The organism is Mammaliicoccus lentus, from assembly GCF_002902755.1.
Lineage (GTDB): Bacteria > Bacillota > Bacilli > Staphylococcales > Staphylococcaceae > Mammaliicoccus > Mammaliicoccus lentus.
The window spans coordinates 1-50707 of record NZ_PPRS01000032.1 but is presented as its reverse complement, the minus strand read 5'-3'; the positions used below and the strand labels follow the sequence as shown (position 1 = coordinate 50707).

Below are 50707 nucleotides of genomic sequence, written 5' to 3'. Positions count from 1 at the left end.
AGGTCACCTCTACAATATTTTCTTAGTCGATTACATTGTACTAAAGTGAGCTATATTTGGCTCTTTTTTTATTACACAATTATATGGACATATTCATAAAAAGTGGTCTACTTGGATTATTGAAGGAGTTAATCCAATAAAAGGTGCTCTACGGAGTTAATCCAACAAAGGGGTGTCTACTTGGATTATTGTCGGAGTAAATCCAACAACAATATCATCAACTCTTGTTTTTGACCAATCTCATCCAAAAAAGAGCTAAGGATTTGTATCCCTAGCTCTTTTATATTATTAGGACTTTAAGCCCTTCAAATTAAAATGATTTTTTCAAATGAATGATAAATGCTGGTGTAACAAACAGCATTAATAAAAATGATATCGGTGTAATAAATACGGAAAATTGTGATGTTTGAAGTGCCGATACAAAGAATGTAGTTGCAATTTCAAAGAACAATGCTGATATCACAAATAATTTTCCGAAATTATGTGTATTTTTAACATTAGTTGTATAGTTAAAGTATGCATATAGTATAATTAATAACATCATTATAAATAATGTTACCCATTCAAATACATATTGAATTTGAGATAGACTCCATTCACCTGATAAGAATAAGCCATTTCTATTGTTAAATTCTATAATCGTAAATAAGAAAAGTACGAATGTACAAATCCATTCTATATAACTTTTTTTCAACCATTTTGGTCTTCTCATCCATTTAGGTATATCTTCATCTTCAATTTTTATGATTTCTTTCCATTTTTCATTTCGTTTTCTTCTTTTTTCTTTTACCTCTTCAGAATTAAACTTATCCAAAGTAACTTGCTTCATATCTTCTAATTTGCTGTATAAAGCTTGTGACATAGTAAATATTTTTCTAGTTAATCGATTATTTTTAACTCTTGAATAACGTTCTTCATTTACAGTTTCAATGTCTTCTTCACTAATTGGTAATGATCGTCTCAAATAAAGACTCGTCCATACAGACATCTGACTAAAACACCATAATAAAATAAAGAACAAATTCACACTCATTACATCGAGCGGTTTAACGCTTTTTGTATCAATATTATGATTCATAGCGAATTGTGAAATAAAGTAGCACATTCCGTATGAAATGATAATCCATAAGTAATGTTTTTTTCGATGTAATGGATTAAGTTCACTTTTATATACAACATAGCCTACATGTATGGCAAATGGGATAATAAATAAAAATGAAGCATAGCTATAAACTTGGAACATTGTCATTAAAATAATAATCATGAATATAATTGTTAAAACTATATAAAATATAGATATATCATAATCATAATTTGTTGTTCTTCTTAATGTACGTGCTATTAACAATACAAAGATGCCGAACAACAAGATAATTATTGCCGAAATGACTGGAAAACCACCTATATAGTGATTTAAAATTCTTACTAACTCATCAAAAAAAGCTACAAAAAAGTCCCAAATATTACGAATATGGATATTAGCAGAGTCTTTAATATTATAATCTTTAATACGTGGTGCATTAAATAATATCAGTAGGCCCGTTATGATAATGAATATACCTATAATCCGACTAAAATGAACTTCCCAGCTTTTTTTCTTAATAGACATGTTCTTCACCTCATTGAACATTATAATTGTTTCATTTTCAAATGTCTTTAAATAAATCGAAAATCAGCCCCAAGAAGTATAAATAAGTTTAAAAGTCAGTACTACCTGGGTATATAATAATATCATACATTTTAAGGGAGTGTTATTATGAGTAATAACGATAAACATAAAGAAGAAGCAGAAAAAGCTAAGAAAAAAGAACAAGAAAACAAAAAAGATAACGATAAAGGACAAGAAAACAAAAAAGATAACGATAAAGGACAAGATGAAACAAAAGACAACATTCAAGACACTTTTGAATAAATATATCTTATCTTAAATTTCAACGCTTGAGAGGCTGGGACATAAATACATGTCTCTGCCTCTTTCAATTATAATGGTAGTAGCTGAAATGCACTTATATCAAGCTTTTTTAACCCTAGTAATCTTTGCCGGGGTGGGACTACGAAATCTTTTTAATAAAATGAGATTTCTGTCCTACTCCCTCATTCTTATTATATTTTTGAATAATATGGTGTTACAAAATGTTCTTATTGACAAAAGATTTAATAAGACTTATCGTAGTGTTAACAAATCAATAAATGCACTAGGGGCGTTTTAAACTGAGACAGACCTGAAAAAGTCTGAACCCTTTGTACCTGATCTAGATTATACTAGCGTAGGAAAGTGTTCGTGAATCTTATAATATTCATTTTTATAATGATAACAATATTTTTATGCGCTTCTATCTAGATATAGAAGTGCATTTTTTTATATAAAAAAGGAGAATTAGTTATGGCAAAAAGATTAACTTTATCTGATATTTTAGTAACTGTATTAATAGGTGCTGTATTTGCGATTATTTATAAATTTTTATGGTTACCGTATGAAGTTTTAAAACCACTTGGTCTCCATTTAGAGCAATCTATTTATGGTTTTTGGTTTATTGCAGCTATTATCACTTATTTGATTATTCAAAAACCTGGTGTAGCATTATTAGCAGAATTTGCAGCGGGTGCTGGCGAAACAATAGTTATGGGACAATTTGATATTCCTACTTTTGTATATGCCTTACTTCAAGGCTTAGCTTGTGAAATTGTATTTTTAGCTGTTCGATATAAATCGAGAAAGTTATCTGTCGCTATTATAGCTGGAGCTTTGGCTGGTATCATTACTTTACCCGTTGATTGGTTTTATAATTATTTAGGCGACGTTGCAACTTGGAATATTATATTAATGTTCAGCATAAGAATACTGAGCGGAGCTATATTAGGTGGCGCGCTTGGATACTCTATTGTACGAGCACTTGATCGAACTGGTGTTACTAAATTATTCAGACCTTCTTCTAAAAAAGATTACGACTTATTATAGGAGCTATAAAATTGTTATCACTTAAAAATCTTAGACTTAAATATCCAGATGATGAACGTATCATTTTTAAAAATTTAAATATTACTATAAATGATAGAGAGAAAGTTTTATTACTTGGTCCGAGTGGTTCAGGTAAAAGTACCCTATTAAATGTATTAAGTGGCATCATTCCTAGGTCTGTAGATATACCTATGAAAGTTGATGAAAAGCATATTGACCCTTTCCCAGGTGTTATATTTCAAGATCCTGACACACAATTTTGTATGCCTAAAATTAAAGAAGAGTTGGCTTTTGTATTAGAAAATATGAAAGTTGAGCCTAACCGAATGGATTCACTTATATCAAAAGCTATGCAAGAAGTTAACTTAGAGGCAGATCCATCTAAAAAACTTAGCCAACTTAGCGGTGGAATGAAACAGAAATTAGCTATTGCTTCTATTTTATTGCAAAAAACTGATACTTTATTTTTAGATGAACCAACTGCAATGTTAGATACATCTTCTACTTATCAACTTTGGGATTTACTCATGCAACATTGGGAAAATCAAACAGTTGTAATTGTTGAGCATAAAGTTGATTATATATGGAATTATGTAGACAGAGTCATTGTCATGAATGATAAAGGGCAAATTACGCATGATAGTACACCTGACGACATATTAAATAACCATACTGACGTATTAAATGAATATGGTGTTTGGCATCCTAATTCATGGGATTATGCACCTAAATCACTTTCTATTAACCATAAATACGAACCTTTATTAAATATAAGCAATCTAGAAATATTACGTCATCGTAAAAAGTTATTTAAAATAAACGATTTATCTATAAACAAAGGTGAATTAATAGTGTTAACAGGGGCTAATGGAACTGGAAAGACTACTTTTTTAGAAACCTTAATGCAACTTATTAAATATGAAGGAAATATTTATTACAAAGATAAACGTCTAAAAAAAATAAAAGATGCATCTAAACACATGTATTTTGTATATCAAAATCCAGAATTACAATTTATTGAAATGTCTGTTTATGATGAAATTTCGATTAATTTTTCACACCAAAATAAAGAAACAGCACAAGCAAAAACTGAAGAAATGTTAAAACTTTTGAGATTAGAACATGTAAAAGTACAACATCCATTCGAACTTTCAATTGGACAGAAAAAAAGATTAAGCGTGGCTACAGCATTAAGCACGCAATCTGAAATCATATTACTAGATGAACCGACATTTGGTTTAGACAGCCATAACACTTTTGAACTGATTAAGTTATTTAAACAGAGAGTTGCAGATGGGCAAACAATTATCATGATTACACATGAAAATGAAATCATAAATCGTTACGCGACCAGAATATTGAACATTCAAAACCGTGAATTAGCCATAAGTGATGGTGACGTTTATGCTGAATAATTGGAAAAGATATTACACTTTCATCGATAACGTTAATATTTTAACTAAACTATTATTAGGTATTTCACTATTTTTCTTTGCCATTTTCATACATGATTTTGATTTCATGCTTTATTTAACAATTGTGATGTTTATATATTTAATATTTATGAGCGGTGTAAAATGGGCGCCGTTGTTAATTGTTATTGCTATTACTTTATTCTTTGGCTTTACTTCCTCGCTATTTATGATTTTTTACGGTGAAGGAAGTCATACGTTGTTTAAATTTGGTATTATCAATATTACGAGTGAAAGCTTAATGAGAGGCTTACACGTTACAATGCGTACACTGGTTATTTCCTTTTATGGAATGGTTATACCTTTCACATCACAAATTATTTATGTGTTCTATAGCTTCATGCAACATTTAAAATTAAAACCTAAAATAGCTTATGCTTTTATGGCATCTATCAGAATGATTCCTATCATGTTTACATCATTCATCCAATTAAGACAAGCATTAAAAATGCGTTATCAAGTCATTGATAAAAGTCAGCGTAAAGGACTTAAATGGATAAATCATTTACTTATACCGACATTAAGTCAAAGTATAAGAAAATCTCATAGATTAGCAGTAGCTATGGAAGCTAAAGGATTTACGAATGGTAAACGAAATTATTATTATAAAGTGCCTTTTACAATAAATGATGTGTATTTTATTATAATGTCAATTTTATTAGTTGTTTTGGCGTTTTGTTTAGGGAGTTTCTTCCCTATTACAAACATTACTGATATTAGGTAACATTGCGTTATGTTTGACCATATCTTTCCCTAAAAGAACGAAATGTAGCGCAATGAAAAAGACCGATAAAATTTATGCAATCAAATAAATTTTATCGGTCTTTCATTTTATTATATTTGAGCTTTCAATGCTTTATGTCCTATATCTTTTCTATAGAATAAATTGTCGCATTTTATTTTTTCCACTTGAACATAAGCATTTTTTTGTGCTTCTCTTATATCTTTGCCTGTTCCAATAGAAATCATAACTCTTCCACCGTTATTTTCATATTGTCCTTTTTCGTTCTTTTTCAAGGCGCTAACATAATACTGTTCTATTTGGTCTAAGCCTTCAACTATATGACCTTTTTCGTAATTAGCAGGATACCCTTTTGATGCTAATACAACACCTACTACACTTTCATCTTTCCATTCAAGCTTGATAGGTTCTTTTTTATATGTTTTTTCTAGGAGTTCAATAAAATCTGAATCTAATTTTGTTAATAATACTTGTGCTTCAGGATCTCCAAATCTCGCATTAAATTCAATAACTTTTGGACCATCTTCTGTTAAAATTGCACCGATATATATTAACCCGAAGTATTGTATACCCTCACTTACAAGTGCTTGAGCTATAGGTTGCGCTACTTTTTGATTTGTTTCTTCGATGATTTCTTTTGAAATATGTGGAACCGGGCAGTAAGCACCCATACCTCCAGTATTAGGACCTTTATCAGCATCAAATGCACGTTTATGATCTTGAGCTATACAATCAAAAGGTACCGCAAATTCTTCATTTACAAATGTCATAACTGAAAATTCTTCGCCTTCAAGAAACTCTTCAAATACAACTTTTTCATCATCTGTTGTATATAAAGTTTCTACAGCTTGTCGAGCTTCTTCTCTAGTCAAAGCTACGATAACACCTTTACCAGCAGCCAGCCCATCCTTTTTCAATACAATTGGTATAGGACATGCTTCAACATATGTTAATGCTTTTTCTTTAGAACAAATTGTTTCATATTCAGCTGTTGGAATATTATATTTGTCCATTATTTTTTTAGCAAATTCTTTTGACCCTTCTAATTGTGCAGCTTCTTTATTAGGTCCAAATACTTTAGCATTTGTTTCACTTAAAACATCAGTTAATCCATCAATCAAAGGTTGTTCTGGGCCGATAATAACCCATTCAATATCATTATTTACCACGAACTCTTTTATCTTTTCATGATTATCTTCTTTAATATTTGAAATGACAGTTGCTACACCACTCATCGCATCATTTCCTGGAATAACAAATACCTCTTCGACTGTATTTGAAAGTTTACATTTTTGAGCTAAAACATGTTCACGACCACCTGAGCCGATTATCAGTACTTTCATTTATGAACCTCCTAATGTTTAAAGTGTCTCACGCCAGTAAATACCATACTTATGCCATATTTATTTGCCATATCAATAGATTCTTGATCTTTTATTGAACCGCCTGGTTGAATAATTGTCTTAATGCCAGCTTTTGCAGCAGTTTCAACTGAATCTCCCATTGGGAAAAAGCCATCCGAAGCTAAAGCTACATTATCATTCATTTCAATTGCTCTATCTATCGCAATTTTAGCTGATCCTACTCTATTCATCTGTCCAGCGCCGACACCGACAGTTTGATGATCATTTGCTAGAACAATCGCATTACTTTTAACTGAACGTACTACTTTCCAAGCAAGTTCTAATGCTTTCCATTGCTCTTCACTTGGTTCAACATCTGTTACTACTTTCATATCTTCTCTTTTAATAATTGCATTATCTTTATCTTGAACTAAGTATCCACCTGAAACAGAAACAAATTCTTGTTCATCTTTTGTTTCAGCCATATCGATTTCTAACAATCTAATATTTTTCTTACCTTTAAGAACTTCCAATGCTTCCTCTTCAAAATGAGGAGCGATAACCACTTCTAAGAAAATAGAATGTAGATTTTCTGCTAAAGCTTTTGTAACAGGTCTATTAAGTGCAACTATTCCACCAAATATTGATTGTGAATCCGCTTCATAAGCATATTCATATGCTTGTTCTATTGTTTCACCTACACCTACCCCACAAGGGTTCATGTGTTTAACAGCTACTGCTGCAGGTTGTTCAAACTTCTTAATCAATGATAATGTTGCGTCTGCATCTTTTATATTATTAAAACTTAATGCTTTTCCATGTAACTGTTTAGCTCCAGCTAAAGTATTAGGCTCTTGAGAAGTCTTAACAAACGTAGCATTTTGTTGTGGATTTTCTCCATATCTTAATTCTTCAGAAGCATCATTAAAGAATTCTACAATCGTATTATCATAATCATTAGTATGTTTGAAAACTTTTATCATTAATGATTTTCTGTAATTCTCATCTAATTCATTGTTCTCTATACGTCGAATCACTTCTTCATAATCATCAGGATTAACAACTGTCGTTACAAATTTGAAGTTTTTAGCAGCAGCTCTCAACATAGTTGGTCCACCAATGTCTATATTCTCAATTGCTTCTTCTTCAGTAACATTTTCTTTTTTAATTGTTTCTTTAAACGGATATAGATTAACAACGACTAAATCGATTAAGTCGATACCTTGTTCCTCTAATGCTGATAAATGTTCAGGAATAGAACGATTTGCAAGTATACCACCATGTACACCAGGGTGAAGTGTTTTAACACGACCATCCATTATTTCAGGAAAGTCTGTTAGTTCTGATACTGAGTACACTTCAACATTCGCTTCTTCTAAAGCTTTTTTAGTGCCACCAGTAGAATAGACTTTGTAGTCATTTTTAATTAAATTACGTGTAAATTCGACAATGTTCGTTTTATCTGAAACACTTAATATTGCATTTTTCATTTTGTAAAGACTCCTTTATTTTATGATTTCTTTAATGACGCGCGGATATAGTTCATATTCTAAGTTCTGTATTCTCAGCTGTAGTGTGTCTCTTGTATCGTCTGGATAAACTGGGCAACTTAGTTGGTCTATAATTTCTCCTGTATCCATACCACTGTCTACGTAATGTACAGTTGCTCCTGTAACTCTTACACCATAATCTAGTGCTTGACCAACTGCATCTTTACCAGGAAAGCTTGGTAATATTGAAGGATGTATATTTAAAATTTTTCCTTCATATTGACTAAGTAAAGTTGGACCTACAAGTCTCATATAACCAGCTAAAATAATCCAACTCACTCTTTCTTGAGATAATCTTGTAATTAGAGCTTCCTCATATTCCTTTTTATTATCATATGTTCTAGGATCAATGATATATACAGGTAGATTAAACCTTCTTGCTCTTTCAACACAAAATGCATTCGGGTTATCTGTAAATAAAGCAGTAACTTCGATATGACTTAAATGACCATATTCAATATTTTCCATAATTTTTTCGAAATTAGAACCGTTACCTGAAGCAAAAATAGCAGTTTTTATCATAATTGAACCCCCGATAAATTCACGTTACCAGAACCTTTTGTAATTTCCCCAATAACGTAAGCTTCTTCGTTCTGTTCTTTTAATGTATTCAATACTTCATCTTTATCATTTTGATCAACTATTAATACGAAACCAATACCCATATTGAACACGTTATACATTTCAGTTGCATCAATCTCGCCTTGTTCTTGCAACCATTTAAATATTTTAGGAATTTTATAAGTATTCACATCAATATTTGCATCCATATTATCTGGAATAGCTCTTGGTATATTTTCTATAAAACCGCCGCCAGTAATGTGCGACATAGCTTTTACTTTCACTTTATTCAATACAGAAAGTACAGGTTTTACATATAATTTAGTAGGTTCTAAAAACACATCTAAATAACTATGTTGATCATCAAATTGGTCCTCTAGATTAATACCACTTGTTTTGATTAAGTTTCTTACCAAGCTATATCCGTTCGAATGAATACCACTTGAAGTTATACCAATAATGACATCATTTTCAGACACATTACTGCCATCGATATATTCATCTTTTTCAACTGCGCCTACACAGAAACCAGCTATATCATACTCACCTTCATGATACATTTCGCCCATTTCTGCAGTTTCTCCACCGATTAAAGCACAGTTTGTTTCTTTACAAGCAACAGATACACCAGAAACGATATTCTCAATCGTTTCCGGATTTACTTTGTTTGTTGCAATATAGTCAAGGAAATATAATGGCTCTGCTCCAGTTGTTAAAATATCATTTACGCACATAGCGACTGCATCTATACCTATTGTGTCATGTTTATCATTATCGATAGCTAATTTTAATTTTGTTCCTACACCATCAGTACCCGAAACTAAAACTGGTTTTTTCATGTTTAATTGGGATAAATCAAACGCTGCTCCGAAACCACCTAGACCACCAAGTACCTCTTTTCTCATCGTACTTTGTACGTGAGATTTCATTCTATTAACTGCTTCATAACCTGCTTCAATATCAACACCGGATGCTTTATATGCTTTCGACATTAAGATTACCCTCTCTATCAAAGTATTGTTTGTGTTCACTTAAATATTCTTTTTGTCGTTTACTTAAGTTTTCGAAATAACGTGTTTCATAGTCATACAAGCCTGCTGGATAATCACCAGTGAAACTTTCAACACATAATCCGTTGTAAGGTACGTCTAAATCTAAACCGATTGAGTCAATCAAACCATCTACGCTTAAATATGCTAAAGAATCTGCTCCTATATAGTCTCGTATTTCTTCTGGTGATTTGTGAGCAGAAATTAATTCTGATGATGTTGAAACATCGATACCGTAGAAACTTGGGAACATAAACTCAGGAGATGCTATGCGTACATGTATTTCATTTGCACCAGCATCTTTTAACATTCTTACGATTCTTTTACTTGTAGTTCCTCTCACAATTGAATCATCTACGAGCACTATATTTTTACCGTAAACAATATCTTTTACAGCTGATAATTTCACACGCACACCCTGTTCACGAAGTTCCTGTGTTGGCTGAATGAATGTTCTTGCGACATATTGATTTTTAACTAGACCCATTTCATAAGGTAAGTGGCTTTCTTCAGCAAATCCAGTTGCTGCAGATAGAGATGAATTTGGCACCCCTATTACCATGTCTGCACCTTTTACTGGGCTTTCGTCAGCTAAACGTTTTCCTGATTCTTTACGGACTGCATGAACATTTTTACCTGCAATTGTTGAATCTGGTCTTGCAAAATAAATATATTCCATAGCTGAAATCGCTGTTGAGGTTTGTTTAGTGTAAGATTCTACTCTTATTCCGTCGTCATTAATCACAACATATTCTCCTGCATGTATATCCCTTACAAATTCAGCGCCTAATACATCGATTGCACATGTTTCACTAGCTATAATATAAGCTCCAGTTTTCATTCGACCTACCGCTAAAGGTCTAATGGCATTTGGATCAACTGCTCCATATAATGCATCTTTAGTTAGTAATGCAAACGTAAATCCGCCTTTAATTATGTTTAAACTTTCTTTTAAACTTCCTTCGAAATCAGTTGCTTTGCTTCGTCTGATTAGGTGCATAATCACTTCTGTATCTGATGAAGAGTGAAAAATCGCGCCATCTTTTTCTAGTTTTTTTCTCAAACTTTGTGCATTTACTAAGTTACCGTTATGGCAAACGCCAACACTCATATCGTAAAAATGGTATAAAAATGGCTGAATGTTTTCTATTCCTTTATTGCCAGATGTCGCATATCTCACGTGTCCTATTGCATGGTTATAATCTTTGAAAGATTCTAATTGCGCATCAGAAATCGCTTCTGATAATAAGCCTAAACCACGTTCACCCTTTAATTCATTGCCATTTGACCCAACAATTCCTGCTCCTTCTTGACCTCTATGTTGTAAACTGTGTAAGCCCATATATGTTAATTGTGCTGACTCTGGATGATTCCATATACCAAACACGCCACATTCCTCATTTAGACTTTTGATTTCATGCATTGGCCAATTGCCCCTTTCAATTGTTCCCTTATATTCTTCACGTCGACAGTTAATTGTGTAGTTTGGTTCGATAGTTTAAATTGCGTATCGTCAGTTAATTTACCAATTTCAATTGCACCATCGATATCTATTGTTTCGCCTTCTTTTGCTACGACAATATATCGACCTTGTGTTTCACTAAACAATTGTGCGTTTGTAAGTTCTAAATTAACTTCAACTCCTAAATTAAAGTGTGCGCTAAGTTTAGCTAAGCCTATTGCGATTCCGCCTTTACCTAATGCTTGTACATGTGACGCTTTCCCATCTACAATTGCTTTTTTAATTGTTTCTCCTCTTTGTACTTCTGTATTTAAATCTATTTCACAATGTTCATGGTTAACATCTCTATATAGAAGTTTTTCGATTTGACTTCCACCAAAGTTATTTTCAGTGTCGCCTACTAGATAAATACGTTCTGAAGCTTGAGGTTTATAATCATTTAAATATTCTACATCTTCAATTAAACCAACCATACCAATAACTGGTGTTGGGAATATTGAAGTACCTTTTGTTTCGTTATACAAGGAAACGTTACCTGAAACTACTGGTGTTTTGAGTATTTCACAAGCTTCTGCCATCCCTTTTGTTGAATCAGCTAATTGTTGATATATTTCTGGTTTTTCTGGTGAACCATAATTTAAACAATCAGTCATTGCTAAAGGCGTTGCACCGACTGAAATCAGGTTACGATACGCTTCTGCAACAACCATTTTTCCACCTTCATAAGGATTATTGAAAACATATCTAGCTTCGCCATCAATAGTTGAAGCAATTGCTTTTTTAGTACCTTCTACTCTAACGACACCAGCGTGAATACCTGGTTTGCGTATAGTATTTGCCCCAACTTGTTGATCGTATTGTTCATAAGCAAATTCTTTTGAAGCTATAGTTGGATGACTAATTAATTGATTAAATACATCTTTTACATCAATATCTTCATATTTATTAGCTTTTGTTTCATACTTAGGTGTTTTACCTTCTAAAATATACACAGGTGCTTCGTCTGCTAAAGGTTCTACAGGTATATCTGCATAAACTTCATCTTCATAAGATAAAACGAAGCGGTTTGTATCAGTTACTTCTCCAATTACTGCAGAATCTAATTCATGATGTTCAAATAAATCTAAGAATTTTTGTTCTGTTCCTTTTTCAACTACAAGTAACATACGTTCTTGAGTTTCAGACAACATCATTTCATATGGTGAAATACCCTCTTCTCTTGTTGGAACTTTTTCTAAATGTAGATGAATACCACTACCACCTTTTGCTGCCATTTCAGAAGATGAAGAAGTTAAACCTGCTGCACCCATATCTTGAATACCTACAAGCTCAGGATATGTAATTGCTTCTAGTGTTGCTTCCATTAATTTTTTACCAACGAATGGGTCGCCTATTTGTACTGAAGGTCTTTTACTTTCAGATGCTTCACTCAATTCCTCAGAAGCAAAAGTTGCACCATGAATGCCATCTCTACCAGTTTTTAAACCTACATATATTACTGGATTGCCTTTACCTTTTGCAGTGCCCTTTTGAATTTTATCGTGATCAATAATACCTACACACATTGCGTTAACAAGAGGATTACCATCATATCTTTCATCAAATTCAATTTCACCAGCTACAGTTGGGATTCCTATACAGTTTCCGTAACCACCTATCCCTTTTACAACTCCACTAAATAATCTACGGTTTGTTTTATTTGATAATTCACCAAATCTTAAACTATTTAATAATGAAATTGGTCTAGCACCGATAGATACGATGTCACGGATAATACCGCCTACACCAGTAGCTGCACCTTGATAAGGTTCAATTGCTGAAGGGTGGTTATGAGATTCAACTTTAAATACTACTGCTTGATTATCACCAATATCTACAACACCTGCACCTTCACCAGGTCCCATTAATACGCGTTCTCCAGTTGTAGGAAACTGTTTAAGAAATGGTTTAGAATGTTTATAAGAACAATGTTCACTCCACATAACTGAGAAAATACCAATTTCAGTGAAATTAGGTTTTCTTCCTAATATGCTTATAACTTTTTGATACTCTTCATCCGTTAATCCCATATCTCTATATAAATGTTCAGTTTCGATTTCTTTAATACTCGGTTCTAAAAACTTAGACATGTTGTTCCCTCCAACTTTCGATCATAGATTGAAATAACTTAACACCGCTATCTGAGCCAAGTAATGTTTCCATAGCTCTCTCAGGATGTGGCATCATACCACAAACGTTACCTTCTATATTTGTAATCCCTGCTATATCTTTGTATGAACCATTTGGATTATCTTGGTACGTTAAAATAATTTGATTATGTTTTTTCAATTCTTCATACATTTCATCCGTACAATAGTAGTGGCCTTCGCCATGCGCAACTGGATATACAACTGTTTCATTTTCATCATATTGATGCGTAAATTTTGTTTGATTATTAACAATCGTTAATTCTTCATTTCTGCTAACGAATAAATGATCATCATTATGCAAAAGCGCACCTGGCAATAATCCGATTTCAGTTAAAATTTGGAAGCCATTACAAACACCTAATACTGGTTTCCCTTCTTCTGCTAGTCTTTTAACTTCTTTTATAATTGGAGCAACTCTAGCCATAGCTCCTGATCTTAAGTAGTCACCAAATGAAAAACCGCCTGGTATCAGAACACCATCAAAACCTTTTAAAGATGTTTCTCTATAATCAACATACTCCGCTTCAACTCCAGAACGTGTAGCAGCATTGTACATGTCGCGGTCACAATTTGAACCTGGGAAGACTAATACAGCTAATTTCATTATGCGTTCTCCTTATCTTCTAAAATTTTAAAACTATATTCTTCAATTACAGTATTCGCAAATAATTTTTCACTAAGTGTATTAACGATATTATGGATTGTTGCTTCATCTGTTTCTTCAACTGTCATGTATATTACTTTACCTACTCTAATATTATTGACTTGCTCATAACCTAAATCGTGTACAGCTCTATTCAATGCTTGTCCTTGTGTATCTAAAACTTGTCCTTGTAATGTAATGTGCAATTCAATATTTTTCATTTTATAGTTCCTCCAATTTATTATAAAAAGTTTCATACGTATCAATTAATGATCCAGTGTCTTCTCTATATACATCTTTATCAAAGTTTTCATGAGTATCTTTATCCCATATACGGCATGTATCTGGAGATATCTCATCTGCTAACAAGATTTCGCCGTCAGCTGTATACCCAAACTCTATTTTGAAATCCACTAATAAAAGATTCATTTCTTCCATGATTTCACTTAAAACTGTGTTAACTTGTAATGCCTTATTTTTAATAACTTCTAATTGTTCTGTTGTAGCAATATTTAATAGTTCTACATGGTCATCTGTAATAAGTGGGTCATTTAATTCGTCTTTCTTATAAAACAATTCTAGTAATGGCTTTTCAAATTGATGTCCTTTTTCAAAACCAAGTCTTTTGCAAATGGAACCAGCTGCTACATTACGTACAACTACTTCTAATGGAAATATTTCTACTGCTTTTACTAATTGTTCCGTATCTGATAGTTTTTCAACAAAATGACTTTCGATGTCTCTTGTTTGCAAAATTCCAAAAATTTTAGATGTAATAAGATTATTTAAACGACCTTTACCAGTCATTTCATCTTTTTTTGCACCGTTGCCAGCTGTGACTTCATCTTTATATTCAATTCTTAAAATATTTGATTTCTCGGTGTTAAAAACTCTTTTTGCTTTTCCTTCATATAATAGAGTCATTTAATTGTTCCGCCCTTCAAACAAATTGTTAAACATCGCTTCATCTTTATTTAAGTCTTCTGTTAATTTTGTGATATGACCCATCTTACGATTTGTTTTATTTACTTTTTTACCGTACAAATGAACGTGCCATTCCGGATGTTTGTAAAAAGTTTCATATAATAAGTTCACATCTTGACCTAATAAATTCATCATAATCGCTGGTTTCAATAATGAGATTTGCTTAGGTAAGTGCCATCCAGCCACAGCAAGAATATGTGTATCGAATTGAGAATAATCACAAGCTTCTATTGAATAATGACCTGAATTATGTGGTCTCGGTGCAATCTCATTAACAAATAAATCTTGATCGTTTGTTACAAAAAATTCGACTGTAAAAGTTCCTACAAAATGGAGCTTAGTCATAATTTTTTTAACTTCTTCTATTGCTTTGTTTTCTAAATCTACTCGTGCTGGAACAACCGTTTTGTATAATATTTGATTTCTATGTTCATTCTCTTGTAGTGGAAAATAAACTGTTTGATTGTATATATCACGTGTTGCCGTAATAGATACTTCTTTATTAAGGGAAATAAACTTTTCTACAACGCATGGTGTATCAGTGACTAATTTGCGTGCTTCTTCTAGTTCGCTCTTTTCACGTATAATTAACTGACCTTTACCGTCATATCCACCAAAACGCGTTTTGATTATAAATGGAAGTCCAATTTCATCAATAGCTTCCTTAAGATCAGATATTTCTTTAACTTCTATAAAAGGAACAATATTTACGTTTGCTTCTTGTAATGTTTGTTTTTCAGTTAATCTGTCTTGTAATAAAGCTACTGTTTCACTTCCTTGAGGAATATTAAATTGGTTAGAGAGTGTTTCTAATTGATGTGCATCAATATTTTCAAATTCGTAAGTAATTACTTTTGAAATTTCACCTAAACGTTTAAGAGCTAAATCGTCTGAATATGCCGCATTGATAAATTCATGTGCTACATATTGAGCTGGACAATTCTCGTCAGGATCTAGTATTGCAACTTTAAACCCCATTTTTTGTGCCGATTGTGCCATCATCTTTCCTAGTTGGCCGCCACCTACAATACCTATCATGTCACCTGCTTCAAGGTTATAATAAGTCATTTTGCATTTCCTCCACTTTATCAACTAAACTTTCTTCATATTTAACTAATTGATGTCTAACTTTATTATCGTGCATACCTATCATTCTAGCTGCAAGAATGCCAGCATTTTTACTACCTGCTTTACCTATAGCTGTTGTAGCAACAGGAATACCTCCTGGCATTTGAACTATAGATAATAAAGAATCTAGACCTTTTAAACTTTTAGATTCTATTGGCACGCCTATAACAGGAGCAGTCGTTAATGACGCTACCATTCCTGGTAAATGAGCTGCACCACCGGCACCAGCAATAATAATATCTATGTTATTTTTTGTTGCACTCTTAGCATAATCGACCATTTTTAATGGTGTTCTATGAGCAGACACGACTTCTTTTTCATATTCAATACCAAAATAATCAAGCATGTCACATGCTTCTTTCATGATTGCCCAGTCGGAAGAACTACCCATTATTACTGCCACTTTCATCTTTGTCACCCTTTCAATTAGTTGAAATGTTAAAGTTTCATTGTGTATATTACAGATATAGCATAACAATTGATTTTGCTATTTTCAATGGAAAAACGAACATTTTTATATTTTTATACAAAAATATTTGATTTATGTTCGTATTAACGACATAATTTACTATGTAAACAATGTTAAAGTTCGATTTATAATTTAGGAGGATTTATATGTCAGCAAAAATATTAGATGGTAAAGAGATTGCAAAAGCATACAGAAGTGGTCTACAAAGTGAAGTGGAAAAATTAAAAGAACAAAATATCGTACCTAAACTATCTGTTATTCTTGTTGGAAATGACGGTGCGAGCCAGAGTTATGTTAATTCTAAAAAGAAAGCAGCTGAAAAAATTGGCATGATTTCTGAAATAGTACATATGGATGAATCATCTTCGGAAGAAGAAGTGTTAAATGAGTTAGAACGCTTAAACAATGATGATTCAGTGAGTGGTATATTAGTTCAAGTACCTTTACCAAAGCAAGTATCAGAAGCAAAAGTACTAGAAGCCATTAACCCAGATAAAGATGTAGATGGTTTTAATCCTATCAACATAGGAAGATTATATACTGGTGAGCGTACATTTATTCCATGTACTCCATTAGGTATAATGGAAATATTAAAACATGCTGATATAGACTTAAAAGGTAAGAATGTTGCTGTTATAGGCAGAAGTCATATAGTTGGGCAACCAGTAAGTAAATTATTAACAGATCAAGATGCTACCGTTACTTTATTACATTCCAAATCAACAAATACAGAAGAAGTTCTAAAGCAAGCTGATGTTATCGTTAGTGCTGTTGGCCGTGTACATCTTGTTACAAAAGATTTAGTAAAATCAGGAGCAGTCATTGTAGATGTTGGTAACACACCAGATGAAAATGGAAAACTGAAAGGTGACGTAGACTTTGAAGCAGTAAAAGAAGTTGCGAGTGCTATTACGCCAGTACCAGGTGGTGTTGGTCCATTAACGATTACAATGGTATTAAACAACACACTGTTAGCTGAAAAATGGAAAAATAATATAGAATAAGAAAAAGCCTTAACGCTTTGTTGTACAGAATGATTACAACTGGGTTAAGGCTTTTTTAATTAATTCACTTTTGTTCGTATTATACGTTTGTAATACTCATTTTTGGACCGAATGGTTCGAAGTTAACATCTGATTGACTAATATTTAATTTAGCAAATTCATCGAATATTGTATCCATAAATAATATACCACCACATAAATAAATGTCAGTATTTTCATTAATCCAATGTTGTAAAGAATCGCTTGTTAAATATCCGTCTCTTAATTTCAAATGATAAGTTACATCGACGTTATCATATTTTTCGTTAATTTCTGTAAGCTCAGTTTTAAACGGAACATCTGCTTCACTTTCATTAACATGTACAAAATGTACTTGTCTTCCTTTTTTAGCTTCATCTTCTAACATAGCAAGCATTGGTGTAACACCTGCACCAGAAGATAATAATAACAATTCTTTACCAGCTTCTGAATTCACTTTAAAGTCCCCTGCTGGTGCTGAAATTTCAATACTATCACCTATAGAAGTATTATCGTGTAATTCATGTGACACGATACCTTTTTTCTCTCCTGTACCTTCTTTTTTAACAGCGAATTTTAATGTTCCATCATTTTCAACAGAATAAAGAGAATAGTGTCTTAATGCTAGATTTTCATCATTTTCAGGTTTCACACGCACTGTTATATATTGTCCAGCTACTAATTCTGGTATTTCTAATGCAACTTCTGGTTCTACTTCAAATGATTTCATTGTCGTACCTTGATTTAAGATATTCGTAATTTTAAACGGTTGGAAACCATCCCAAGCTGCTTTTTCATACATTTCTTTTTCCATTGAAATAAATACACTTGCTATTTCACCGTATGCTTCTTCCCACGCATTCATAATTTCATCTGTAGCTGCATCTCCAAGTACTTCTTTAATAGCTTTTAATAAGTATTCCCCCACTATTGGATAATGCTCTTCTTTAACTTGTAAAGCACGGTGTTTATGTGCAATTTGATTAACATTAGGAACGATAGCACCTAAATTATCAATATGTTTTGCAGCCGCTAAAACTGTTTGTGCTAAAGCTGTTTGTTGTTTACCTTGTTTTTGGTTAGATTTGTTGAAAATGTTCAATAATTCAGGATGTGCTTCAAACATTCTTGTGTAAAATACTTTTGTAATTTCAGTTCCGTGCTGTTCCAATACAGGCACTGTTTGTTTTACTATTTCTCTAGTTTGTTCTGATAACATCAGAAGGCCCCCTCTTAAAGATATATTTTAAATACATCTTTAATTGTAAATAGTTTCACAATGTAATTCAATAAATTATCAGTTTGTTTACAAAATTGTCATTTTTATATTTCAATCTGAATTGTTGGTAAAGTTATAAATAATAAGTATAATAAGTATATTATAAGGAGGTCTGACCTATGAAACTCACCCAATATACGGATTATTCATTACGAGTTCTCATGTACCTTGCTCAACAAAAGAAACAATCTCAAATAGAAGAAATAGCAAACTTTTATGGTATATCTAAGAACCATCTAACAAAAATTGTTCATCAACTTGTTAAATTAGGTTATTTAAAATCAGTCAGAGGTAGAAATGGCGGAATTACGCTTAATCTATCACCTGAAGACATAAATATCGGTACACTTGTTCGACAAACAGAAGAACATTTCGAACTAGTCGAATGCTTCAATATGGAAACGAACACTTGCCCTATCGCTCTAAATTGTGGCCTCAAAGGTGCACTCCACCACGCATTAAATGAATACCTCAAAACGCTAGATCAATATACTTTAAGTGATATCGTACCCAAAAATAATCTAAAAGATACACTCTACACTCCTTAATAGTAGATATCGGTCTTAAGGTCGATGTAAATGTTACAAGTTTGCGATAATCTTGTAACTATAAGGAAATCAACTTAAAAAAATGTTATCCTTTCCTTATAACCTTACAACAAAGGAGTACATAATATTATGATGAATAAATTAATACAATCATTAACTGTCTTAGGTGTTTCTGCAACACTTGTTACACCTTCACTAACTGCAAACACAACTGGAAACAGCTTACCTGAAATTAAAGGTGTTGAAGGCGACGTAGTTGAAAAAGGCTCTGACTATGATTTATTAAAAGGAATTAAAGCATTTGATAAAGAAGATGGAGATTTAACTAAAAAAATAAAAGTAACTGGCGATGTTGATACTTCAAAATTAGGAAAATACAAAGTTCAATATAAAGTTACTGATTCTGACGGTGCTTATAGAACGAAATGGCACTATGTTTATGTAGTAGAAGAAGGTTCATTAAATGGGTCAAAAGATAAAGCTTCTAAAGATAAAAATAAAGAAAAAGCAGAAGTAGCATCTAATAAAGAAACTTCTAAAAAAGACTTAGATGAAAATATGCCACTAATTACTGTCCCAACTAAAGACTTAGTGTATCAAGGTGATAACTTTGATCCTATGAAAGGCGTTAAAGCTTTAGATAAAAAAGATGGAGATATAACGGATAAAGTAACTGTTAAAGGTGATATCGACACTTCAAAAACTGGTTTACAATACATTACTTATCACGTAAAAGATTCAGATGGTTACTATTACACGTATAAACGAGGCGTGTATGTTAACGACGGTGACTTAGCACCTAAACCTGAATTAACAGGTGTTAAAGATATTACAGTAAATAAAGGTGAAGACTTCGATTTACTTAAAGATGTTAAAGCAAAATCTAATTCTGGCGATGATTTAACTTCAGACATCGTTACAAGCGGTGAAGTTAACACAAATAAACCAGGTAAATATAAAGTTGGTTACGCTGTATCAGATAAAGACGGACATATTACAGCACAAGGTAGAACAATTACAGTAAAATAATATTCTAAAAAGAAAGACTTCTAAAAATTAGAAGTCTTTCTTTTTTATCTCTTTTATTTATGTTTTTTATAATATAAAATTGTATATACAAACTTCACTAAATTTAAAGAAAAATCATTGAAATTATTAATAAAAAGGGGAAATTTATTATTTCCTTATTCAATTCAAAAAGTACACAAAAATTTAACAATTAGGTTTAATAGCGTCATATCAAAGCTAGAGCAATGCATTTATTGGAAACAATGCTTACAAGGCTTTAAATAGCCTTGTAAATATGGATAAATCCTTTAAAATTAAGGTCTAGCCATATATATAGGTATATAGAAAATGGGAGGTAAAAAACGTGGCAAAGTTAAAGTCAATACTTCTCATGTCAACCCTAGGTATTTTACTTAGTGGTTGTTCAAACTTAGAAGTATTAAACCCTAAAGGACCCATGGCGGAAGATTCACATTTCTTAATTATTTTCTCAATTATTATGATGGTCTTCATTGTCGTAGTGGTCTTAATTTTGTTTTTAATATTTATCATTAAATATAGAAAAACAAAAAATGTAACATCAGGTACAATGCATCACAATCTCATTTTAGAAGCAGTATGGTTTATTATTCCTGTTATCATATTAGTGATATTGGCTGTACCTACAGTTAAATCTCTATATAACTATGAAGAAGCACCAAAATCAGAAGACGAGCCCGTCGTTATTTATGCAACGAGCGCTGGTTTCAAATGGTTCTTCAGTTATCCAGAGGAAAAAGTAGAAACAGTAAATCACGTAACGATACCAGAAAACCGTCCTGTATTATTCAAGCTACAGTCAATGGATACAATGACTAGTTTTTGGGTACCTCAACTAGGTGGTCAAAAATATGCCATGACAAGTATGACTATGGATTGGACTTTAGAAGCAAATGAGACAGGTACTTTCAAAGGTAGAAACTCAAACTTTAATGGTGAAGGTTTCTCAAGACAAACATTTAACGTAAATTCAGTAAGTAACGAAGATTACGATAAATGGGTATCTAAATCGCAAAAACGTAAAACAATAGATCAAGATACATTTGATCATCAAATTCTTCCGACAACAAAGAATCAGGAACTTACTTATAGCGGAACACACTTAGCATATGTAGATCCAGCAGCAGACCCAGAATACATCTTCCATGCTTATAAACGTTACCGTTATGAACCAAAAGATCCAAACTTCTATGATGAAAGTGAAGGTGTAACTGAAAAACCAGTTCTCCCTCCACGTAAAGTTACGGTTACTAACCCTAACTACGAACGTCATGGAATGAAACCTATGATTCTTAAAAATAACGAGAAATATGATAGTGAATTCAAGAAAGAAGAAGAACATCATATGGATGAAATGGAAAAAATATCAGAAGATGCAAAAAATGAAGATGAAAAAGGTAACAAACAATCTTCTAATAAAAACCATGGAGGTGACAAGTAATGAATTTTCCATGGCATGAACTCATCATCCAAAGTGACTGGATGATCACAATGGCACAAGTTCTACTTGTATTAACAGGTATATGCGTTGTTGGTGGTTTAACTTACTATAAAAAATGGAATTGGTTATATTCAGAATGGCTAACATCTGTCGACCATAAGAAAATTGGGATTATGTATATTATTTCTGCTATCCTAATGTTCTTCCGTGGTGGTGTAGATGCTTTACTTATTCGTCTACAATTAATGACACCAGACAATACATTACTAGAGTCACAGCACTATAACGAAATCTTTACAACTCACGGTGTAATCATGATTATCTTTATGGCTATGCCATTCTTAATCGGTTTAATGAACGTGGTTGTTCCATTACAAATTGGTGCTCGTGACGTTGCATTCCCTATGTTAAATAACTTGAGTTTCTGGTTATTTGCTGCAGGAATGGGATTATTCAATATTTCATTCGTACTTGGCGGTGCGCCAGCTGCTGGTTGGACAAACTATGCACCATTAGCAACTGACTTCAGTCCAGGTACTGGGATTAACTATTATTTAATTGCAATACAAATTGCAGGTATTGGTACATTAATGACAGGTATTAACTTCTTTGTTACTATCCTTAAATTACGTACTAAATCAATGAAATTTATGGAAATCCCTATGTTTACAATAACGACTTTAATTACGTCATTAATAATTATTCTAGCTTTCCCTATTTTAACTGTCGCACTTGCTTTAATGACATTTGACCGTTTAATGGGAACGAGCTTCTTTGAAATAGCAAATGGTGGTATGCCTATGTTATGGGCAAACTTCTTCTGGGTTTGGGGTCATCCTGAAGTATATATACTTGTATTACCTGCATTTGGTATGTTCTCAGAGATTATTCCAACATTTGCTCGTAAACGTTTGTTTGGACATCAAAGCATGGTTTGGGCAACAGGCGGTATTGCATTCTTAAGTTTCTTAGTTTGGGTTCACCATTTCTTCACTATGGGTAATGGCGCATTAGTTAACTCATTCTTCTCAATTTCAACTATGTTAATCGCAATACCAACGGGTGTTAAAATATTCAACTGGCTATTCACCCTATTTAAAGGTCGAATCACCTTTGAATCACCAATGTTATTCGCTTTAGCGTTTATCCCTAACTTTACTTTAGGTGGAGTAACAGGTGTTATGCTAGCAATGGCAGCAGCTGACTATCAGTATCATAATACGTATTTCTTAGTCGCACACTTCCACTACGTAATTATTGCAGCTGTAGTATTCGCTTGTTTCGCTGGTTTAATATTCTGGTATCCAAAAATGTTTGGTTACAAATTAAATGAAAAGATCAACCAATGGTTATTCTGGACATTTACATTAGGCTTTAACCTATGTTTCTTACCACAATTCCTATTAGGTTTAGATGGTATGCCTCGTCGACTATATCAATATGTACCTGAAGATGGATGGTTCACATTAAACTTCATCTCAACAATCGGTGCATTCTTGATGGGTATTGGATTCTTAGCATTAATTTGGAACGTAGTATACAGCTTCGGTAGAGCAAAACGTGAAGCTACAGGCGATAACTGGGATGGCTTAGGTAGAACATTAGAATGGTCTACTGCATCAGCAATTCCACCACACTATAACTTTGCTATCACACCTGAGTGGTATGACACTGAAACATTTGTAGAAATGAAACAAAATGGCAAACATTATCTTGATAATAGAAATTATGAAGATATTCATATGCCTAACAATACACACGTTGGATTCTGGATGGCAGTTAGTTTCTTATTCGGAGGTTTCTTCTTAGTATTTGAAACTTATATACCTGCAATTATATTCTTAATTGGAGTTATAGCATGTATGTTTTGGAGAAGTTTCCAAGAAGACTATGGCTACCACATTCATGCTGAAGAGCTAGAAGAAAATGAAGCAAAATTACGCGAATTACGCGAACAAGAACTTAAGGAAAAGGAGGACAATAAAGATGAGTAATGAGCAACATAATACAATTGATACTGTTAATGAAACAGGCCAATTAAATAAACTCGGATTTTGGGTCTTTCTTACTGCTGAAATTGCGTTATTCGGTACATTATTTGCAACATTCCTAGTCTTACAAAAAAGTGGTTCTTATGGTGGCGCTTCAACGCCTGAACTATTTGAATTACCTTTAGTCATGATAATGACATTCTTACTATTAGTAAGTAGTTACACATGTGGTATAGCTGTTTACTTTATGCGTAAAGAAAATGTTAAAATGATGATGATTTGGATGATTATTACCGTTTTACTTGGTGCAGGATTCGTTGGATTTGAATTATATGAATTTACCCATTATGTAGGTGAAGGTGTTACAGCTCAATTAGGTTCATTCTGGTCTGCGTTCTTTATTTTACTAGGAACACACGGACTTCACGTAACTGTAGGTATATTCTGGATTTCAGGAGTTTTAATCCAAATTGCTAGACGTGGTTTAAATGAACATAACGCACCTAAAATTTTCATAGGTAGTTTATATTGGCACTTCCTAGATGTTGTATGGATCTTTATCTTTACACTAGTTTATCTTGTAGGGATGGTGAGTGGATCATGAATAAAACAGTCGTAAATCATACAGTCGGTTTAATATTCTCAATTGTACTTACATTGTTAGCTGTTTACGTTATGTTATACACTGGCATGTCTCTACAAGTAAGAACTTCAATTATTGTTGGATTTGCTTTTATTCAGGCACTTGTACAATTGTTAATGTTTATGCACTTAACAGAAGGACGAGACGGTCGAGCAACTGCATTCAAAGTACTCTTCGCAGTAATCATTACTTTAATTATTGTAATCGGTACTTATTGGGTTATGGTTGGTGGACACAGCTCTCACCTATAATAAAAATCTAAGTTTAAATAAATAAAACAGTCGCAGTTCTTACTAATAAGAACTGCGACTGTTTCTTTATGTAAATCAATTACATTATAAGATTTTCAAAGTCTTTACTTATTTCAGCTATTTTATCGGTATTATTTGTTTCTCTGAAATAAATAATAGCTTTCTGATACATTTCAATTGCCTTTCTCCTATTTTTCTTTGTTTTATATAATTCTGCAAATTGTAAAAATCCATTACCCATAATTTCAAAATCATATCTAACGAGATTTGCTTCAATATCTCTTAATAATATCATTGCTTCCTTATTGTTATCTGACTTAATATAATTACAAACATTTTCTATACTTTTTTTAATATACATAACCTTTACTTTTGCCCCCACTTATAATTCATTAATGCTATTATTGTAATCCCTCTATTTATAAAACTCAAGGTAATAAAACACGCCATTAGCTTTACATGCAACTAATGGCGTAATTATCTCTATTAAATAATATTTATATTAAACTTGTTTCATAATCTTCACGAGTTAATGGAGCAAATTCGTTGTAAATATCTAATAATTTAACTTTCTCATTTTCCCAATTATATATTTCTTTAGCTACTTTAGTATTTTCACTCATTTCACTTCTTAATTGAGGGTTTTTAACAAGTTTATTAACTGCTTTTGCTATTTCATTTACATTATGTGAATCTATTACAATTCCTGTATTTGTTTCTTCTACAACTTTCTGAATTTCAGGAAAGTCACAACTCACAACTGGTACATGTGCCATCATATATTCAAATAATTTATTTGAACTAGCTGAATAGTGATTAAAACATATATTTTGTAATACTTGAAAACCTAAATAAGCTTCTCTCGTATAAGAAGGTAATTGTTGAAATGGAACTTTATCAAGAAAATGTATTCTAGAGGACTGAGCCGATTGTTTACTTTGATCTTTTAACGATTGTGTTAGCTTACCTCCGCCTATAAATAGCAAATGCCCTTCTTCTATTTGATCCATAGCTTCTATTAATAGTTCAAGCCCTCTACCTTGTTGTAATCCACCTTGATATAGTAATATTTTTTCATTTTTCGAAATACCTATTAATTCGTGTAAATTTATTTTAGGTTTATCTTGAATATCATATTTTTCAGAGTAATTATATAAAGTCTTCGGATAAAAATGATATATTTTTTCGTTATATGCTGCTCTTGTATGATTCTCTACAATCATTTGATCAACAAATTTAAGCATATATGATTCAATCTTTTTAATTTTTTCTTTATTATAGCCTGTTCTATCTGATTGTACTTCGTGACTATCATAAATGAGTGGTTTCGGTTTAAACCTCAATTTAGAGCAGACAATTGCTTGTGGTAATGTATTTAAATCATTAGCATGATAAATATCGGCATTTTGTATATAGCCTTTTACAATCATTCTTATGATAATCGCACTGTTTATAAACCACTTTCTCACTTTTTTAAATTTAATCATTCCAGCCGCTAATAATAAAGACATTAAATATGCAGACATTAATGTGAAGCTGACATAAAATAAACTTGGTATTATAGCAATTTGCACACCTGCAACTACAAGTAAAAATTTCTTTCCATAATCTTGATAAGCTTGTAGTATCCAAGGATAACGTTTTACTCTATGTACTCTGAACCTTTCAGATATTTCTTCATAAGCTGTAATCATTGGGTTTTTCGGGTCATTTATTGCGATTAGATCAACATTATATCCTGTTTCAGCTAAAGTAGTACACTCTCTATTGACCCTTGCATCATTCGTAAAATGATTCCACACAAACATTGTTACTTTCTTCATTCTATTACCCCATTTAAAATTGAAATAATTAAATTATAAAATGCCTACTTGAAATAGCATAACGTATATCCAAGCGATGCTGAGCATGCCTATCATTGCTAATAAACTTATAGGTCTTTTCTCTTTATGAACATCTTTTTCATTTACTTCTTTTTCTCTTTGTTGCTGGATTTTTATACGTTTATATTCTAACTGCTCTTTTTTAGATTTCTTTTTAACTTTTTGTATGAGATTAACATATCTTTTAACTACTTCTTGTACTTCTCCATATGCAACCATTTCACCGTAATGAATCCATATTGCTTTTTTACACATTTTCTTAATTTGACCTGCAGAATGTGATACAAAAAAGATTGTTTTACCTTGTTCTTGTAATTCATGCATTTTTTCAATACACTTATTAGAAAATGTTTCATCACCTACTGATAATGCTTCATCGACAATCAAAATATCAGGATCAGTATGAATCGCTATTGCAAAGCCAAGTCTTGATTTCATACCGCTAGAATATGACTTTAAAGGTTGATAAATAAAATCATCTAATTCACTAAACTGAACGATATCATCAAATTTTTCATTGATTTCTTTTTGAGACATACCATGCATCAAACATTTATAATGTATATTCTCTTCACCTGTGAAATCGGGATTCAAACCTGCACCTATAGCAATTAAAGATGGCTTACCATTTGTATAAACTGAGCCTGATGAAGGTTCGATAACCCCACCTAATATATTTGATAAAGTTGATTTTCCTGAACCATTTAACCCTATTATTCCAACTGATGTGCCTTCTTCAACTTCAAACGAAATATCATGAAGAGCATAATATGGTTTTGATTTATAACTTAATCCAAACGTAAATAATGATAATAATTTATCTTTTCTACTAACATTTAAATCATATACTTTAGATACATTTTCACATTTGATTTTATATGTTTGTGTCATGCGTCTCACCTTTTCTTAAAAAAGCAATTAATTTTTCAATATTGTCTTCCCATATTAAGTGTTCATCCCTATATTTTTTCGCATTTTCGGATTTTTGAATTAATGATTTTTCATTACGCTTTAATGATTCTATTTCATTAACAATTGTATTAACGGAACATTGTTTTCTCGCAAATCCTAAATTATATTTTTGAATAATCGCTTCTGTAGGACCGCTAATATTAGATATAGGCGGTGTCCCCACACCGATTGAATCTATAATTTTACCTGGCATAACGTTCATAAAAACTTCAGATGATTCTAATATAGAAAGTGAAACATGATGTTTTGCTATTTCTTTTAAACACTCACTTCTACCTAAAGGTTTCTGTAATTGAATGTATGGTAATTCACGGACTGCATCTCTAAATTTAGCAGCTTGTACACCATACACGATTGCTGTTAAACTAATTTTCTTTTCATTTAACTTTTTGCAAATCTCTATTAACTGGTTTACATCTTGAGCATATCCAATATTTCCAGTATATATAACACTGAAATCACGATACTTTTCTTCTGTTTTCAATTCAGTTTTCGATAAACCATTAGGTAAATAAAATATAGGTATTTTTGTTTTTAATTTTGACTGAATATGAGATCTAAATGCTTCATTATTTATAACAATTTTGTCTGCTTCATTATACATTTTTCTTTCTAGATACTTAAGTAATGGCATAAATAGACTAATATTAACGTGTTTTAATCCATTTACACTATCTGGCCATAAGTCACGAATTTCCAGAACATAAGTTGGATGTTTACTTTTTTTAAAAAATAAAGTAGCCCAAGCTAAAAATATATTAGGACTTGATACATAGACATAGTCATAATCTTTATCATGCATTTTCAAGTAAATTCGAAGACGCATATATTGTTCAATATAATAAACCAATCTCATAATAAAGTTGCTATTTTGTTTATTACCGTGCATTTTCATTCTTATAATTTTACTATGTTCTAGTTCATTTAAATCTTCATCTGTAAAATATGAACTATCTTGAAACAAATCTCTATTTGGATATGTTGGTTCAGTTGTTAACATCGTCGGATCTGTGCCTTTAGTCTTAAAAGCTTTAAACATCATTCTCATTCTATTTGCAGCAGAGCCAAGTTCAGGATAAAAATTTTGTGAAATCATAAGTAATTTCTTTGTCATTTCAAAAACACCCTATAAGTAGTCTAGTAATCTTCGTTTAAATCTTGAGTGAACAAGTGAACCAATTAATATTAATAATATTGTAATTAACCAGAAATAAATATGGTCATGCCATTGACCATATATTGAAACATTACCATGTACAAAGGATGTTCTGTACACACCTACTAAATATGCGAAAGGATTTAAGCTCGCAATTCTTTGTAAAATACCATGTGCTTCTTCCATAGCCCAAAATATTGGTGTCATAAAGAATAGCATTCTTATAATATTTTGTAATAAGTTTTTAGTATCTCGTATAATAATAACTAAAGTACTCATTATTAATGAAATACCAAAAATAATCGCAAATGATGCAACGATAAAATATATAAACCAGAAATAATGCCACCATGGTACATAACCATTTATAACAGAAATAACAAATAATATAGACGAAGTAATCATCAGATTAATCATATTATTTGTTAAAGCTATAGAGATAAATATTGAAGATGGGAACTTCATTTTGGATAATAGACCAACATTACCTTGTATGGCAGCTGCTCCAGTATTAATTCCTTGGGATATAAACAGCCATGGGAACAAACCTGAAATTAAATGCACTAAAAAGGGAACACCTACAACTTGAGCACTTGCATCCCCTCTTAAACCTAACCCAAATACAAGATAATATACAGCTACTTGAAGCATAGGCTGTAATATATTCCAAAATACACCAAGATAATGATTAGCGTATTGACTCTTCATATTATATATCGCTAGTTTAAATATCTTGGGTAAATTATAGATTTGTTCTTTAAATATCTCTGCAACAATTTTCATGCTTAACGACCTACTTGATTGTTATATTTTTAATAGTTCTATCAATCATTTATTAAAAATGTAAAAACTATTGTATTTCTTTTTTTAAATTTTCTACATAATTGATTAAATCATTATCTTCTGGTCTCTTATATTGATCGTATAAAGCATAAATATCTAAAAATCGCTTTATAGCTTCTGTTCTTTCTTCAGGTTTTACTTTTTCTAATCGTGGTAAATACCACCCTTTAACGTAAAAATTAAATCTATTTTCTAAATAAGAATTCATTAAATCATGTTTTTCATAAAATGGTATTCTTTCAATTTCTAACGCATAATATTTTTCGAATAATTTTTTTGATACTGAATTTGTAACGGACCCTGTTACAGCAGCATAATACATATGAATAACATCTTTAACTGCTTTTACTTTGTTTGAATGTATCATCAATTCTTGGAAGAATAATGTATCCTGACCTGCAGCGCCTTCAATCATTTTAATATTATTATCTTTAATGATATCAGCTTTTATAATAAGAGCCTGTATACTTTGTGCTCTTAAACCACATTTTTTCATATATTTTTTAGGATCGTTAATTAATAATTTACCATCATTATATTTTGTTACAGTACCAGCATAGTTAAAAATAGCTCGACGTTTATTGTCTTCTTTTATAATATTTCCTATTACCATATCAACGTCTTTATTATTTTCGATTTCTTCTAATAATTTAGCATATCCATCGCCCGTCGCTTCATTATCTGGGTCAAGATAAGTAATGTATTTTGTAGAAGCTAATTCTGCACCTTTATTTCGTGGTCTAGAAGCACTTCCAGAACCATCCTCGTATGCATGATAAACAATCTCTGGAAATCGACGTCTTAATCTATCAATTATCGCAATTGTTTCTTTATCAGTACTTCCATCATTTACAAAAATAATCTCCATATTATTAAATATAGAAGAACGTCTTAAACTTCTCATACATTTATCTTCTAAATATGTACCATTATTATGAATTGGTACAATCACGCTTAATTTTTTCTGTTGATTATTTTGACCGTATAAAGAAGGCTTATAAATTTCTGACTGATCAAGGTTGTATCCATTATTTGTTTCTTTTACTTCTAAATTTGAATCGATAACATCTTTATGATACATTGTTAAATATTTATTTTGTACTTTTTCTATATATTGGTGTGGTTCAGATTGTTCATCTTTAGTAACAAAATCTACATCAACATATTTAAAAGCTGAAATTAAATCTTCTAAATAATACTCTTCATATTGTATTGAATCATTCATAAAGGTTATAAAGTCATACTTTTCTTGTTCAGCTATAGATTCATTTTGCTCAATTACATCAAAATTAACATTGAGTTGTCTTCTCAAAATTTCTTCCATCTCTGGTGTTTTTTTATCAACAACTACTAAGATTAACATTTCTTTTTGAGATGGTTTCTTATCGATATAGCTAAAGATTTCATCTAACCGGTGATAAGTTGTATGATTACGCATCACACTTCTAATACTTTTAGCTTGCATATCATTTAATTCATAATTTTTATAGCCATTCATAATAGTAGCAACGTCTGATTCATGATTTACCATGAATATATTCGGAAATTGGTTATTCACACCTACTGAGTAATTAGATAATATTAAATTACCAAATGCTTGCAATTCAAAAATTCGATTAGCAAACATTGTTTCTGAATATTTAACTGAGTTTACGTTTATAGCCCACCTATATATTTTATGTATCTTCATCAATTCTTCATGATCAATGGGCATTGTTAAAAATGGTATATACTTCGATGGGAACTGATAACGTTCTCTTCTTAAAGGTAAATTACGATCTATAATTGTTAAGTCATTATCATTTTTAATCAATTCATCAAACATTCTAGCTGATTCTTGATTTCTAACTGGATACTTTTTAGTCCAGCTACCGGCAAATATAACATCATTATTATACTTTTGATTATCCTCTTTTCGAGTATCAATAGGGTTATGATAATGAGGATTAACACCAAATTGTAAGACATGGACATTTTCATTGTTACAATAAGCTTTATAATCCTCTACGACTTCAGCTGCTGATGTTAAAATGACATCACATTCTGTTGCGATATCTTTATACAGATGGAAGTTAACAGGGTCTTCTTTAGAATAAAATACTACAGGAATATCCATGCTTTTAGCTTTGCGTATACCTTCCATTAACAGTTGTCTTTTCTCACCATTAACAGAAGCTAAACCCGTCCAGCTATCGTCTATTCCTTTCCAAGTAGTTGCTACAATTAAGACATCCATATCTTGATTTAAACCTTTAAATTCACTATTTATATAGACGATATTGCCAATATCTTTAAATGAATTATATAAAAATTCATCTGCTACTAAACCTACGTTATACTCAGACTTTTTAAATATTCTAGATTTATTAGAAGAGATAGATTGAGATAAATATTGTTTATGTTTTTCAAGAAAATCTAATTTTGATTCCACTGCTACTCTTTTATAATAATTTTGATGATTTGTATTATCTTTTACTTTCTTTAGTTTATATATTGCATGCATATAATCATTTTCAACAATTTCTAAAACTTCTTTTAATTGTTGTGTTTTGCTTTTATCATCAAAGTTTGTAAGTTCGTTTTTAGTGGTTTGAATTGGAAGGTTTTCTTTTTTTGTCGATTTATTTATGTTCATCTCGATCTCCTCCTATTTCTCCAAGTCCAGTATTTCGTTTGGATTTTACCTAATTTTGAATTTCTTAAGTTATGGTATAACTGCTCATATCTACCCATATCTCCAGAGTTATTTGTATGTTTATATTTTTGTAAAGCAATATTTTCTTTTATAAGTTTAGTTATAGCAACCTTTGATTCATTACGCTCATCTTCGATTCTAGTAATAATATCAAGATTTTCTAATTCTTTTTCTGTATATGATTCATATGAGTAATTTTCCAAATGGTTAAATAACGTTATATCCTCAAAATCTGATATGCTAATCCAATATTTCTTTTTTTTAATTATGATTCGTGCTGACTGGGCTCTTGTAAAAACTAGATCAACTTTTACATTTTCACAATTAATACTTTCGGAGAGTAAATCTAACGTTATAGACTTGTTCAACGAACTATCTTGATAAAATGTTGTTGATTGTTTAATTGCTGTATTAGTATTGCATACAATTGATCGATCAATATCTTTTGCATAAACAAAACCTGCAAACAATCCTTTATTAAACACCGCTTCTACTACTTCTCCTTCATATATATATAGTGCCCTAGATGAAAAGTTTTTCTCATTAAACAATAAATTATAATCGACTTTAAACCCTAATTCTCTATTTATTTGTGGTGCGTTAAAGTTAGATAAATCTACTCTAACTGTATCGAACGGTTTAGAAATCAATTTGATAGAATCTTTTAACTTAGTCCAACCTATCAAATTTGTACCTTGAGCTATTAAACCATATAAGTCGTCACCAATATGTTTTATTGAAATGACTTTCAATACTTTGTGTAAATATTGAGTTACTAAACCTACTGATATTTCTATATTATCAGCATCATAAACTTCTTGATTCTCTTTCTCTTTTAAAATTATTTGAAAACTTAATCCAGCATTAATATATGGATTATTTTTATCAATCATAATAGACCCCTCATTTTTTACTTATTGAATGAATATATATTTTCTTTACCAAAAGTATATAAATTACCGTAATTATAATATTGAGTATTATTAAAATCATTTTTAACGATATTTTTAGTATCAAATATAATTTTATCTCTCATACCTTCGAATTCATTATCTGTTAATGTTTTAAATTCAGAGTGATCGCTTAATATTAATACTAATGAAGCATCTTTCACTGCTTTTTGTACATCTTTTTCAACAAATGCCAACTCAACGTGAGGGTCATATGCTTCTATTTCTAAATCTGTTTCTTTTCTTAATTCATTGTATATATCAAACGCCGGAGATTCTCGTACATCATCTACATCTCCTTTATAAGTTAAACCAAATACAACAATTTTATTTCCATTTACTTCGTTCAATATTTTTTTAGATTCTTCTATAACGTATTGAGGCATTGAGCGATTAATCTTTCTACCTTCTTGAATTAAAGTAGTAGTTTCTGGGTCTTTCGCAATAATAAAGTAAGGATCCACCGCTAAACAATGACCGCCCACGCCTGGCCCTGGTAAATGAATATTTACTCTTGGATGTTTGTTAGCCATTTTGATAACTTCTAGTACGTTAATATCTAAGTTGTTACATACCATAGCGAGTTCATTTGCTAAAGCTATATTTAAGTCACGGTACGTATTTTCCATCAATTTACTCATTTCAGCAGTTTTAGCATTCGTTTCAATCATTTCTCCTTGAACAAATGTTCCATAAACTTTTTTACCTGCTTCAACACACTCAGGTGTCATACCACCTATAATTCTATTATTATGTACTAGTTCATGTAGTATTTTTCCAGGCAATACACGTTCTGGACAGTGTACTAAATATATATCTTCACCTATTGTAAAACCTTGACTTTCAAGGTACGGTTTCACATGATCGTCAGTTGTTCTAGGTGCTATTGTTGACTCGACTATTAAAGTATTACCTTTTTCTAAATAAGGTACGATTGATTTAACAGCGCTCATGACAAGCGTAATATCACAAGATTCATATTCGTCATTATTATTAGGTGTCGGTACTGCGATGATGAATGTATCTGCTCTTTCTGGTTCTAAACTTGCTTTAAATTTATCTTTTGCAAGAACTTCTTCATATACTTCTTGTAAACCTGGTTCTTCAATATGAATTTGTCCGTTATTTAATTTATCTACTGCTTCTTTATTGATATCTACACCAACTACATCTACACCATGCTTTGCAAACATAATTGAAGTTGGTAAACCAATATATCCAAGACCTATAGTTGTTAATTTCATATTATAACCATCCTTTAATAATAAATTGTTAAGCTATTACTTTTGTAATGTTAAATACATTGTAACGATTATAAAAGCAATAAACAGTCGATTAACAGATACTTAAGGAAGGGTTTACAGTCTTTTATCAAACTTTACAATTGCTAAACAATATAAAGTAAATAAATCACGAATATAAATAAAAAAGACTAGGAAAGTTAAGTCCCAGTCTTTTTTAAATATTTTTCTATATCTTCTTGAATTATCGGACCAAATGTTTTTGAATAAGTATTCGTCATGTGGCCTTTATCCATGTATACGACGACATTACCGATTACAGGTACGAATTGTCCGTTTTTCTTAAAGTATTTTGTATAATCTACATATTCTGTGTTTTTAGGTTTTTCTTTTAATTGATCCCATTTTGATGTTTTCGGCAATCTATTTTTTGCATTCATTTTTTTGATTGTTTCTTTTTCACCGACCTTTTCTAATGTTTCAGGTACATTAAATTCATATCTGGGATTATCTCTTATTGCTAAAATAGGCTTCTTAGTATCAGTTATGTTATTAAATTGTTCAATTTGTAATGGATCTACTTTACCATTTATATCTGAACTGACATCTGCAGTTGTTACAACTAAGTCGATATCTTGTTTCTCAATTTCTTTTATTAAATTCTTATTCCATTCTGTACAGTCTTTATCAGCATCATTTGTTGTAAGTACACATCCTGATTTAGTCATATTTAATACTCGATAATTTTTTTCTTTTGCTGCTTGTTGTAATGCGCCTAGCCAATGTTCAGCATGTGAACTTCCGACTAATGCGATTGTTTTATCATAATTTTCTTTTTCTCCATATTCTCCAACGAGTACTTTGGATTTACCAATTGCTTGATGCACTTTATCTTTAGATGAATCAGGTGTTTCATCTCGAATATCTGAAAAGTTTGGTATATGTTCACTTTCGTTGTTACCTTGCATTTTTTTATCTATGGCCATAGCTCCTGGATAAGTCTTACTTAATGCTTCTTTTTCTTTATCAAATGGAGAGTTTAAAATGATTACGTATAACGCTGCTAATACACATATATTTACCGCTAAACCTACTCCCATTTTTTTGAATGAATTTTTATCATTTTGATTTGTTCTAATAGGTTTTTCAATATAGCGTGTCATTAAATATGACAACAGCCATGATAGTATAATAATGCATATTCCTATAAAAACCCCTGGTCGATTATCATTATGATATTGATAAAACGATAAAATAACCCAATGCCATAAATATAAACCAAATGATAAACCACCAATTTTAACCATTGCTGGTGAACCTAAAAATCTTTTTACACCGAATTTAGTTTCGTGATTTCCTGAAACTAATATGAATACGGCACATAACATTGGCCATAAAGCGATATAACCAGGAAACATTGTAGATACGTCAAATAATATTCCTGTTAGTATAAGTCCAAATAGACCGACCCAACCGATTATACTCGCGATATATCTATTCACTTTAATTTTGGATAAATTAATTGCTAACAAACCACCTAAAGAAAATTCCCATACTCGTGTAAAAGTATGAAAATATGCCCACGGTTGGTTTACATGGGTTAAATAAATTGAATATATGAGAGATGTTACAAATATAGTCCCTAAAAATAAATTCATGATATTAATAATATTTAAGTTTTTCTTCTTTTTATATAACAAAAATATTGCGCTAAATAAAATAAACCAAATAATATAAAATTGACCTTGTATTGACATGGCCCAAAAATGTTCAACGGGTGTTTTCATCTGATCTTTATCTAAATAATCTGTACTAGATAAAGCGAGTTGCCAATTTTGATAATAAAATAAAGAAGCGAATATTTCTTTAATTGTTTTTCCTAAAATAGATTGTGGTAAAAAGAAAAAACTCAGAATTGCTGTAACACATATCACAGTTAATACCGAAGGGAATAAGCGCTTTATTAAACCTTTAATATAGGGTAAAAATTTAAATTCACCTTCTTTATTGTATCTTGAAATAATAGAGGTTGTGATTAGAAACCCTGAAACAACAAAGAAAACATCTACGCCTCCGGACACTTTACCAAACCATATATGATATATGGCAACGAGTAGAGCTGCAACTACTCTTAAACCTTCTATTTCTGGCCTGAATTTACGTTCTATGACAATCGGGTTATTAACCATATTCAAAACTCCTTAAAATATTATACAAAGGTAAGTATATCTTTAAGAAAATTGAATATAAAGGTTAATATATAAAATTTACAATATCTTAATACTAAATTAAAAATAGAACAAAATAAAAATATTTTTTCCTAACAAATATCAACAAAGCAATAAAAAAGTCCGAGACATTATTCATGTGCCGGACTTTTTTTATTATTTAATATCTAATGATTTAATAAATTCTTTAACATCTTCTGACATTTCATCGTTGTTTAATGCAAATTGAATTGTTGTTTTTACAAATCCAAGTTTCTCTCCAACATCATGACGTTCCCCTTCAAAATCATAAGCAAAAACTTGATCATCTTGGTTTAATCTTTCAATAGCATCAGTCAATTGGACTTCTCCACCTGCTCCTATTTCTTGATTTTCTAAGTAATCAAAAATATCGGGTGTTAATACATATCTACCCATTATAGCTAAGTTAGATGGTGCTGTCCCTTCAGCTGGCTTTTCAACAAACTTCTTTACTTCATACAATCTGTCTTTCGTTAAAATCGGGTCTACAATACCGTAACGGTGTGTATCTTTATAATCTACTTCTTGTACACCAATGACTGATTTACCTGTTTTATTGTATTGTGTTATAAGTTGTTCGATTGCTGGTACTTCTGACTCAACAATATCATCTCCTAATAGTACAGCAAATGGTTCCCCGCCTACAAATTGTTTAGCAGACCATATAGCATGACCTAATCCTTTTTGTTCTTTCTGTCTTACATAGAACATATTAGCTAAATTTGTAGCATGTTGAACTTTATGTAATAATTCATGTTTATCTTTTTCTTTCAGGTTAAGTTCTAGTTCTAACTGATTATCGAAGTGATCTTCAATCGCTCTTTTATGTTTACCAGTCACAATAATGATATCCTCTATACCTGCTCTTACCGCTTCTTCAACGATATATTGAATTGTTGGCTTATCTAATATTGGCAACATTTCCTTTGGCATTGCTTTTGTTGCTGGTAGAAATCTCGTTCCTAAACCTGCTGCTGGAATTATAGCTTTTTTAACCTTCTTAACCATAGTCATTCTCCTTTAACATCAATCAATAACTATTTTATCTCTTTTATAAATTGTGTATATATAATATTTTCGTCAAACTCTTTTACTTTTTGCTCAGCATGATTGATTATATTTTGTATATTTGAATCTTCATAGTTTTGCATAATATGAGTTAAACGATTGCTAAAACTTATTATATCATTTTTATCTATTAAATAGCCATTCACTTCATTATCTATAAGAAATTCTGGACCATAACAATCGTGAAATCCTATTACTACACTTTGTTGTAACATCGCTTCTAATATAACTAACCCGAAACCTTCAACTCTCGAAGGCACTGCAGTAATTTTACTTGTAGATAATACTTTAGATAATTCATTAGTTGTTTCTTTAATCTCTACAATATCTTCAATATTATATTCATTAATTTGTTTCAAGTATTGATTCTTTTCTTGACCTGATCCATATAAATGTAATTTATAATCCAAGTCTCTCATTGTTTGTTGTATATTATTGATACTTTCAATTAATAAATCGAAGCCCTTTTCATGTTCAAAACGTCCTGCCGCTACAATCAGATTTTCTTTTGGTATACTGTATTTATGTTCTTTTAATATATTAGGAACAATAATAGCAGGTGTATGTTTCAACTCTTGTTGATAATCCAATTGATCCTCACTCGTAAGCGTCGTGACAATATCTAAGTTTTCATATCCTTGAATTAAATCATCTTGATATGCTTCTTCATGAGCATGCAAATACATATGTTCCATACCTACTTTAAGAATGTTACGAGGGGCAAATTCTGCAACAAGTAAATTATAACTTGCCCTTGTACCTATAAGAACATCTGTATCAACACGTTTTATAGCTTTTATTAATTTCTTTTCAATATAACTTGAAAACTGATAAAATCCAGGTTCATATTTATTAATAACTTTTGGTCTTATAAATGATGTATATTTATTAATTCTATTCATTACTACATTTTGTATACCTTTAATTGACCTCTTATATTCTATTACAGGTATAATTTCAATTTGTTTATTTAAATTAAAGTATGGATTTGAAGCTGCTTTAAAAACAGAAATAATCTTAACTTTATGCCCTTTTTCACTTAGTACATTTGCTAAATTCGATATTGATTTAGTTGTACCGCCCATATGATAAATATTATGCACGATAAATGTAAAAGACTTCATGTCATCACCTATTTTTATTCATATGTTTATCAATTATACTTTGTATTGTTTCATATGAATGATTATTTTTATTAATATATTTGCTATTTACTTTAATATAATGTTGATTTGATATTGCTTCAAACATTTTATTAGATTCAAAATATTGATTTTGATTAACTGTATTAAATACTTCTTCATATAAGCCACGATGATATTTATACGATTCAAAGTCAGGTGTATATAAGTATACTTTCTTATCAATCGTCAATGCATCAAATATAATCGAAGAATAATCACTTATTAACATATCAGCAACAAGTATTAATTGCTGCGTTTCATAATCTAATGGATCAATATAATTTGTTTTTTTTATATTTTTATCTTCTATATGACATTTATAAATAATATTATAATGATCAGTAATTTCTTTTGGAAACTCCAATAAATATTGCTCTTCTTTATTATCTCTCCATGTAGGCACATATAATATCGTTTGTTTATGATTATTTAATTGTAAGTCTTCTTTTATTTGACTAATCAATTGGTTATCCTCATTATGCTCTATCAAAAATTGATTTCTTGGATATCCACTGCTTATTATTTTAGTTTCTTGCATAGGAAAAGCAGTATTGAATACTGAATTAATCTCTTTAGTATCAGTAATGAAATAGTTATGTTTAATCAACTTATTATATTTACGTGCTCTATAATTATATATATTTTTATTTTGATGAAGTTCATTACTATCTAAAAATAGCTTTTTAATTGGCGTACCATGCCACAATTGTATGATAGTGCCATTTGGTTTTAAACCGTCAGGTATATAGCTTTCTAGTACTAATACTTGTGCTTGTTCAATTAAGTTTTGAGTTTCAGAATGTTGGGGAGAAACAAAACTTTCACCTTGCTGTTCATCTGTAATGAAATATACAGTAAAGTTCGTATGATTTTTTATATATTCAAATAAATATTTAGAATTTCCTCTGTAGCCATAGTCAAATCCTAAAAATACAATATAAGGTTTAATAGCATCCTTATTTTTATGATATATATTAACTGCATTTTTCTGTTTCATTAATGATTGATGATGCATCTTCAAATAAATTTTATTAGGTAATTTGAAATACGAACGGTACATTACCTTATCTATCATTCTAGCATTATTAGGTAAAGTTGTATTCTTCCTATTAAATTGCGCCTTTTGATTGTTAAGTAATAACCATTTATTTAAATAAAAATGATTAACGTAATCATCATCTTCATAATTATTTAAATCTAAATAATTATTTGAAGATTTCTCATCAAAGTCGAAAATGACATGACCATTGATGAATATATTTTCTAATTCAACAACAGCTTTAACACATATATCAAGAAGGCTCGCCCACTCATGACGGTCAAGCAACCATTTCAAATCTTCTACTTTAAAAATAATATTCGGATATAGAACATTATTACTAAACCACTTATTCGCAGTTATTTTTTCATCTCCAAAATAACGACAATCATTTATGTAATAACCATTCACGGTAAAATCTACAACAGCAGAATAATTATCTAACTTTAAAGTTTCTAGAACATCTTTGTTAATTTTAGTAGTATTTTCTTTTAATATGACATGTGAAATATCAGAAGAAAGTTTATTAATTATTTCTATGATTTTTTCATCATTGTTCAATTCAATTATTTTAATCATATTACACCTCAACCTATTTCATACTTTTAATAAAATTGACTTACTCTTAACAATGAAACACTAACTAATGAAATAATACCTTTAATTAGATGCGAGTACAAACAGGTTATACGATACACACAATAAAAAGCAGAAAAAATTCAATCAATACGAATTTTTTCTGCTTTTATTTTTAAAATAATTTTTCTACAATTCGTTTTGCTGCATTACCTTTTTCAAATGGACAGAATTTGTCGTAGAATTTATCATATTTTTCTTGATAGTTTTTATTTATTGTTTCAATGTTTTTAATAGAATCAATTAAAGTTTCATTGTCTTTTAGCAATGGTCCGGGTGCTTCATCTTCAAAATTCATATAGAATCCTCTTAAGTTATCTTTATAATGATCTAAGTCATAAGTGAAAAATAGTAATGGCTTTCTTGTATTCGCAAAGTCAAACATTACTGATGAGTAATCAGTAATACATATATCACTGATTAAATATAAATCGCTAATTTCTTCGTAATCAGCAACATTATAAATAAAGTCTTCTAATGATTTATCTATAATTATTTTATTGCTAATTATGATATGAGGTCTTAGCAATAACACGTACTCGTCACCTAGTCGTTCTTTCATTTGATGTAAATCTAATTTTAAATTGATGAGATGTTTTTTAGCAGCAGAAACTTCATCATCTCTAAATGTTGGTGCATACAATATCACTTTTTTATCTTTTGGTATAGATAATTTTCGTTTAATTGTCTTTCTCTGTTCTTCTATTAATTTTTCATCTTGGTAGAATATATCATTTCTCGGATAACCCACTTCTAACATTTCTTTATTAAATCTAAATGCTGATTTAAAGCATTCTGTAGCATATGGACTTGGAGAAACTAAATAATCCCATTTAGAAACTGACTCATTAATACGATCAATATAACCTTCGTCTCTACCTTTAAACTCGTCTACATCGTTTAACATCTTCTTAAGTGGAGTACCATGCCACGTTTGAATAAATACAGTTTGTTTTTTCTTTTTAATGTAATAAGGGAAGTTTTGATTGTTTATCCAATATTTCGCAATCGATAAGTATCTATAATAGTCTGGGCTTAACCTTTTAACTGTAATGACATTTTCATCGTCAAATGGATAAATTTTATTTGTTACCCATACAATTTTGTATCCTTTGTCTAATTGCTTAATTTGATCATAAATCATTTTCGGACTATCCGTAACTTGTTTTCCTAAATTACTTTCAATTACGATTAGCTTTTCATCAATTTTTGCAAACTTCACTAAAAACTTATTCATATATGACATTGCATCAAAATATCGTTTGTTTTTTCTAAATCTCATAAATATATGTTGTGATAATATATCATATTTAAGTATATCTTTTATTTTATTTTTACGCTTAAAATCTTTTGCTGCTTGGTAAATTCTCTTAGAGTTATCAGTATCTTTATGTTCAATAAAATTATTAGCTTTTTTAATAATAGATGCTTCATTTACGAATTTATTATCAATATATTCTTTTGTCGCTGCTATTACATCTTCTGCTTCATCATATATTCTACCAGGTAATTCTTCATCTAAATCAAGATGCGATGGTAATTCACCTATAAATCTATCTCTATCAAATGGGTAATAAATGACTGGTTTTTCTAAAAAGCTAAAATCAAATGCTACACTCGAATAATCCGTAATCATTAATTTACTTTCTTTAATTAATAATTGTACATCTACTTCACCTTGTCTAATAACTGTAATGTAATCAGGTATATTAAATAAATCAACAAATGCTTGCATGTTTGGATGTAAACAGAAAATTATATCTATATTTTGTTTGTTTGTTATCTGTTCCCATTCTGGATTGTTTAATAAATCATTATAGTATTGTAGATAATCTGATTCTAATAAACTATTGATGTTAGTTATCCAATCTCTCCATGTCGGTATAATGAGTATTTGATTCTTTTGAGTTACATTATCCTTAAACAATTCATCAAATCTAGATAAGCCTGTTGATTTAATTTGGTAGTCATCAAATAATAAATCTCTATTTACAATTTGTTTCTCTCTTGGTGAACTTGTTATAAACATATCGATATTAAAGTCTTTTAACTGTTTACCATTAATCTGAGTTAAGTTTTTAGTACCTAGCACACCATGTTGCAAGAATATACGTTTGGCTCTGATGTTTTTGATATAATTTGCTTCGTGACTTGGGAACAACAACTCTGTATGATGCGTACTGCATATTATGTCAGCTTTAACCATTAATTCAAAATGCTCTTTTGATTTAAAGTATATGACGTTACCAAATGGTTCTACATTCTTTCTTTCTTCGGAATCTTTATCTATCACGTAATAAACTTCTTCATCTGGATGTTGAGTTCTCATATATTTAAAGAAATGATAACCATTATCTTGAGCTTTATAAGACTTTTCACCAACGATCCATATTTTATTTTTGTTAAATGCATTTTTTATTAAAGTTGGATAATCGTGCATTAATTTTTTATATGCATTGTAATCTTCGATGTCATATTCATTTATTCTAAATGATAAGTTTCTACCTTTCATTGTAAAGTAAGGTACTGCTGTTTTAATCTTATCATTTTGTTCTATTGATATTTCGCCTTTAGATAATCTCTCCACGAGTATTCTAGGATTACCTAATTTAACATCAATAGATTCTCTAAATTCTTGAACTTTAATTTCTAAAAATAAATCTATTATATCTTCAGAATCAAAATCGTTAAGTAAAAATTGTTTTAAGTCGTTAATAATGTCCACTTCAAAATCATAACTTATTGAATTTAAAGACTTATAGACATTAAATACCGTTGTATTTAATGGAACTTCTATTACATTTTCACTTAATCTTGATGTGATTAATAATTTTGCTTCTTTTAATGTTGAGTTTTGAAGCGAAAATTTCCCTTTTATAAATGCTCGTTTATTATTTATTGTAACTTTATCAATATGTCTTCTTGCAAAATAAGTCGAAAGTGGTAATTGAGGTTTTTTAGTAAATTGCAATACGCCATTTTTTGTTAAGTATGGTGTTAAAGTAGCCTCTTCATTAACAACTGATTCAAAGTTATAAATCTCGTAATCATATTTTTTACGTTTACTTTTTGAATAGATTGAGTAATACCATCTGTTTTTTCAAGTAAGAAAAAGATTGTTTCTCTATCGTATTTATCAAATACATTAAGAATTTCAAATAAGTTGATAACGAATTTGTTTTTTATTTCTGTTTGTTCAAAACTAATCTCATCAAACTCATTTTTTACATATACATTTTTAATATTATATATTGTTTGATCAAATTCTAATGTTAAAAGCTCTCCTACTTGATATATATTTAAAGTCTTCATATCAACGTAACCCCTTTTTTGTTTGTAGAGAAGCAATGATTTCATTACCAACTCTATTAGTTGCTTTACCATCATCTAAATAATTATATTTTTTATTAAAATTGATATATTTATCATCTAATGGAAGTGTTTCGTAATATTTATTTTCAATATATTTTATTAAGGCTTCGCTTTCTGTAAAAATCGGACCTGGTAACCCTTCTTCATACGGTGTATAAAATCCTCTAATATCATTTGCATACTCATCTTTGTCATATGCAAAAAATAAAATAGGATGTTTTAAATTAGCATAATCAAAATATACCGAAGAATAGTCTGTAATCAGTATATCACTCATTAAAAATAACTCGTTTATATCATTTGCATTTGATAAATCATAAATGTTGCTGTATTTATCTAACTCTAAATTTTCAGAAACTAAATAATGTGCTCGAATAATTAATATATATTCACCTCTAAGCTTTGAATTAAAATCTTCCAAATCTAATTTTAAGTTAAAGTTATACCGCCCTATTTCTTCTCGATCGTTATCTCTCCATGTAGGCGCATATAATATAATTTTTTTATCAGAAGGTATATTATGTTTTTTCTTCAATTCATTTATATAATTTTTATGATTGAAATTAATTAAGTCATCATTACGTGGGTAACCTAATGTTAAGATTTGATTATCTTTCAGCTTGAAAGCTGATTTAAATCTAGTCGTAGCAATTTCACTAGGTGATATTAAATAATCCCAACGCTCAGTTTCTTTCGTGAACCCATATAAATATTCTTCTAAAGTAACTTCCGGGATTGAGATAACATTTTGATCATTTGCTAATTTCTTCAAAGGTGTACCATGCCACGTTTGAATATAAATTTGATTAGGCTTCTTTTCTAATTGCGGAGATAATCTAATGTTAGATATCCATATTTTAGCTTTATTATACAATTTAAAATATTCTTTTGTATTTTTGTTTACCGTTTGAATATTTAACTTATTTAATTCATTTTTTAATTTCTCATCATCCACTACTACTATATGTTCATATCCTTTTAATTGGCTAGATAAATATTGATAGAGTTTTTTGGGAGAATCAGAGAATGCTTTTCCACTAAATGATTCATAAATAATTATGTTTTCTAGTTTCTGTGGAATGATCATTGCAGAATAATAATTCGATTTCAAAGAACTCAATAATTTTCTGATACGTGAGAATAAATAAGAAAAATAAAATTTGCCATGAATCATAGATTTAATTTCTAAATATTTAAAGATACTTTTCATTGGAGGTTGATATTCCATCTTATTTATTAATCGTATAAGTTGTCTTTCATTGTTAAGTATAAAATCATATTTATATGGAAAGAGAGGATTCAGTACTTTATCTAAATACGTATTTAACTTAATATTAACATTTTGGTTTATTTCATTCTTGTTATAAAATGCTATCGTTTCTCTAAAGGATTCTTCGGTCATTAAAAAAAATTTTTTGTCCATGCATACTCCTCTTATTTATGTTCAAACTGAATTTAGTATTTATATATATTATACACTTGTATCAAACACTATAAAACTAAATAACATGTAAATTCATCATTTTAAAATATAGGATTTATTCTATTTTATGTAATTTTATATTATTTAAAATTTTAACACTTATTTTTCAAAATATACAAATTGTTTACATAATTTTCTTTATGTATTAAGCTTTAATATATACTAAGCGAGGTGAAAAATAATGCGCAGAGTTATTACATATGGGACTTATGATTTATTACATTACGGTCACATTGAACTTTTGAGAAGAGCAAAGCAATATGGTGATTATTTAATCGTTGCTCTGTCTACTGATGAGTTTAATAAGCTAAAAAACAAAAAGTCTTACTATAATTACGAACAAAGAAAAATGATGCTTGAATCCATTAGATATGTTGACTTAGTTATCCCTGAGAACAATTGGGAACAAAAAGTTGATGATGTAAAAACTTTCAAAGTGGATACTTTCTTAATGGGTCATGATTGGGAAGGCGAATTTGACTTCTTAAAAGACGAATGCGAAGTTATTTATTTAAAAAGAACAGAAGGTATTTCAACTACTCAAATTAAAAAAGAATTATATGGCAACGAATAGAACACATTATGTGTTCTATTTTTAAAAGGAATATTGTAAAATATTAGAAGTAATGTATTTATAAGTAAAATAGGAGTAAGAAATGAAAAATATACTATTAATATTAATGAGTTTAATCATTGTAGCTTTAATTGTTTATATATCATTGAACATCAAATGTTCAAAAGTTGAGGAGCAACAATCAAAACCTATCGCTTCAACCCAAAAGAAAAAAACTGAAACAAAAGATAAAATAGCGTTACTAATAAAGAAAATTACAAACGAAAAGATGATGATCCAGTATATAAAGATGTCGATGCATACTTAAAATCAATAAACTTTAATGGAAATGTCATAATATATAGAAAAGATAATACAATGTTTTCAAAAGCATATGGTCAAAAAAACATAGAACATAATATACCTAATGATGAAAATTCAATGTATCTTATTGGTTCTGCAAACAAATTTTTAACTGGAATAATGCTAAGACAATTAGAAGATGAGGGTAAGATTAATATAAATGATAATGTTAATAAATATATACCTAACTTCCAGAATTACTATGCAATTACAGTTAGAGATTTAATGTTTCATCAAAGTGGTTTAGCTAAATTCTCACCTAATCCAAATAGTTTTGGTTTAGACAGTGCAATTGAAAGCATTAAACAAAAAGGTGTTTTACCAGAGAATTATCATCAATATAATTATAATGATGTCAATTACATAACAATTGCGAAAATAATAGAAGTTGCTACAAATAAATCTTTCGAACAGAATTTAAAAGAAAGAATTATTAAAAAGGCAGATTTACACTTTACTTCAAGGTATGATGATTTGAAACACGAAAAATATTTGGTGCGTGGCTATAAATCCCAGCCTGCTCAAAATATTCATACACCTACATATAATTTAGACAAATATGACGGCGCTGGTAATGTATATATGTCCACAAATGACATGACAAAGTTAATACAGGCCTTTAGAACAAATCAATTATTAAATAAATCAACTACCCAAAGTTTATTATCAGAAGATGGTAAAAATACCTATCCCAAACCTTATAGATATGGTTTTTATAAATTCGAACAGCATCAAAGAGTAAGAGGTATCTTTTTTGCTAATGATATAGTAGCTTATGCAAATAATAATTATATTATTACGTTAGCTTGTAATAAGCTTGATCAGCCTTACGATGGTAATACTGAAAAAGCATTAGAACATATTTTCACTAATATATTGAACCAACCAATATAATCATTTATAAAAAAACAGCAAAATTCTTTTATAGAATTTTGCTGTTTTTTTATAAATATTTAACATACTCTATTTTTTTACTACTTTTTTAATTTCATCACCTAAAATTGGTCCAAACGTTTCAGAATAAGTGTTCGTCATGTGGTCCATATCTCTGTATACTACAATATTACCTATTATCGGTCGGTATTTACCATTAACTTTAAAATATTCTGAAGGATCAAATTGTGGTAAATCTTTCTCTTCGTTAGATATCTGTTCCCAGAATGCCTCATCTAACTGTCTATTTCCTTTATTCATTCTCTCTATCGTATCTTTTTCACCATGTTTTTCTAATTCTTCAGATACATTAAAATCATATCTTGGAATATCTCTTATAGCCATTACTTCAATGCCATAGTTATTTTTAACTTTAAGCAGTTGATCTACCATCTGCTGTTGAATTTTTTCGCTTTCTGTATCCGAAGCTGTAACATGGCTTAAAACTAAATCAATATCATCAGCTTTTTCTAGATAATTTTCGACATTTTTCACCCAATCATCTTGCAATGTATTCTTTTTATATCCAGTTGAGAACCTTGTTCCAGACCTTGTAATATTTATGACTCTGTAGTCATTCTCTTCAGCTGCCTTTATAACAGCACCTAACCAATGCTCTGAATGTGAGCTTCCAACTAATGCAATAGTTGCTTTATAATCTTTTTGCTTACCATATTTACCTACTTTAACTTCAGATTTGCTCATACTTTGGTTACTATTATCCAAATGAGATTGTGGTAAATCATCAAAGACATTAGCAAATTCAGGTTTAGGTTTGTTTTCTTTAATTTTATCTTTATCTAAATTGATTGATAAAGCTCCTGGATAGTCTTTATTTGCAACTGCTTTCTTATCTTGTATTTTCACGTATTGATTGTGTGATACTAACCCAGTAATTAATAAGATATTAACAAGCGCGATATACCCTATACGTTTAAAAGCAAGTTTATTAAATTTTGCGTTCCTAATAGGTGTTTCAATATATTTTGTCGTTACAAAAGATAAAGCTATTGATAATAATATGATGAGCAAACCAGCTACAATTCCAGGATTTTCAGATATATTATATTTATAGAATGACAATAATACCCAATGCCATAAATATATACCAAATGATACTCCACCAAGTTTGATCATTATTGGCATAGATAAGAAGTTTTTCACGCCATATTTTGTTTCTTTATTGCCTGATAAAATTATAAGTAATGCGCAAGTCATTGGCCATAATGCAATGTAACCTGGAAACATAGTTGATACATCAAATAATGCACCTGTTAAAATAAGTCCTATTAAACCAATCCAACCTATAATTTCTGCAGCAATATTCGAGATTTTAATGCTGCTCAGATTTATACATAATAATCCACCTAAAGCAAATTCCCATACTCTAGTAAATGTAATGAAATAAGCTAATGGCTGATTTATGGCTGTTAAATAAACTGAATATATAAAAGAAACAATAAATAAAAATCCTAAGACAACATTGACCAATCTTTTACCATTGGATAAACCATATTTCTTAATAAGTAATAATATTCCTGAGAATAAAATAAACCAGATTATATAAAATTGACCTTGTATTGACATAGCCCAATAATGTTCAAATGGGCTCTTCATTTGGTTAGCATCTAAATAATCAGTGTTACTAATTGCGAGTTGCCAGTTTTGATAATAAAACATTGAAGAAAACGTCTCTTTAATTGTTTTATCAAATATTGTTGACGGTAAAAAGAATATACTAAGAATTAATACTACTAAAATAATAATAAAAGCTAATGGAAATAGCCTTTTCATTAACTTCGATATGTATGGCCAAAATTTAAATTCACCAGTTTTATTTATTGTAGAAATAATAGAAGTTGTAATCAAAAATCCAGAAACAACAAAAAATACGTCTACCCCACCAGAGACTTTACCAAACCAAATATGATATATGGCAACTAATAAAGCAGCCACTATTCTTAGTCCTTCAATTTCAGGACGGAATTTTCTCTCAATATCAATTATATTTTTGTCCATTATTTACTCCATGATTTTTTATAATTTAATATTGTAAATTATACCAAAAATATAACTATTGTAAAATTAATTTTAAAATAGTTAATTTTAAGAAATCTAGTTAATGATATACAAATAATTACATTTAAAGGATAAATAAATAATATATAATTAATACAAATTGTAACTTTATGGTTGGATGTCATATATGAAAATAAGAATTTTAATTCCTTGTTTTAATGAAGAAGCAATATTAACTCAAAGTTATCAACATATTACAAAGATTTTAGATAATGATTCTCGGAAAAATAATTATGAATACAATTTATTGTTTGTAGATGATGGTAGCAGTGATAGAACTATTGAACTTATAAAAAAACAAGCTGAAAAAGATAAACGTGTTGAGTATATTTCATTAAGTAAGAATTTTGGTAAAGAATCAGCTATGTTTGCGGGTTTAACTCATAGCCAAATCTATGATGCTGTCATAATTATTGATTGCGATTTGCAACATCCTCAAGAACTCATTCAAAAAATGATAGAAAAATTTAAAAATGGTGCTGATCAAGTTATTGCAAAAAGAGATCGCAGTGGAGAAAAAATCATACGTAAACTTTATACTAAACTTTATTATAAAGTTATAAATAAACTCGTTGATGTACCAATTGTAGATGGTATTGGTGACTTTAGATTATTAAGTAATAGAGTCATTCACTCTATAATCAAGCTGAATGAATCTCAAAGGTTTTCCAAAGGTATATTCTCGTGGGTAGGATATTCTCAAGAAATTATAAATTATAAAAACCGAGAACGTGTAGGTGGAACATCTAAATGGTCCTTTTTTAAATTGTTAGATTACGGAGTAGATGGCATTATTTCATTTAACAATAAACCATTAAGACTATTATTATATTTAGGTTTTCTAATATGTTTACTTAGCATTATTTATATTTCGTATCATTTTATAAATATTCTTATGCACGGAATAGACTTGCCTGGTTATTTCACCACTATTTTTGCTGTTTTATTTTTAGGCGGAGTTCAACTTATTTCAATCAGTATAATTGGTGAGTATGTAGGTAGAATCTATTATGAAGTTAAAGCAAGACCACACTATTTAATAAAAGATACAAACTTAAATGATTACGTTTATACAAAGGAAGTTATTAATGTTAAATAAGAAAAGTTATATTGAAATCATTAAATTTATATTTGTAGGTATCATCAATACTTTAAATGACTATATTATATATATTTTTTTATTAAACATTTTAACCGTTCATTATTTATTGAGTCATATAAGTGCTTTTATTATC

General features: G+C 30.1%; 45 protein-coding genes, 1 pseudogene and 1 riboswitch. Of the genes and pseudogenes, 17 read left to right on the top strand and 29 right to left on the bottom strand.

Annotated elements, in window-relative coordinates; all coding sequences use genetic code 11:
- Window positions 1-310: 310 nt before the first annotated feature.
- Window positions 311-1609, bottom strand: coding sequence for a lipoteichoic acid stability factor AuxA (gene auxA, locus CD135_RS09395; RefSeq protein WP_016999674.1), 1299 nt, complete (start codon window positions 1607-1609; stop codon window positions 311-313).
- A 147-nt stretch (window positions 1610-1756) separates the two neighbouring features.
- Between auxA and CD135_RS13020 the strand changes: the two genes are divergently transcribed.
- The 4 genes from CD135_RS13020 to CD135_RS09380 all read left to right on the top strand — a co-directional run bounded on the left by CD135_RS13020 (window position 1757) and on the right by CD135_RS09380 (window position 5155).
- Window positions 1757-1912 carry a hypothetical protein gene (locus CD135_RS13020; protein WP_167543691.1) on the top strand — a complete coding sequence of 52 codons (156 nt, stop codon included), beginning with the start codon at window positions 1757-1759 and terminating at the stop codon, window positions 1910-1912.
- A gap of 275 nt (window positions 1913-2187) precedes the next feature.
- A riboswitch (TPP riboswitch) is annotated at window positions 2188-2291 on the top strand.
- 92 nt (window positions 2292-2383) lie between these two features.
- Window positions 2384-2959 carry an ECF transporter S component gene (locus CD135_RS09390; RefSeq protein ID WP_070045584.1) on the top strand — a complete coding sequence of 192 codons (576 nt, stop codon included), beginning with the start codon at window positions 2384-2386 and terminating at the stop codon, window positions 2957-2959.
- Window positions 2960-2970: 11 nt separating this feature from the next.
- Window positions 2971-4374 carry an ABC transporter ATP-binding protein gene (locus tag CD135_RS09385; protein ID WP_070045583.1) on the top strand — a complete coding sequence of 468 codons (1404 nt, stop codon included), beginning with the start codon at window positions 2971-2973 and terminating at the stop codon, window positions 4372-4374.
- Window positions 4364-5155, top strand: coding sequence for an energy-coupling factor transporter transmembrane component T family protein (locus tag CD135_RS09380; RefSeq protein WP_070045581.1), 792 nt, complete (start codon window positions 4364-4366; stop codon window positions 5153-5155). The genes CD135_RS09385 and CD135_RS09380 overlap by 11 nt, the downstream gene beginning before the upstream one ends.
- A 110-nt stretch (window positions 5156-5265) precedes the next feature.
- Here CD135_RS09380 and purD read toward each other — a convergent pair whose 3' ends face one another.
- The 11 genes from purD to purE are packed head-to-tail and all read right to left on the bottom strand — an operon-like array spanning window position 5266 to window position 16491.
- The gene (gene purD / locus CD135_RS09375) at window positions 5266-6516 is read right to left on the bottom strand and encodes a phosphoribosylamine--glycine ligase (RefSeq protein WP_070045580.1); all 1251 of its coding nucleotides are present in this window, start codon (window positions 6514-6516) and stop codon (window positions 5266-5268) included.
- A gap of 11 nt (window positions 6517-6527) precedes the next feature.
- Complete coding sequence (purH, locus tag CD135_RS09370; protein WP_070045578.1) at window positions 6528-8006, bottom strand: bifunctional phosphoribosylaminoimidazolecarboxamide formyltransferase/IMP cyclohydrolase; 1479 nt, start codon at window positions 8004-8006, stop codon at window positions 6528-6530.
- Window positions 8007-8021: 15 nt separating this feature from the next.
- On the bottom strand, window positions 8022-8588 hold the full coding sequence (purN, locus tag CD135_RS09365; RefSeq protein ID WP_064205031.1) for a phosphoribosylglycinamide formyltransferase: 567 nt from the start codon (window positions 8586-8588) through the stop codon (window positions 8022-8024).
- Complete coding sequence (gene purM / locus CD135_RS09360) at window positions 8585-9619, bottom strand: phosphoribosylformylglycinamidine cyclo-ligase (protein ID WP_064205030.1); 1035 nt, start codon at window positions 9617-9619, stop codon at window positions 8585-8587. The genes purN and purM overlap by 4 nt, the downstream gene beginning before the upstream one ends.
- Complete coding sequence (gene purF / locus CD135_RS09355; RefSeq protein WP_016999665.1) at window positions 9603-11099, bottom strand: amidophosphoribosyltransferase; 1497 nt, start codon at window positions 11097-11099, stop codon at window positions 9603-9605. The genes purM and purF overlap by 17 nt, the downstream gene beginning before the upstream one ends.
- Complete coding sequence (purL, locus tag CD135_RS09350; RefSeq protein WP_103269316.1) at window positions 11078-13267, bottom strand: phosphoribosylformylglycinamidine synthase subunit PurL; 2190 nt, start codon at window positions 13265-13267, stop codon at window positions 11078-11080. The genes purF and purL overlap by 22 nt, the downstream gene beginning before the upstream one ends.
- Window positions 13260-13931 carry a phosphoribosylformylglycinamidine synthase subunit PurQ gene (gene purQ / locus CD135_RS09345; protein WP_016999663.1) on the bottom strand — a complete coding sequence of 224 codons (672 nt, stop codon included), beginning with the start codon at window positions 13929-13931 and terminating at the stop codon, window positions 13260-13262. Before purQ ends, purL begins: the two co-directional genes overlap by 8 nt.
- Window positions 13931-14191, bottom strand: coding sequence for a phosphoribosylformylglycinamidine synthase subunit PurS (purS, locus tag CD135_RS09340; RefSeq protein WP_064205026.1), 261 nt, complete (start codon window positions 14189-14191; stop codon window positions 13931-13933). The genes purQ and purS overlap by 1 nt, the downstream gene beginning before the upstream one ends.
- Before the next feature lies 1 nt (window position 14192).
- Window positions 14193-14894: a phosphoribosylaminoimidazolesuccinocarboxamide synthase gene (gene purC, locus CD135_RS09335; protein ID WP_103269315.1), complete on the bottom strand. Its 702-nt coding sequence runs from the start codon at window positions 14892-14894 to the stop codon at window positions 14193-14195.
- On the bottom strand, window positions 14895-16022 hold the full coding sequence (purK, locus tag CD135_RS09330) for a 5-(carboxyamino)imidazole ribonucleotide synthase (protein ID WP_103269314.1): 1128 nt from the start codon (window positions 16020-16022) through the stop codon (window positions 14895-14897).
- A complete protein-coding gene (purE, locus tag CD135_RS09325) occupies window positions 16009-16491 on the bottom strand; it encodes a 5-(carboxyamino)imidazole ribonucleotide mutase (RefSeq protein WP_103269313.1) in 483 nt (160 codons plus the stop codon). The genes purK and purE overlap by 14 nt, the downstream gene beginning before the upstream one ends.
- A gap of 206 nt (window positions 16492-16697) precedes the next feature.
- Here purE and folD point away from each other — a divergent pair, with 206 nt between their 5' ends.
- Window positions 16698-17555, top strand: coding sequence for a bifunctional methylenetetrahydrofolate dehydrogenase/methenyltetrahydrofolate cyclohydrolase FolD (gene folD / locus CD135_RS09320; RefSeq protein ID WP_064205024.1), 858 nt, complete (start codon window positions 16698-16700; stop codon window positions 17553-17555).
- A 79-nt stretch (window positions 17556-17634) separates the two neighbouring features.
- On the opposite strand, the gene CD135_RS09315 is transcribed toward folD, so the two are convergent.
- Entirely contained in the window at window positions 17635-18792 is a 1158-nt protein-coding gene (locus CD135_RS09315; RefSeq protein ID WP_064211315.1) for a globin domain-containing protein, read from the bottom strand.
- A gap of 179 nt (window positions 18793-18971) precedes the next feature.
- Here CD135_RS09315 and CD135_RS09310 point away from each other — a divergent pair, with 179 nt between their 5' ends.
- From CD135_RS09310 to qoxD, 7 genes and pseudogenes are all read left to right on the top strand, one after another.
- On the top strand, window positions 18972-19400 hold the full coding sequence (locus CD135_RS09310; protein ID WP_016999656.1) for an RrF2 family transcriptional regulator: 429 nt from the start codon (window positions 18972-18974) through the stop codon (window positions 19398-19400).
- Window positions 19401-19532: 132 nt separating this feature from the next.
- A pseudogene (locus tag CD135_RS13220) lies at window positions 19533-19844 on the top strand (immunoglobulin-like domain-containing protein); the annotation flags it as partial.
- Between the two features lie 114 nt (window positions 19845-19958).
- Complete coding sequence (locus tag CD135_RS13215; protein ID WP_258027591.1) at window positions 19959-20429, top strand: DUF5011 domain-containing protein; 471 nt, start codon at window positions 19959-19961, stop codon at window positions 20427-20429.
- A 343-nt stretch (window positions 20430-20772) separates the two neighbouring features.
- Window positions 20773-21888: a cytochrome aa3 quinol oxidase subunit II gene (gene qoxA, locus CD135_RS09300; RefSeq protein ID WP_016999654.1), complete on the top strand. Its 1116-nt coding sequence runs from the start codon at window positions 20773-20775 to the stop codon at window positions 21886-21888.
- Window positions 21888-23882: a cytochrome aa3 quinol oxidase subunit I gene (gene qoxB / locus CD135_RS09295; protein ID WP_016999653.1), complete on the top strand. Its 1995-nt coding sequence runs from the start codon at window positions 21888-21890 to the stop codon at window positions 23880-23882. The genes qoxA and qoxB overlap by 1 nt, the downstream gene beginning before the upstream one ends.
- Window positions 23875-24483, top strand: coding sequence for a cytochrome aa3 quinol oxidase subunit III (gene qoxC, locus CD135_RS09290; RefSeq protein ID WP_016999652.1), 609 nt, complete (start codon window positions 23875-23877; stop codon window positions 24481-24483). The genes qoxB and qoxC overlap by 8 nt, the downstream gene beginning before the upstream one ends.
- A complete protein-coding gene (gene qoxD / locus CD135_RS09285) occupies window positions 24480-24773 on the top strand; it encodes a cytochrome aa3 quinol oxidase subunit IV (protein WP_016999651.1) in 294 nt (97 codons plus the stop codon). Before qoxC ends, qoxD begins: the two co-directional genes overlap by 4 nt.
- Before the next feature lie 79 nt (window positions 24774-24852).
- Here the strand turns inward: qoxD and CD135_RS09280 are convergent, their stop codons facing one another.
- From CD135_RS09280 to CD135_RS09215, 15 genes are all read right to left on the bottom strand, one after another.
- A complete protein-coding gene (locus CD135_RS09280; protein WP_016999650.1) occupies window positions 24853-25134 on the bottom strand; it encodes a hypothetical protein in 282 nt (93 codons plus the stop codon).
- Between the two features lie 136 nt (window positions 25135-25270).
- The gene (locus CD135_RS09275) at window positions 25271-26596 is read right to left on the bottom strand and encodes a glycosyltransferase (protein ID WP_103269311.1); all 1326 of its coding nucleotides are present in this window, start codon (window positions 26594-26596) and stop codon (window positions 25271-25273) included.
- A 33-nt stretch (window positions 26597-26629) separates the two neighbouring features.
- On the bottom strand, window positions 26630-27547 hold the full coding sequence (locus CD135_RS09270) for an ABC transporter ATP-binding protein (protein ID WP_103269310.1): 918 nt from the start codon (window positions 27545-27547) through the stop codon (window positions 26630-26632).
- On the bottom strand, window positions 27531-28742 hold the full coding sequence (locus CD135_RS09265) for a glycosyltransferase family 4 protein (protein ID WP_103269309.1): 1212 nt from the start codon (window positions 28740-28742) through the stop codon (window positions 27531-27533). The genes CD135_RS09270 and CD135_RS09265 overlap by 17 nt, the downstream gene beginning before the upstream one ends.
- A gap of 12 nt (window positions 28743-28754) precedes the next feature.
- Window positions 28755-29567: an ABC transporter permease gene (locus CD135_RS09260; protein ID WP_103269308.1), complete on the bottom strand. Its 813-nt coding sequence runs from the start codon at window positions 29565-29567 to the stop codon at window positions 28755-28757.
- Window positions 29568-29634: 67 nt separating this feature from the next.
- Window positions 29635-32262, bottom strand: a complete 2628-nt coding sequence (locus CD135_RS09255) for a glycosyltransferase (protein ID WP_103269307.1) — start codon at window positions 32260-32262, stop codon at window positions 29635-29637.
- On the bottom strand, window positions 32259-33215 hold the full coding sequence (locus tag CD135_RS09250) for a hypothetical protein (protein WP_016999644.1): 957 nt from the start codon (window positions 33213-33215) through the stop codon (window positions 32259-32261). Before CD135_RS09250 ends, CD135_RS09255 begins: the two co-directional genes overlap by 4 nt.
- 17 nt (window positions 33216-33232) lie before the next feature.
- Window positions 33233-34516 (bottom strand): nucleotide sugar dehydrogenase, encoded by a 1284-nt coding sequence (locus tag CD135_RS09245; RefSeq protein ID WP_103269306.1) that lies wholly within the window; start codon window positions 34514-34516, stop codon window positions 33233-33235.
- 197 nt (window positions 34517-34713) lie between these two features.
- Entirely contained in the window at window positions 34714-36702 is a 1989-nt protein-coding gene (locus CD135_RS09240) for an acyltransferase family protein (RefSeq protein WP_064205016.1), read from the bottom strand.
- Window positions 36703-36897: 195 nt separating this feature from the next.
- A complete protein-coding gene (gene galU, locus CD135_RS09235; protein WP_064205015.1) occupies window positions 36898-37770 on the bottom strand; it encodes a UTP--glucose-1-phosphate uridylyltransferase GalU in 873 nt (290 codons plus the stop codon).
- 29 nt (window positions 37771-37799) lie between these two features.
- Entirely contained in the window at window positions 37800-38954 is a 1155-nt protein-coding gene (locus CD135_RS09230) for a glycosyltransferase (RefSeq protein WP_103269305.1), read from the bottom strand.
- 4 nt (window positions 38955-38958) lie between these two features.
- Window positions 38959-40632: a CDP-glycerol glycerophosphotransferase family protein gene (locus CD135_RS09225; protein WP_103269304.1), complete on the bottom strand. Its 1674-nt coding sequence runs from the start codon at window positions 40630-40632 to the stop codon at window positions 38959-38961.
- Between the two features lie 172 nt (window positions 40633-40804).
- Complete coding sequence (locus CD135_RS09220) at window positions 40805-43660, bottom strand: CDP-glycerol glycerophosphotransferase family protein (protein WP_338133587.1); 2856 nt, start codon at window positions 43658-43660, stop codon at window positions 40805-40807.
- Window positions 43661-43686: 26 nt separating this feature from the next.
- On the bottom strand, window positions 43687-44001 hold the full coding sequence (locus CD135_RS13305; protein WP_338133588.1) for a hypothetical protein: 315 nt from the start codon (window positions 43999-44001) through the stop codon (window positions 43687-43689).
- A 1-nt stretch (window position 44002) separates the two neighbouring features.
- On the bottom strand, window positions 44003-45484 hold the full coding sequence (locus tag CD135_RS09215) for a CDP-glycerol glycerophosphotransferase family protein (protein ID WP_084819079.1): 1482 nt from the start codon (window positions 45482-45484) through the stop codon (window positions 44003-44005).
- A 241-nt stretch (window positions 45485-45725) separates the two neighbouring features.
- On the opposite strand from CD135_RS09215, the gene tagD reads away from it, so the two are divergent.
- The 3 genes from tagD to CD135_RS09200 all read left to right on the top strand — a co-directional run bounded on the left by tagD (window position 45726) and on the right by CD135_RS09200 (window position 47354).
- Window positions 45726-46118, top strand: a complete 393-nt coding sequence (gene tagD, locus CD135_RS09210) for a glycerol-3-phosphate cytidylyltransferase (RefSeq protein ID WP_016999637.1) — start codon at window positions 45726-45728, stop codon at window positions 46116-46118.
- Window positions 46119-46200: 82 nt separating this feature from the next.
- Window positions 46201-46425 (top strand): hypothetical protein, encoded by a 225-nt coding sequence (locus CD135_RS09205; protein ID WP_070045544.1) that lies wholly within the window; start codon window positions 46201-46203, stop codon window positions 46423-46425.
- A 50-nt stretch (window positions 46426-46475) separates the two neighbouring features.
- Window positions 46476-47354, top strand: a complete 879-nt coding sequence (locus tag CD135_RS09200; RefSeq protein ID WP_070045543.1) for a serine hydrolase domain-containing protein — start codon at window positions 46476-46478, stop codon at window positions 47352-47354.
- A gap of 69 nt (window positions 47355-47423) precedes the next feature.
- Here the strand turns inward: CD135_RS09200 and CD135_RS09195 are convergent, their stop codons facing one another.
- Window positions 47424-49412 carry an acyltransferase family protein gene (locus tag CD135_RS09195; protein WP_103269303.1) on the bottom strand — a complete coding sequence of 663 codons (1989 nt, stop codon included), beginning with the start codon at window positions 49410-49412 and terminating at the stop codon, window positions 47424-47426.
- A 187-nt stretch (window positions 49413-49599) separates the two neighbouring features.
- On the opposite strand from CD135_RS09195, the gene CD135_RS09190 reads away from it, so the two are divergent.
- On the top strand, window positions 49600-50571 hold the full coding sequence (locus tag CD135_RS09190) for a glycosyltransferase family 2 protein (protein WP_103269302.1): 972 nt from the start codon (window positions 49600-49602) through the stop codon (window positions 50569-50571).
- Window positions 50531-50707, top strand: a 177-nt coding sequence (locus tag CD135_RS09185; protein WP_338141523.1) for a GtrA family protein, incomplete at its 3' end; no start/stop codon positions are given. The genes CD135_RS09190 and CD135_RS09185, both read left to right, overlap by 41 nt.

Coding starts and splice junctions, on each gene's coding strand:
- CD135_RS09230 (WP_103269305.1), bottom strand. CDS start 38,954: ATGAAGTCTTTTACATTTATCGTGCATAATATTTATCATATGGGCGGT.
- auxA (WP_016999674.1), bottom strand. CDS start 1,609: ATGTCTATTAAGAAAAAAAGCTGGGAAGTTCATTTTAGTCGGATTATA.
- purQ (WP_016999663.1), bottom strand. CDS start 13,931: ATGAAATTAGCTGTATTAGTCTTCCCAGGTTCAAATTGTGACCGCGAC.
- qoxB (WP_016999653.1), top strand. CDS start 21,888: ATGAATTTTCCATGGCATGAACTCATCATCCAAAGTGACTGGATGATC.
- CD135_RS09270 (WP_103269310.1), bottom strand. CDS start 27,547: ATGACACAAACATATAAAATCAAATGTGAAAATGTATCTAAAGTATAT.
- CD135_RS09265 (WP_103269309.1), bottom strand. CDS start 28,742: ATGACAAAGAAATTACTTATGATTTCACAAAATTTTTATCCTGAACTT.
- CD135_RS09245 (WP_103269306.1), bottom strand. CDS start 34,516: ATGAAATTAACAACTATAGGTCTTGGATATATTGGTTTACCAACTTCA.
- purE (WP_103269313.1), bottom strand. CDS start 16,491: ATGAAAGTGGCAGTAATAATGGGTAGTTCTTCCGACTGGGCAATCATG.
- qoxD (WP_016999651.1), top strand. CDS start 24,480: ATGAATAAAACAGTCGTAAATCATACAGTCGGTTTAATATTCTCAATT.
- purH (WP_070045578.1), bottom strand. CDS start 8,006: ATGAAAAATGCAATATTAAGTGTTTCAGATAAAACGAACATTGTCGAA.
- CD135_RS09190 (WP_103269302.1), top strand. CDS start 49,600: ATGAAAATAAGAATTTTAATTCCTTGTTTTAATGAAGAAGCAATATTA.
- galU (WP_064205015.1), bottom strand. CDS start 37,770: ATGGTTAAGAAGGTTAAAAAAGCTATAATTCCAGCAGCAGGTTTAGGA.
- purS (WP_064205026.1), bottom strand. CDS start 14,191: ATGAAAAATATTGAATTGCACATTACATTACAAGGACAAGTTTTAGAT.
- CD135_RS09280 (WP_016999650.1), bottom strand. CDS start 25,134: ATGTATATTAAAAAAAGTATAGAAAATGTTTGTAATTATATTAAGTCA.
- CD135_RS09390 (WP_070045584.1), top strand. CDS start 2,384: ATGGCAAAAAGATTAACTTTATCTGATATTTTAGTAACTGTATTAATA.
- CD135_RS09260 (WP_103269308.1), bottom strand. CDS start 29,567: ATGAAAATTGTTGCAGAGATATTTAAAGAACAAATCTATAATTTACCC.
- CD135_RS09225 (WP_103269304.1), bottom strand. CDS start 40,632: ATGATTAAAATAATTGAATTGAACAATGATGAAAAAATCATAGAAATA.
- qoxC (WP_016999652.1), top strand. CDS start 23,875: ATGAGTAATGAGCAACATAATACAATTGATACTGTTAATGAAACAGGC.
- CD135_RS09240 (WP_064205016.1), bottom strand. CDS start 36,702: ATGGTTAATAACCCGATTGTCATAGAACGTAAATTCAGGCCAGAAATA.
- CD135_RS13215 (WP_258027591.1), top strand. CDS start 19,959: ATGCCACTAATTACTGTCCCAACTAAAGACTTAGTGTATCAAGGTGAT.
- CD135_RS09250 (WP_016999644.1), bottom strand. CDS start 33,215: ATGATTGATAAAAATAATCCATATATTAATGCTGGATTAAGTTTTCAA.
- purL (WP_103269316.1), bottom strand. CDS start 13,267: ATGTCTAAGTTTTTAGAACCGAGTATTAAAGAAATCGAAACTGAACAT.
- purD (WP_070045580.1), bottom strand. CDS start 6,516: ATGAAAGTACTGATAATCGGCTCAGGTGGTCGTGAACATGTTTTAGCT.
- CD135_RS13020 (WP_167543691.1), top strand. CDS start 1,757: ATGAGTAATAACGATAAACATAAAGAAGAAGCAGAAAAAGCTAAGAAA.
- CD135_RS09215 (WP_084819079.1), bottom strand. CDS start 45,484: ATGGACAAAAAATTTTTTTTAATGACCGAAGAATCCTTTAGAGAAACG.
- CD135_RS09255 (WP_103269307.1), bottom strand. CDS start 32,262: ATGAACATAAATAAATCGACAAAAAAAGAAAACCTTCCAATTCAAACC.
- CD135_RS09205 (WP_070045544.1), top strand. CDS start 46,201: ATGAAAAATATACTATTAATATTAATGAGTTTAATCATTGTAGCTTTA.
- purK (WP_103269314.1), bottom strand. CDS start 16,022: ATGACTTATTATAACCTTGAAGCAGGTGACATGATAGGTATTGTAGGT.
- tagD (WP_016999637.1), top strand. CDS start 45,726: ATGCGCAGAGTTATTACATATGGGACTTATGATTTATTACATTACGGT.
- CD135_RS09195 (WP_103269303.1), bottom strand. CDS start 49,412: ATGGACAAAAATATAATTGATATTGAGAGAAAATTCCGTCCTGAAATT.
- CD135_RS09200 (WP_070045543.1), top strand. CDS start 46,476: ATGTTTTCAAAAGCATATGGTCAAAAAAACATAGAACATAATATACCT.
- CD135_RS09380 (WP_070045581.1), top strand. CDS start 4,364: ATGCTGAATAATTGGAAAAGATATTACACTTTCATCGATAACGTTAAT.
- CD135_RS09315 (WP_064211315.1), bottom strand. CDS start 18,792: ATGTTATCAGAACAAACTAGAGAAATAGTAAAACAAACAGTGCCTGTA.
- folD (WP_064205024.1), top strand. CDS start 16,698: ATGTCAGCAAAAATATTAGATGGTAAAGAGATTGCAAAAGCATACAGA.
- CD135_RS09275 (WP_103269311.1), bottom strand. CDS start 26,596: ATGAAGAAAGTAACAATGTTTGTGTGGAATCATTTTACGAATGATGCA.
- purM (WP_064205030.1), bottom strand. CDS start 9,619: ATGTCGAAAGCATATAAAGCATCCGGTGTTGATATTGAAGCAGGTTAT.
- purC (WP_103269315.1), bottom strand. CDS start 14,894: ATGACTCTATTATATGAAGGAAAAGCAAAAAGAGTTTTTAACACCGAG.
- CD135_RS13305 (WP_338133588.1), bottom strand. CDS start 44,001: ATGAAGACTTTAAATATATATCAAGTAGGAGAGCTTTTAACATTAGAA.
- purF (WP_016999665.1), bottom strand. CDS start 11,099: ATGCATGAAATCAAAAGTCTAAATGAGGAATGTGGCGTGTTTGGTATA.
- CD135_RS09310 (WP_016999656.1), top strand. CDS start 18,972: ATGAAACTCACCCAATATACGGATTATTCATTACGAGTTCTCATGTAC.
- purN (WP_064205031.1), bottom strand. CDS start 8,588: ATGATAAAAACTGCTATTTTTGCTTCAGGTAACGGTTCTAATTTCGAA.